Annotated in this window: 44 protein-coding genes, 1 tRNA gene and 2 pseudogenes; 15 read left to right on the top strand and 32 right to left on the bottom strand. The window is 60.2% G+C overall.

What is annotated here, in order from left to right:
- Positions 1-37: 37 nt before the first annotated feature.
- The 8 genes from M1B35_RS09510 to ppsA all read right to left on the bottom strand — a co-directional run bounded on the left by M1B35_RS09510 (position 38) and on the right by ppsA (position 8,098).
- Positions 38-1,018, bottom strand: coding sequence for an OmpA family protein (locus M1B35_RS09510; RefSeq protein WP_123330541.1), 981 nt, complete (start codon positions 1,016-1,018; stop codon positions 38-40).
- 107 nt (positions 1,019-1,125) lie between these two features.
- Positions 1,126-1,716 (bottom strand): RNA polymerase sigma factor SigX, encoded by a 591-nt coding sequence (gene sigX / locus M1B35_RS09505; RefSeq protein WP_123330539.1) that lies wholly within the window; start codon positions 1,714-1,716, stop codon positions 1,126-1,128.
- 89 nt (positions 1,717-1,805) lie between these two features.
- Positions 1,806-2,630: a mechanosensitive ion channel family protein gene (locus M1B35_RS09500; protein WP_123330537.1), complete on the bottom strand. Its 825-nt coding sequence runs from the start codon at positions 2,628-2,630 to the stop codon at positions 1,806-1,808.
- Between the two features lie 2 nt (positions 2,631-2,632).
- Complete coding sequence (locus tag M1B35_RS09495; protein WP_268261769.1) at positions 2,633-2,878, bottom strand: CrfX protein; 246 nt, start codon at positions 2,876-2,878, stop codon at positions 2,633-2,635.
- 64 nt (positions 2,879-2,942) lie between these two features.
- On the bottom strand, positions 2,943-3,938 hold the full coding sequence (locus tag M1B35_RS09490; RefSeq protein WP_123330533.1) for a zinc transporter ZntB: 996 nt from the start codon (positions 3,936-3,938) through the stop codon (positions 2,943-2,945).
- Positions 3,939-3,963: 25 nt separating this feature from the next.
- A complete protein-coding gene (gene rraA / locus M1B35_RS09485; protein WP_123330531.1) occupies positions 3,964-4,455 on the bottom strand; it encodes a ribonuclease E activity regulator RraA in 492 nt (163 codons plus the stop codon).
- Between the two features lie 175 nt (positions 4,456-4,630).
- Complete coding sequence (locus M1B35_RS09480; RefSeq protein WP_268261768.1) at positions 4,631-5,620, bottom strand: alpha/beta fold hydrolase; 990 nt, start codon at positions 5,618-5,620, stop codon at positions 4,631-4,633.
- 102 nt (positions 5,621-5,722) lie between these two features.
- Complete coding sequence (gene ppsA, locus M1B35_RS09475) at positions 5,723-8,098, bottom strand: phosphoenolpyruvate synthase (protein WP_268261767.1); 2,376 nt, start codon at positions 8,096-8,098, stop codon at positions 5,723-5,725.
- A 174-nt stretch (positions 8,099-8,272) separates the two neighbouring features.
- Here ppsA and ppsR point away from each other — a divergent pair, with 174 nt between their 5' ends.
- A complete protein-coding gene (gene ppsR / locus M1B35_RS09470; protein ID WP_123330525.1) occupies positions 8,273-9,091 on the top strand; it encodes a posphoenolpyruvate synthetase regulatory kinase/phosphorylase PpsR in 819 nt (272 codons plus the stop codon).
- 38 nt (positions 9,092-9,129) lie between these two features.
- On the opposite strand, the gene M1B35_RS09465 is transcribed toward ppsR, so the two are convergent.
- On the bottom strand, positions 9,130-10,536 hold the full coding sequence (locus tag M1B35_RS09465; protein WP_268261766.1) for an aminotransferase-like domain-containing protein: 1,407 nt from the start codon (positions 10,534-10,536) through the stop codon (positions 9,130-9,132).
- A 144-nt stretch (positions 10,537-10,680) separates the two neighbouring features.
- Between M1B35_RS09465 and M1B35_RS09460 the strand changes: the two genes are divergently transcribed.
- Positions 10,681-11,580 carry a DMT family transporter gene (locus M1B35_RS09460; protein ID WP_268261773.1) on the top strand — a complete coding sequence of 300 codons (900 nt, stop codon included), beginning with the start codon at positions 10,681-10,683 and terminating at the stop codon, positions 11,578-11,580.
- A 54-nt stretch (positions 11,581-11,634) separates the two neighbouring features.
- On the opposite strand, the gene prpD is transcribed toward M1B35_RS09460, so the two are convergent.
- The 6 genes and pseudogenes from prpD to M1B35_RS09430 form a co-directional block, all read right to left on the bottom strand.
- Positions 11,635-13,119, bottom strand: a complete 1,485-nt coding sequence (gene prpD / locus M1B35_RS09455; protein ID WP_268261765.1) for a 2-methylcitrate dehydratase — start codon at positions 13,117-13,119, stop codon at positions 11,635-11,637.
- Positions 13,120-13,242: 123 nt separating this feature from the next.
- Complete coding sequence (gene prpF, locus M1B35_RS09450; RefSeq protein ID WP_268261764.1) at positions 13,243-14,433, bottom strand: 2-methylaconitate cis-trans isomerase PrpF; 1,191 nt, start codon at positions 14,431-14,433, stop codon at positions 13,243-13,245.
- Between the two features lie 61 nt (positions 14,434-14,494).
- Positions 14,495-17,088, bottom strand: a pseudogene (acnD, locus tag M1B35_RS09445) (Fe/S-dependent 2-methylisocitrate dehydratase AcnD).
- 142 nt (positions 17,089-17,230) lie between these two features.
- A complete protein-coding gene (prpC, locus tag M1B35_RS09440) occupies positions 17,231-18,358 on the bottom strand; it encodes a bifunctional 2-methylcitrate synthase/citrate synthase (RefSeq protein ID WP_268261763.1) in 1,128 nt (375 codons plus the stop codon).
- A gap of 69 nt (positions 18,359-18,427) precedes the next feature.
- Entirely contained in the window at positions 18,428-19,324 is an 897-nt protein-coding gene (gene prpB / locus M1B35_RS09435; protein WP_123330513.1) for a methylisocitrate lyase, read from the bottom strand.
- 11 nt (positions 19,325-19,335) lie between these two features.
- Positions 19,336-20,031: a GntR family transcriptional regulator gene (locus tag M1B35_RS09430; protein WP_123330511.1), complete on the bottom strand. Its 696-nt coding sequence runs from the start codon at positions 20,029-20,031 to the stop codon at positions 19,336-19,338.
- 271 nt (positions 20,032-20,302) lie between these two features.
- Between M1B35_RS09430 and rloA the strand changes: the two genes are divergently transcribed.
- The 4 genes from rloA to pabB all read left to right on the top strand — a co-directional run bounded on the left by rloA (position 20,303) and on the right by pabB (position 24,851).
- A complete protein-coding gene (rloA, locus tag M1B35_RS09425; protein WP_123330509.1) occupies positions 20,303-20,839 on the top strand; it encodes a retropepsin-like aspartic peptidase RloA in 537 nt (178 codons plus the stop codon).
- 5 nt (positions 20,840-20,844) lie between these two features.
- Complete coding sequence (rloB, locus tag M1B35_RS09420) at positions 20,845-22,377, top strand: osmotic stress tolerance membrane protein RloB (RefSeq protein ID WP_123330507.1); 1,533 nt, start codon at positions 20,845-20,847, stop codon at positions 22,375-22,377.
- The gene (locus M1B35_RS09415) at positions 22,377-23,363 is read left to right on the top strand and encodes an alpha-L-glutamate ligase-like protein (RefSeq protein ID WP_268261762.1); all 987 of its coding nucleotides are present in this window, start codon (positions 22,377-22,379) and stop codon (positions 23,361-23,363) included. Before rloB ends, M1B35_RS09415 begins: the two co-directional genes overlap by 1 nt.
- Positions 23,364-23,507: 144 nt before the next feature.
- On the top strand, positions 23,508-24,851 hold the full coding sequence (gene pabB / locus M1B35_RS09410; RefSeq protein ID WP_268261772.1) for an aminodeoxychorismate synthase component I: 1,344 nt from the start codon (positions 23,508-23,510) through the stop codon (positions 24,849-24,851).
- Between the two features lie 63 nt (positions 24,852-24,914).
- On the opposite strand, the gene thrH is transcribed toward pabB, so the two are convergent.
- Positions 24,915-25,532: a bifunctional phosphoserine phosphatase/homoserine phosphotransferase ThrH gene (gene thrH / locus M1B35_RS09405; RefSeq protein ID WP_268261761.1), complete on the bottom strand. Its 618-nt coding sequence runs from the start codon at positions 25,530-25,532 to the stop codon at positions 24,915-24,917.
- A gap of 173 nt (positions 25,533-25,705) precedes the next feature.
- Here thrH and M1B35_RS09400 point away from each other — a divergent pair, with 173 nt between their 5' ends.
- The 3 genes from M1B35_RS09400 to M1B35_RS09390 all read left to right on the top strand — a co-directional run bounded on the left by M1B35_RS09400 (position 25,706) and on the right by M1B35_RS09390 (position 29,277).
- A complete protein-coding gene (locus M1B35_RS09400) occupies positions 25,706-26,440 on the top strand; it encodes a phosphoadenylyl-sulfate reductase (RefSeq protein WP_123330499.1) in 735 nt (244 codons plus the stop codon).
- 504 nt (positions 26,441-26,944) lie between these two features.
- Positions 26,945-28,492, top strand: a complete 1,548-nt coding sequence (locus tag M1B35_RS09395; protein ID WP_123330497.1) for an NCS1 family nucleobase:cation symporter-1 — start codon at positions 26,945-26,947, stop codon at positions 28,490-28,492.
- A gap of 56 nt (positions 28,493-28,548) precedes the next feature.
- Positions 28,549-29,277, top strand: coding sequence for an aspartate/glutamate racemase family protein (locus M1B35_RS09390; RefSeq protein WP_268261760.1), 729 nt, complete (start codon positions 28,549-28,551; stop codon positions 29,275-29,277).
- A gap of 30 nt (positions 29,278-29,307) precedes the next feature.
- Here M1B35_RS09390 and M1B35_RS09385 read toward each other — a convergent pair whose 3' ends face one another.
- Positions 29,308-30,231, bottom strand: coding sequence for a LysR family transcriptional regulator (locus tag M1B35_RS09385; RefSeq protein ID WP_268261759.1), 924 nt, complete (start codon positions 30,229-30,231; stop codon positions 29,308-29,310).
- 126 nt (positions 30,232-30,357) lie between these two features.
- On the opposite strand from M1B35_RS09385, the gene M1B35_RS09380 reads away from it, so the two are divergent.
- A complete protein-coding gene (locus M1B35_RS09380) occupies positions 30,358-31,104 on the top strand; it encodes a 3-oxoacyl-ACP reductase family protein (protein WP_268261758.1) in 747 nt (248 codons plus the stop codon).
- 86 nt (positions 31,105-31,190) lie between these two features.
- On the opposite strand, the gene M1B35_RS09375 is transcribed toward M1B35_RS09380, so the two are convergent.
- The 4 genes from M1B35_RS09375 to M1B35_RS09360 all read right to left on the bottom strand — a co-directional run bounded on the left by M1B35_RS09375 (position 31,191) and on the right by M1B35_RS09360 (position 33,628).
- Entirely contained in the window at positions 31,191-31,886 is a 696-nt protein-coding gene (locus M1B35_RS09375; protein WP_268261757.1) for an HAD-IA family hydrolase, read from the bottom strand.
- A gap of 114 nt (positions 31,887-32,000) precedes the next feature.
- Positions 32,001-32,162, bottom strand: a complete 162-nt coding sequence (locus tag M1B35_RS09370) for a hypothetical protein (protein WP_185039167.1) — start codon at positions 32,160-32,162, stop codon at positions 32,001-32,003.
- 113 nt (positions 32,163-32,275) lie between these two features.
- Positions 32,276-32,683 carry a glycine zipper domain-containing protein gene (locus M1B35_RS09365; protein ID WP_268261756.1) on the bottom strand — a complete coding sequence of 136 codons (408 nt, stop codon included), beginning with the start codon at positions 32,681-32,683 and terminating at the stop codon, positions 32,276-32,278.
- A gap of 255 nt (positions 32,684-32,938) precedes the next feature.
- A complete protein-coding gene (locus M1B35_RS09360; protein ID WP_123330486.1) occupies positions 32,939-33,628 on the bottom strand; it encodes a crotonase/enoyl-CoA hydratase family protein in 690 nt (229 codons plus the stop codon).
- Between the two features lie 319 nt (positions 33,629-33,947).
- On the opposite strand from M1B35_RS09360, the gene M1B35_RS09355 reads away from it, so the two are divergent.
- From M1B35_RS09355 to M1B35_RS09345, 3 genes are all read left to right on the top strand, one after another.
- Positions 33,948-34,037: transfer RNA gene (locus M1B35_RS09355), tRNA-Ser, on the top strand.
- 653 nt (positions 34,038-34,690) lie between these two features.
- On the top strand, positions 34,691-34,981 hold the full coding sequence (locus M1B35_RS09350; RefSeq protein ID WP_268261755.1) for an AbrB/MazE/SpoVT family DNA-binding domain-containing protein: 291 nt from the start codon (positions 34,691-34,693) through the stop codon (positions 34,979-34,981).
- The gene (locus M1B35_RS09345) at positions 34,944-35,348 is read left to right on the top strand and encodes a type II toxin-antitoxin system PemK/MazF family toxin (RefSeq protein WP_268261754.1); all 405 of its coding nucleotides are present in this window, start codon (positions 34,944-34,946) and stop codon (positions 35,346-35,348) included. The genes M1B35_RS09350 and M1B35_RS09345 overlap by 38 nt, the downstream gene beginning before the upstream one ends.
- 440 nt (positions 35,349-35,788) lie before the next feature.
- On the opposite strand, the gene M1B35_RS09340 is transcribed toward M1B35_RS09345, so the two are convergent.
- The 8 genes and pseudogenes from M1B35_RS09340 to M1B35_RS09305 all read right to left on the bottom strand — a co-directional run bounded on the left by M1B35_RS09340 (position 35,789) and on the right by M1B35_RS09305 (position 42,043).
- Positions 35,789-36,952, bottom strand: coding sequence for an Arm DNA-binding domain-containing protein (locus tag M1B35_RS09340; RefSeq protein ID WP_268261753.1), 1,164 nt, complete (start codon positions 36,950-36,952; stop codon positions 35,789-35,791).
- A gap of 269 nt (positions 36,953-37,221) precedes the next feature.
- The gene (locus M1B35_RS09335) at positions 37,222-37,470 is read right to left on the bottom strand and encodes a hypothetical protein (protein WP_268261752.1); all 249 of its coding nucleotides are present in this window, start codon (positions 37,468-37,470) and stop codon (positions 37,222-37,224) included.
- A 66-nt stretch (positions 37,471-37,536) separates the two neighbouring features.
- Positions 37,537-37,830 (bottom strand): hypothetical protein, encoded by a 294-nt coding sequence (locus M1B35_RS09330; RefSeq protein ID WP_268261751.1) that lies wholly within the window; start codon positions 37,828-37,830, stop codon positions 37,537-37,539.
- A gap of 15 nt (positions 37,831-37,845) precedes the next feature.
- A pseudogene (locus M1B35_RS09325) lies at positions 37,846-40,643 on the bottom strand (toprim domain-containing protein).
- A gap of 3 nt (positions 40,644-40,646) precedes the next feature.
- A complete protein-coding gene (locus tag M1B35_RS09320; RefSeq protein ID WP_268261750.1) occupies positions 40,647-40,880 on the bottom strand; it encodes a hypothetical protein in 234 nt (77 codons plus the stop codon).
- A 79-nt stretch (positions 40,881-40,959) separates the two neighbouring features.
- On the bottom strand, positions 40,960-41,325 hold the full coding sequence (locus M1B35_RS09315) for a hypothetical protein (RefSeq protein ID WP_425273401.1): 366 nt from the start codon (positions 41,323-41,325) through the stop codon (positions 40,960-40,962).
- A complete protein-coding gene (locus tag M1B35_RS09310; RefSeq protein WP_279653747.1) occupies positions 41,322-41,801 on the bottom strand; it encodes a YmfL family putative regulatory protein in 480 nt (159 codons plus the stop codon). Before M1B35_RS09310 ends, M1B35_RS09315 begins: the two co-directional genes overlap by 4 nt.
- Positions 41,802-41,830: 29 nt before the next feature.
- The gene (locus tag M1B35_RS09305) at positions 41,831-42,043 is read right to left on the bottom strand and encodes a helix-turn-helix domain-containing protein (RefSeq protein ID WP_268261748.1); all 213 of its coding nucleotides are present in this window, start codon (positions 42,041-42,043) and stop codon (positions 41,831-41,833) included.
- Between the two features lie 84 nt (positions 42,044-42,127).
- Between M1B35_RS09305 and M1B35_RS09300 the strand changes: the two genes are divergently transcribed.
- A complete protein-coding gene (locus tag M1B35_RS09300) occupies positions 42,128-42,484 on the top strand; it encodes a helix-turn-helix domain-containing protein (RefSeq protein WP_268261747.1) in 357 nt (118 codons plus the stop codon).
- A gap of 78 nt (positions 42,485-42,562) precedes the next feature.
- Positions 42,563-42,748 carry a hypothetical protein gene (locus M1B35_RS09295; RefSeq protein ID WP_268261746.1) on the top strand — a complete coding sequence of 62 codons (186 nt, stop codon included), beginning with the start codon at positions 42,563-42,565 and terminating at the stop codon, positions 42,746-42,748.
- A 38-nt stretch (positions 42,749-42,786) separates the two neighbouring features.
- On the opposite strand, the gene M1B35_RS09290 is transcribed toward M1B35_RS09295, so the two are convergent.
- The 3 genes from M1B35_RS09290 to M1B35_RS09280 all read right to left on the bottom strand — a co-directional run.
- A complete protein-coding gene (locus tag M1B35_RS09290) occupies positions 42,787-43,044 on the bottom strand; it encodes an Ogr/Delta-like zinc finger protein (protein WP_268261745.1) in 258 nt (85 codons plus the stop codon).
- Between the two features lie 74 nt (positions 43,045-43,118).
- Positions 43,119-43,961 (bottom strand): phage portal protein, encoded by an 843-nt coding sequence (locus M1B35_RS09285; protein WP_268261770.1) that lies wholly within the window; start codon positions 43,959-43,961, stop codon positions 43,119-43,121.
- On the bottom strand, positions 43,900-44,412 hold a 513-nt coding region (locus M1B35_RS09280; protein WP_482827996.1), incomplete at its 5' end, for a phage terminase large subunit family protein. The genes M1B35_RS09285 and M1B35_RS09280, both read right to left, overlap by 62 nt.

The following is a 44,412-nucleotide window of genomic DNA, read 5'->3' as shown; positions in this document are numbered from 1 at the left end:
CCCGGCCTAGGCCGGGTTTTTCAGAGCTGCAGGCTAATTACTTAGCTTGAGCTTCTACCGACGCTTCTACGCGACGGTTAACAGCGCGGCCAGCTTCAGTTGCGTTGTCGGCAACTGGGCGGGACTCACCGTAACCAACGGATTGAACGCGGTTAGCGCCAACACCGTATTGGTTGACCAGAACTTGTTTAACGGCGCTAGCGCGACGCTCAGACAGCTTCTGGTTGTAAGCGTCAGGACCGACGGAGTCAGTGTGACCTTCAACAACGGTGGTGGTTTGTGGGTACTGATTCATGAAATCAGCCAGGTTCTTGATGTCAGCGTAGCTGTTAGGCTTAACGACGGACTTGTCGAAGTCGAACTTAACGTCCAGCTCAACGCGAACCACTTCAGCTACTGGAGCTTCTGGAGCTGGCTCAGCTACTGGAGCTGGTGCTGGGGCAGGTGCTGGAGCAACTTTGCCACCGCTGCCGCCGAAGTTCACACCCAGACCAACGGTAGGAGCGTAGTCCCACTTGCCGTTGTCCAGTTTGTAGTCAGCTTCAACACCGGCACGGGCGAACAGGTTGTCGGTGAAGTAGTACTTAACACCGGCGCCTGCAGTCAGGAAAGTCGACTGGTCGCGGCCGCTGTGACCGTCAGCGATCACGTTGGTCATGCTCTTGTGAGCAACACCGCCGGAAACGTATGGACGCAGAGCGTCACCCACGGTACCAAAGTGGTACTGAGCGTTCAGGCCGAAGTTGTCGCCCTTGATTTTCTGGTTACCAGTACCGTCGTTCGAACGGGTGTGGTTGGTCTTGTCGTAGGTAGCATTCAACGACAGGTCGTCGGTCAGGAAGTAACCGATCGATGCGCCTGGGTTGAAGCCGTCTTCAACGTGATTAACGCTGTCGTTGTACTGTTTTTTGTAAAACAGTTCACCCTCGACCGCGCCTTGGCCTTGCGCCAGAACGCCGAACGAAGTCACGGCAACAATAGAACCAATGGCAATGCCCAAGGTGTTTTTCAGTTTCATCCGTTAAATCCCCATCTGGTGATTGTAAAGCAGTCCCACATACCGGGGGACAACTCGGCGGCAAGTCTATCAGAACTCACCTAGACGTAAGAGATATTTGCGCCGAACTAAGTTTCAGCAATGCCTGCAAATTTCTCACGCAATTTATCTAGAGCACGTTTGTAACGCATTTTTGTAGCACTCAAACCCATGTGCATGATGTCCGCGATCTCTTGGAACTCCAGCTCTGCGACAAAACGTAGCACCAGAATCTCCCGATCAATCGGGTTGACATGCACCAACCAGCGATCAAGTCCGCCCTTTTCCTCAGGTTTCGGCGCCTTTTCTTCAGAGGCCTCCTCGAGGGGGTCAAGACTTAAAGCGTCCATCAAGCGACGCTTGCGCCGTTCCTTTCGATACTGCGTGATGCATTCGTTGTAGGTGATGCTATATAGCCATGTCTTGAACTTCGATTTACCCTCAAAGTTCTTAAGGCCATACAGCACCTTCAGCATCACTTCCTGACAGACATCGTCCGCATCGCGATCGTTCCCTAAATAACGCGCACAAACATTAAACAGGGTTCTCTGATAGCGCCGCATCAACTCTTCATAGGCGCGGGTGACGTGAAACAGCTCGGAATGCGAGCGCGCAACCAACTCCTCATCAGAGAGCTCGCGGGGGTCGTAGCGCGTGGATAGCGATTGAGCTTTATTCAAAACGAGTCGTGCCGACAGTCAGGTCAATGTCCGCCGCAGCCCGGTGGGGGGCATTTTTGCGGCGGCATACATTAGCAGGGTTTGCCGGGTTAGCGGCTACTTACATGCTGTTCCAGCAGGATCCGATTGGAGAGAGAGACTAGCTCACCCTCGTCGGTCAGCAATGTAGTTTTAACCGTGCCGATCTCTTCGATCTGGCCTTCGACCTCGCCAACTCGCACTTGTTGCCCAACCTGGTACAACTCACGCACATAGATCCCGGCAAGAATCTGCCCGGCAATTTCCCGACTTCCCAAGCCCATCGCCAGCGCAACCGCCAGACCAACGGTAATCAACACAATCACGATCACGTGGTTGAGCAGGTCGGTTTTGACCTCCAACTGACTGATCGCTACAGAAATACTGATGATGATCACCAGCCCCTGGGCAATTCGCCCCAGGCCGCTGGCGTAGTCCAGCCCTACCCCTTCAGCCGCGCCGCGCACCAGGCCATTGGCCAATTGCGCCAGCAAAACCCCCACCAGCAGCACCAGCGCAGCGCCGAAAACCTTCGGCAAATACAGCGCGAGCATATCGAGCGTAGCCGAAACGCGCTCAAGACCAAGGGATTCGGCAGCGGAAACCAGGAAAATCAGCAACACGAACCAATACACGATCTTGCCGATCAACGTGGAAATCGGCACCTTGAGGCCGGCGCGCGACAGCAGCTTGGTCAAGCCGGTGCCGCCCATCAGGCGATCCAGGCCCAGCTTGGCCAGCAGCTTGGACAGCAAGGTGTCGAGCAGCTTGGCCACGACAAAACCCAGCAGCAGCACTACCAGGGCGCCAAACAGGTTGGGAATGAAGTTCGCCACCTTGGTCCACAAGGCAGTCATCGCAGTGACCAGGCTCTGAGTCCAGAGATCAAGTTCCATATTCAATCAGCCTTATCAGCAATGCGAGCAGTAGGTTTACGACGGGACACCGGCGCGATATGGGCCGAGCCGTTATTGAGGGCGATCATCAGCGCCGGCAGCCAGCGGCCCAGCAAGCTGAACAGGTCGCCTGCACCCACCTGGCGGTTGGCGGTTTTCAGTACGCGGCCAAGGCAAGCATCGTCGTCTCGGCTGGACGGCGTGGCCTTGAGCATGTCACGCAAAGACTGTTCAAACGGATCGTGCATACGCACCTCTCGTGATGTCTGTGAAAGACGCGATCAAATTTATTCGGGTCACATGGCTCATGTGTCAGACCCAGCGCAAACGACGGAATAACCACCACTGCCCCAGCGCCACCGAAACCATCATCAGGCAGGCAATGGCAAAACCGTAGGGGCTCGAAGAGAACGGAATACCGCCCACGTTGATCCCCAACAAACCGGTGAGAAAACTCATCGGCAGAAAGATCCCGGTGATCACCCCAAAGCGGTACATGGTGCGATTCATGCGCACGCTCAAACGCCGGTCTTCGGCCTCCAGCGCAAGCCCCACGCGCTCTCGGGTCAGTTCCAGCTCTTCCAGGTAACGGGTCAGGCTGTTGTTCAATTCGTTCCAGTAGTCGCCATCGTCATCGGCGAACCAGGGCAATTTGCTGCGGCTCAACTGGCCAAAAATATCCCGCTGCGGGGCCAGGAAGCGCTTGAGTCCGGCAGCCCGACGACGGATCTGCAAAATGCTCCCGTGCTCGGGGGTATACCGTTCGTCGGCGTCCAGCTTTTCTTCTTCTTCATCGACCACTTCAGACAGGTCGCTGACCAGATCCTGCACTTTGTGGGTCAGGTATTCAGCCATATAAAGGATGAGTTCAGAGGCGTTTTTCGGCCCCTTGCCTTCGGCCAGTTGCACCAGCAATTCGTCCGTGGCGCGCAAGGGACGCAAACGCAGGGAGATCACCCGTTGGGCGGAGGCGAAGATACGCACCGACACCATGTCTTCCGGCTCGGCCCCCGGGTTGAGGTTGATCCCGCGCAAGAACAGCAAGAGTTCGGAGTCCGGCAACGCCAACAGGCGCGGCCGGGTGTTTTCCTCAAGCAGCAAGTCACAGCTGAAGGCACTCAGGCCACTGGAGCGGCGCAGCCAGGTCTGGGTTTGCGGATGACTGCGATCCCAATGCAACCAGAGGCTTTCATGGGCTTGCAGTTGCAGATCGTCGAGCTCAGTCCGGGCAATCGAACGCGCACCGCCTTTACCATCCAGCACCAGGGCATGCACCAGCCCCCACTGCGCGTTTTCTTCCTCGAACATCCTCATCCCTTGCTAGGTCGACTGTTTATTCAGGCATTTTCAGGGGGCTGGGCGACACGATCACCCCGTTGTTGTCGGCGTAGACATACTCGCCCGGACGGAAGGTCACACCAGCAAAGGTCACCGCCACGTTCAGATCACCAATGCCGCGCTTGTCGGTCTTCATCGGGTGACTGGCCAGGGCCTGGACCCCCAGGTCGGTTTGAGCGATCACGTCCACGTCGCGAATGCAGCCATAGACCACCAGCCCCTCCCAACCGTTCTTCGCCGCTTTCTCGGCCAGCATGTCGCCGAGCAAGGCCCGCCGCAGGGAGCCTCCGCCATCGACCACCAACACCTTGCCATTGCCCTTGAGCTCGACCTGCTCCTTGACCAGGGAGTTGTCCTCGAAGCACTTGATGGTGACGATTTCGCCACCAAAGGAATCGCGGCCACCAAAGTTGCTGAACATGGGCTCAACCACTTGCACCAGGTCCGGGTAGGCGTCGCACAGGTCAGGTGTCAGGTAATGGTTCATCGAGAAACTCCTGTAGCAGAAAGAACACGATAGAAAGTGAGGTAGATCTCCGGCGTCACCCTTTAAGAACGAACAGAATGTTGCCAAAACAACTGAATATGACCAGAAAAGCGTAACGCGTCATATCTTAGCCGCAAGCCGAACAGAGCGAAATGCCCTTGTCAGAGCCTTCGCCTCAAACCGTTACCGTCTGCTCCACGGCTGTCGCCAACAGCGGCGCCTGTGGGTCCTGCAGCCAGCGTGCGACCAGCGGCCACACTTCAGTCTGCGCCTCTTTGCTCACCAACATCTCCACATGACCGAAATTACCGCTGAAACCCTGGTCACGCCCCAGGCAGATGAACTGCTTGTGCTCGGCCCCCATCTGCTCGAAGAGCTTGCGGCAGGCCCAGGTCGGGTCTTGGTGATCGCCGGCTGCACTGACTGCCAGGACCGGAACCGTCACCTCGGCCAGGCCCGCCCACCAATCCTTCTGCGCGTCGCCGAAGCGACCAAACAAGCCGTGCCAGCGCATGCTTTCCAGGGCCAGGCCAATGGGCTCGTCCTCCGGGCCGCGCTTGAGCCGTGACCCCGACAGTTGGGCAAACCGCTTGAGGATCAAGCGCCCGCCCCATTCCACCGGCGGAATCTTCAACGGCCAGTAAGTACGGCTGATCTGGCTGCCGAAAAACGCCGCTGACGCCACAGCCGGCTCACCCAAGTAATGCCCGCCCAGGGCCGCGGCCAAGGTGGTGCCGCCCAGGGAATGGCCGATCCAGTGGGGAACCTGCCCGCTTTGCTCGCGCACAAAGGCGCCGATGGCCGGCAAATCGTAACGGGCGTAGTCGGCCACGCGATTCTTGCGGTAATCGGCGTTGCGCCGGGACAGGCCATGACCGCGCATCTCTGGAATCCACACGTCGAAACCGGCGCGCGTCAGGTAAGCCCCCAGCCCCAGCCCTTTAGGCGAATACCAGAAGCGCCGGTTGGAAAAACTGCCGTGAAGCAAAATCACCGGAATCCCGCGGGCTTCGGGCTCATCGGCCAGGCCCAGACGGGTAACGGCCAGCTCCACAGAAGGGTCCGGGCTGTTGCCGGGTTTCAGGCGGTAGACGTCTTCACTCAGGTCGCCTCGACGTTCTGCACTGATCAAGGCGACGGGAAACAAATCACTGCTGCTTTGCATAATCTTCTTGCACAAAAAAGGGCGGCACCCGGAAGGAGCTCGCCCTGCTTGAATCGTAAAGTGCCGGTCAGCGCTCAGACCGACCGGCACTTGCTCCACGGATCAGCCTGCGGCTTGACCTTCAGCCAGGAAGAACCAGGTTTCCAACACGGAGTCCGGGTTCAACGAAACGCTTTCGATGCCCTGCTCCATCAGCCACTTGGCCAGGTCCGGGTGGTCCGAAGGGCCCTGGCCGCAAATGCCGATGTACTTGCCGGCCTTGTTGCAGGCAGCAATGGCGTTGGCCAGCAGCTTCTTCACCGCCGGGTTCCGCTCATCGAACAGGTGGGCAATGATCCCGGAGTCACGGTCCAGGCCCAGGGTCAGCTGGGTCAGGTCGTTGGAACCGATGGAGAACCCGTCGAAGTACTCGAGGAACTCTTCGGCGAGGATCGCGTTGGACGGCAGCTCGCACATCATGATCACGCGCAGGCCGTTTTCGCCGCGCTTGAGGCCGTTCTCGGCCAACAGATCCACCACTTGGCTGGCTTCGCCCAGGGTACGAACGAACGGCACCATGATTTCGACGTTGGTCAGGCCCATCTCGTTGCGCACGCGCTTGAGGGCGCGGCACTCGAGTTCGAAGCAGTCACGGAAGGACTCGCTGATGTAACGCGACGCACCACGGAAGCCCAGCATCGGGTTTTCTTCTTCCGGCTCGTAGAGCTTGCCGCCGATCAGGTTGGCGTATTCGTTGGACTTGAAGTCCGACAGGCGCACGATGACTTTCTTCGGCGTGAATGCCGCAGCCAGGGTGCTGATGCCTTCCACCAGCTTGTCGACGTAGAAGTCCACCGGGTCGTTGTAGCCGGCAATGCGCTTGTCGACGCTTTCCTTGATGTCCAGCGGCAGCCCGGCGTAGTTCAGCAAGGCCTTGGGGTGCACACCGATCATGCGGTTGATGATGAACTCCAGACGGGCCAGGCCCACCCCGGCGTTCGGCAACTGGGCGAAGTCGAAGGCACGATCAGGGTTGCCGACGTTCATCATGATCTTGAACGGCAGGTCCGGCATGGCATCCACCGAGTTCTGCTTGATGTCGAAGCCCAGCTCGCCTTCGAAGATGAAACCGGTGTCGCCTTCAGCGCAGGACACAGTCACGCCCTGGCCATCCTTCAGCAGTTGGGTGGCGTTGCCGCAACCTACAACAGCCGGGATCCCCAACTCGCGAGCGATGATCGCTGCGTGGCAGGTACGACCGCCACGGTTGGTCACGATGGCGCTGGCGCGCTTCATCACCGGTTCCCAGTCCGGGTCGGTCATGTCGGAAACCAGTACGTCGCCGGGCTGGACTTTGTCCATTTCCGACACGTCCCTGATGATCCGCACCTTGCCCGCGCCGATGCGCTGGCCGATGGCACGGCCTTCCACCAGCACCGTGCCGGTTTCCTTGAGCAGGTAGCGCTCCATAACGTTGGCCGAAGTACGGCTCTTCACGGTTTCAGGACGGGCCTGGACGATGTACAGCTTGCCGTCATCGCCGTCTTTGGCCCATTCGATGTCCATTGGGCACTTGTAGTGCTTCTCGATGATCATCGCCTGCTTGGCCAGCTCGCTGACTTCAGCGTCAGTCAGGCAGAAACGGGCGCGATCAGCCTTGTCGACGTCGACGGTTTTCACCGAACGGCCGGCCTTGGCTTCGTCGCCGTAGATCATCTTGATGGCTTTGCTGCCCAGGTTGCGGCGCAGGATCGCAGGGCGACCGGCTTCCAGGGTGTTTTTGTGAACGTAGAATTCGTCCGGGTTGACCGCGCCTTGTACGACGGTTTCGCCCAGGCCGTAGGCGCCGGTGATAAACACCACGTCACGGAAGCCCGACTCGGTGTCGAGGGTGAACATCACGCCGGCTGTGCCGGTTTCCGAACGCACCATGCGCTGCACGCCGGCAGACAGGGCGACCAGTTTGTGGTCGAAGCCCTGGTGCACGCGGTAGGAAATGGCCCGATCGTTGAACAGGGAAGCGAACACTTCCTTGGCCGCGCGGATGACGTTCTCGACGCCACGGATGTTCAGGAAGGTTTCCTGCTGGCCCGCGAAGGAAGCGTCTGGCAGGTCTTCGGCGGTGGCCGAGGAGCGCACGGCCACCGCCATGTCTGGGTTGCCGGCCGACAGTGCGGCGAAGGCGGTACGAATTTCGGCGTTCAGTTGTTCGGGGAATTCGGCTTCCATGATCCACTGGCGGATCTGGGCGCCGGTCTTGGCGAGGGCGTTGACGTCGTCGACGTCCAGCGCATCGAGCGCGGCGTGGATCTGGTCGTTGAGGCCGCTCAGCTCGAGGAAATCACGATAAGCCTGAGCCGTCGTGGCAAAGCCACCAGGGACCGATACGCCCGCACCCGCGAGGTTGCTGATCATCTCGCCGAGGGATGCGTTCTTGCCCCCCACATGCTCTACATCATGGACGCCGAGCTTATCGAGGGAAACTACGTACTCTACCAAGGTGATCTCTCCACTAACTGTGTTGGAAAAGCTCAGAAGCGGGCTGCTCGTTGGAGCGTTCGCCCGCTGTATGGCCTGGACCTGGAAAATAAGTGAGAATGCGGGCCATTCCCGGCCGACAAATCGCGCCTATCATATCCAAGAATCGTCACCAGCTTAAGGCCCAAGCCGCAAATGAAACGATCTGCTTTCTTTATTTCCGACGGCACCGGCATCACAGCCGAAACCCTGGGCCAAAGCCTGTTGGCGCAGTTCGAAAACATTACCTTCAACAAATTCACGCGGCCCTACATCGACAGCGTGGAAAAAGCGCGGGCCATGGTACAACAAATCAATATCGCCGCCGAAAAAGACGGATTTCGGCCGATTATCTTCGACACCATCGTCAACCAAGACATCCGTGAGATCCTCGCGACCTCCAATGGTTTCATGATCGACATCTTCTCCACCTTCCTCGCGCCCCTGGAGCAGGAACTGACCGAGCACTCGTCGTACTCGGTGGGCAAGTCCCATTCCATCGGCCACAACTCCAACTACATGGAGCGCATCGAGGCGGTGAACTTCGCCCTGGACAACGACGACGGTGCCCGCACCCACTATTACGACAAGGCCGACCTGATCCTGGTGGGCGTATCGCGCTGCGGCAAGACCCCGACCTGCCTGTACATGGCCATGCAATTCGGCATCCGCGCGGCCAACTACCCGCTGACCGAAGACGACATGGAGCGCCTGCAACTGCCCGCAGCCCTGCGCGCCCACCAGCACAAACTGTTCGGCCTGACCATCGACCCGGACCGCCTCACCGCCATCCGCAACGAGCGCAAGCCCAACAGCCGCTACTCCAGCTACGCCCAGTGCGAATTCGAAGTGCGGGAAGTGGAGAATCTGTTCCGCCGCGAGAACATTCCCCACATCAACTCCACGCATTTTTCCGTGGAAGAGATTTCGGCGAAGATCCTCGTGGAAAAAGGCGTGGAACGGCGCTTCAAATAACCGCCCCGCCCTAATCCCCTCGCCAGCAAAACCGGCGCCTACAAAGGCGCCAACGCCCGCCCCAGGGCCGCAAATCCTTCCTGTAGCCGAGCATCGTCCGCCTGGGTGTTGCAGACACTGGCGCGAAGGTATTGCGCCACAGCGGCCTGGCCCACGGCAAAGGCCTCAGCCGTGGCCACCAGGTAGTGATTGCGCTTCAATTCGGCCTCGATTTCCGAGGCCCGCCACGGCTCGGGCACCCTGATCCAGAAATGCGGACTGCCCGGCGGGCTACGCCACTCGAAGCCCGCCAACAGGTCACTGACCAGCGCCTTGCGCCGGCCGATCTCGCTGATTTGCGCCTGCCGCAACTGCTCGGCCACGCCACTGTCGATCCAGTTCGTGGCCAGCTCCAGGCTCAGGGGCGTGGCCATCCAGCAGGTGGCGCGCAACGCCGCCGCCAGCCGCCCGACCAGGGGCAGCGGGCCATGCACAAAACCCACTCGCAACCCCGCCGACACCGCTTTGCTCAAGCTGCTGATGAGCACCGTGCGCTCGGGGGCGAAATGACTCAGGGGCGCCGGGCGCCGATCCACCAGCAGCGCATGGGTTTCATCTTCCAGAATCAGCAGGTTGTGCTGGCGGCACAGCTCGGCAATGGCCTGACGCCGGGCCGGCGACTGCACCGCGGCCGTGGGGTTCTGGATGGTCGGGGTGCAATACAAGGCCGCCACCCGATGCTGGCGACACACCTCGTCCAGCGCCGCCGGCAACAAGCCCTCCTCGTCCATCGCCAGGCCGATCAGCTTGATGCCGAGCATCCTTGCAGTGCTGATCAACCCGGGGTAGGTCAATTGCTCGGTGACCAAGGTGTCCCCCGCCTTGAGCAGCGCCAGCAAGGCAATGTGCAGCCCGTGCTGGGCGCCGTTGACGCAAATGACCTGCTCGGGTTGCGCGACAAAATCCTCCTGCGACAGCCAGCATGCACCGGCTGCCCGGTGATGGGCCAGGCCGGCCTCGTCGCTGTAGCGGCTGATCTCTTGCAGCCGCTGCGGCTGCTCCGCCAGGGCGTGCAGGCTCTGCGCCATGAAGCGAGTTTCCGGTCCCGGGATATGGGTGTTGCGGCTCATGTCGAAGTACGGCTGCGGCTCATCGCTGACATTGCGAAAGCCACTGTCACGCGGGCGCTGCAGGCCCGAGTGCCGTACATAAGTGCCGTCGCCGACCCGCGCCACCACCAAACCCAAACGTTCCAGCTCGGCGTAGGCGCGACTGATGGTGCCGATGGTCACGCCCAGCTTGTCCGCCAGCCAGCGATGGGGCGGCAGCTTGGCCGCGGGCTCGAAGGTGCCCTCGGCGATGGCCCTTTCGATCGCCTGCGCCAGGCGTTTGTACTTGGCGCCCACGCCTTGAAGCAGCTCGGCGCGCATCATTGACACCGTGTCAATACTTACTTTGACAGCCATCATTTTCCCCAATAGCGTGGGATTCAGGTTCAATTTCCGGAACAGACCCGCTCAATATAGAGGTCAATTCCGCCCCACGAAAGGAATGTCAGGATGACCGCCTCAACCGCCCAACCCAGCACCCTCCGTCGCTCCAGGCCGGCGCTGGCCGGGCTGGTGACCAGCCTGCTGTTCCTGGTGGTGTGCCTGAGTTGGGGCACCACTTGGCTGGGGATCAAGATCGCCGTGGAAAGCGTGCCGCCGCTGACGGCTGCCGGCCTGCGCTTCCTGATTGCCTTTCCGCTGTTCCTCGGCTTTGCCCTGCTGCGCCGCGAACCACTGATGTTTCCTCGGCCACAGCGCGGGTTCCTGGTGTTCGTCACCCTGTGCTACTTCGGCGTGCCTTACTACCTGCTGAACTACGGGGAAATGCATGTTTCTTCCGGCCTCACCGCCTTGCTGTTCAGTTGCATGCCGGTGTTTATCCTGATGTTCTCGGCGATCTTTCTGCGGGAAAAAATCCACGCCTCGCAAGTGCTCGGCATCGCCATCGGCTTTACCAGCCTCTACCTGATTTTGCGCAGCCAGGGCCTGCGCCTGGATCACGCGGAGTTCTTCGGCGTGCTGGCGATCCTCGCCGCCGCGGTGCTGCATGCCCTGTGCTACGTGATGACCAAAAAACAGGGCAGCGCCATCAGCGTCATCACCTACAACACCCTGCCCATCGGCATCGCCGGGTTGATGCTGTTTGTCGCCGGCTGGGTCCTGGAAACACCCGACTTCCACGCCATCACCCAGCGCTCGTGGGGCGCCCTGCTGTACCTGGGGCTGGTGGCGTCGGTGGGCGGTTTTATCGTGTACTTCATGCTGCTCAAGCGCTTGAGCGCAATCATCTTGTCCTTCGTGTTCATCATCTTCCCGGTGTTCGCTGTGATCATCGGCGCCTGGTACGAAGGCCAGGCCCTGTCCCGGGAATTGCTGATCTACTCCAGCCTGCTGCTGGCAGGGTTCGCCATCACCAAGCTGCCGGCAGAGACCTGGCGCCTCAAGCGTCGCGAACGCTGACCGCCAGACGAAAAAAGCCCGCTGATGCGGGCTTTTTGGTTGCAGGCGCGGCCGTCAAATCACCAGCAGGTCGACAAAGCGCTGCACCGGCGTGGCCTCTAGTTGTTCCGGGTCTTTGCACAGGGCAAAAATCTGCGCCGAACGCTGGGCGGTAAACCGCGTCGCCAAGTTGGCTTTGAACTTGTCCTCCAGCAACGGGATGCCTTCGGCCCGGCGCCGGCGATGGCCAATGGGGTACTCGACCACCACCTGCTCGGTGCTGGAACCGTCCTTGAAAAACACCTGCACCGCGTTGGCGATGGAGCGCTTGTCGGCTTCCAGGTATTCCCGGGTGAAACGCGGGTCCTCGACAATCACCATCTTCTCGCGCAACTGGTCGATGATCGGGTGCGCCCTGTGGAAGCTGTCTTCGTAGTGCTCGGCCACCAGGTTGCCAAAGGCCAGGGGCACGGCGGTCATGTACTGCAGGCAATGATCACGGTCAGCCGCATTGGCCAGGGACCCGACCTTGGAAATGATGCGGATCGCCGATTCGTGGGTGGTGATAACAATCCGCTCGATCTCCGACAGGCGATTGCGCACCAGCGGGTGCAGGGCCACCGCCGCCTCGCAGGCGGTTTGCGCATGGAACTCGGCCGGAAAGCTGATCTTGAACAGCACGTTTTCCATCACGTAGCTGGCGTACGTCTGCGACAGGCTGAACCGGCGCTGCTCTTCAGGCTTGAGCGCCAGGTCCTTGTTGGTGTGACTGAACAGCACGTCATAGAAGCCCCATTGCGGCGCACTCAACACGCCGGGAATGCCCATTTCGCCGCGCATGGCGATGTCCGCCAGGCGCACACCGCGGCTGGATGCATCCCCCGCCGCCCAGGACTTGCGCGACCCAGCGTTGGGCGCATGCCGATACGTGCGCAGTGCCTGGCCATCGACAAAGGCATGGGACAAAGCCGCCAACAGTTGCTCACGGTTGGCCCCCATCAACTTGGCCGTGACCGCGGTGGAGGCGACTTTCACCAGCAGCACATGGTCGAGCCCGACACGGTTGAAGGCGTTTTCCAGGGCCATCACACCCTGGATCTCGTGGGCCATTATCATGGCGTCCAGCACCGCGCGCACGGTCAACGGTGCTTCGCCATTGGCCACGCGTTTTTGTGACAGGTGATCGGCCACTGCGAGAATGCCGCCAAGGTTGTCCGAAGGGTGGCCCCACTCTGCCGCCAGCCAGGTGTCGTTGTAGTCCAGCCAACGCACGATGCAGCCGATGTCCCAGGCCGCCTTGACCGGGTCCAGGCGGTAGCTGGTGCCGGGCACCCGGGCGCCGAACGGCACCACGGTGCCCTCCACCAGCGGTCCCAAATGCTTGGTGCACTCGGGAAAGCGCAAGGCCAGCAGGCCGCAGCCCAGGGTGTCCATCAAGCAGTTGCGGGCGGTGTCCAGGGCCTCCCGGGAGTCGATGCGGTAATTGAGGACGTAGTCGGCAATGTCCTGCAGCACCGAGTCGTAGTCGGGGCGGTTGTTCAGGTCAACGTTGGCGCTCATGTTCGGTTCACTCCAGCAAGGGTTTGGGTGTGGGTGAAATCCTCGGGGTCAGGCTGATCAGATTATCGTTATGTGCGCCAGGGCCGGCGTGCCGGTCCTGGTCAGGGTGCTCGCGTTAGAACCTTAGAAACTGTCGCCGGGCACTCGCACCCAGCCTTCCATCAACACCCGGGCGCTGCGGCTCATGATGGCTTTGCGCACGCTCCACTCGCCATTGGCCTGGCTGGCTTCGGCGCCGACGCGCAAGGTGCCCGATGGATGGCCGAAGCGCACCGCGCTGCGCTCACCGCCGCCGGCGGCCAGGTTAACCAGGGTTCCGGGAATCGCCGCCGCCGTACCAATGGCCACGGCGGCCGTGCCCATCATCGCGTGGTGCAGCTTGCCCATGGACAGGGCCCGCACCAGCAAGTCCACCTCCGCCGCCTTCACCGCCTTGCCGCTGGACGCCTGGTAATCGGCGGGGGCCGCGACGAAGGCCACTTTCGGCGTGTGCTGACGCTGGGCCGCCTGTTCCAGATTCTGGATCAAGCCCATGCGCAAGGCACCGTGGGCACGAATGGTCTCGAACATTGCCAAGGCCTTGGGGTCACCGTTGATGGCGCCCTGCAATTCAGTGCCCTGGTAACCGACATCGCCGGCGTTGATAAAAATCGTCGGGATCCCGGCATTGATCAGGGTCGCCTTGAAGGTGCCGACACCCGGCACTTCCAGGTCGTCCACCAGGTTGCCGGTGGGGAACATCGAACCGCCGGCGCCCTCCTCTTCGGCGGCCGGGTCCATGAACTCCAGCTGCACTTCGGCGGCCGCAAAGGTCACGCCGTCCAGCTCGAAGTCACCGGTTTCCTGAACCTCGCCCTGGGTGATCGGCACATGGGCAATGATGGTCTTGCCGATGTTGGCCTGCCAGATGCGCACCACGGCCACGCCGTCCTGGGGAATCCGGCTGGGGTCCACCAGGCCGCTGCTGATGGCGAAGGAACCGACCGCCGCCGACAGGTTGCCGCAATTGCCGCTCCAGTCGACGAAGGCCTTGTCGATGGCGACCTGGCCGAACAGGTAGTCCACATCGTGATCGGCCTTGATACTTTTCGACAGGATCACCGTCTTGCTGGTACTGGACGTGGCGCCGCCCATGCCGTCGATCTGCTTGTCATAAGGGTCGGGGCTGCCGATCACCCGCAATAGCAGGGCATCCCGGGCCGCGCCGGGCAGTTGGGCCGCCTCGGGCAAATCCTGCAGGCGGAAGAACACGCCCTTGCTGGTGCCACCACGCATGTAAGTGGCGGGAATCTTGATCTGCGCTACAAAAGCCATGGATGTCTGGTCCTGATAAAGACCGGGAGCGGCACCTGGCGGCCCGCTCGCGGTACGTCACTTAACTGGCAACAGCCGATTCGAGGAAGTCCTGGGCGAAACGTTGCAACACCCCACCGGCTTCATAGATCGACACCTCTTCCGCGGTATCCAGGCGGCAGGTCACGGGCACTTCCAGGCGTTCACCGTTGTGACGGTTGATCACCAGGGTCAGCGTCGCCCGCGGCGTGCGCTCACCGAGCACATCGAACGTCTCGGTGCCATCGATGCCCAGGGTCTTGCGATCGGTGCCCGGCAGGAACTCCAGGGGCAGCACGCCCATGCCCACCAGGTTGGTCCGGTGGATGCGCTCGAACCCTTCAGCGGCAATCGCCTCCACCCCCGCCAGCCGCACGCCCTTGGCCGCCCAGTCGCGGGACGAGCCCTGGCCGTAGTCGGCGCCGGCGATGATGATCAACGGCTGCTTGCGTTCCATGTAGGTTTCGATGGCTTCCCACATCCGCGTGACCTGGCCTTCCGGCTCGATCCGTGCCAGGGAACCCTGCTTGACCTGGCCGTTTTCCCGGACCATTTCGTTGAACAGTTTCGGGTTGGCAAAGGTCGCCCGTTGCGCCGTCAGGTGGTCGCCACGGTGGGTGGCGTAGGAGTTGAAGTCCTCCTCAGGCAGGCCCATTTTCGCCAGGTACTCGCCCGCCGCGCTGTCCAGCATGATGGCGTTGGACGGCGACAGGTGGTCGGTGGTGATGTTGTCCGGCAGCACCGCCAGCGGGCGCATGCCCTTGAGCGGCCGAGCCCCGGCCAGGGCGCCTTCCCAATACGGCGGACGGCGGATGTAGGTGCTCATCTCGCGCCAGTCGTAGAGTGGCGCGACCTTCGGCCCGGTGTCTTCGTGGATCGCGAACATCGGGATGTAGACCTGGCGGAACTGCTCCGGCTTGACCGAAGACTTGACCACTGCGTCGATCTCTTCGTCGCTGGGCCAGATGTCTTTCAGGCGGATTTCAGCGCCGGAGGCGTCCACGCCCAACACGTCTTTTTCGATGTCGAAACGGATGGTCCCGGCAATCGCATAAGCCACCACCAATGGCGGCGAGGCGAGGAATGCCTGTTTGGCGTAGGGGTGAATCCGCCCGTCGAAGTTGCGGTTGCCCGACAACACCGCCGTGGCGTACAGGTCGCGGTCGATGATCTCTTGCTGGATCACCGGGTCCAGGGCGCCGGACATGCCGTTGCACGTGGTGCAGGCAAAGGCCACCACGCCAAAACCCAACTGCTCCAGCTCAGAAGTCAGGCCGGCTTCGTCCAGGTACAGCGCCACGGTCTTGGAGCCCGGCGCCAGGGACGACTTGACCCAGGGTTTGCGGGTCAGGCCAAGACGGTTGGCGTTGCGCGCCAGCAGGCCGGCGGCAATCACGTTGCGCGGGTTGCTGGTGTTGGTGCAACTGGTGATGGCGGCGATGATCACCGCGCCGTCGGGCATCTGCCCCGGCACTTCGTCCCAGTGGCCGGAAATGCCCTGGGCAGCGAGGTCCGCCGTGGCGACCCGGGCGTGCGGGTTGCTCGGCCCGGCCATGTTGCGCACCACCGAGGACAGGTCGAAGCTCAAGCCGCGCTCGTATTGCGCGCCCTTCAGGCTGTCGGCCCAGAGCCCGGTCTGCTTGGCGTATTGCTCCACCAGGCGCACCTGCTGGTCTTCACGGCCGGTGAGCTTGAGGTAGTCGATGGTTTGCTGGTCGATGTAGAACATCGCCGCCGTGGCGCCGTATTCCGGGGCCATGTTGGAGATGGTCGCGCGGTCGCCCAGGGTCAGGGCCGCAGCACCTTCACCGAAGAACTCCAGCCAGGCGCCGACGACTTTTTGCTTGCGCAGGTATTCGGTCAGGGCCAGCACCATGTCGGTGGCGGTAATGCCCGGCTGCAGCTTGCCCGTCAGCTCGACGCCGACGCTTTCCGGCAGGCGCATCCACGAGGCGCGGCCGAGCATCACGCTCTCCGCTTCCAGGCCGCCCACGCCAATGGCGATCACCCCCAACGCATCGACGTGGGGTGTGTGGCTGTCAGTGCCGACGCAGGTATCCGGGAAGGCCACGCCGTCGCGCACCTGAATCACCGGGGACATTTTCTCCAGGTTGATCTGGTGCATGATGCCGTTGCCCGGCGGGATCACATCGACGTTCTTGAAGGCCTTCTTGGTCCAGTTGATGAAATGGAAACGGTCTTCATTGCGCCGGTCTTCGATGGCGCGGTTTTTCTCGAACGCTTGAGGATCGAAACCGCCGGACTCGACCGCCAGGGAGTGGTCGACGATCAACTGGGTCGGCACCACCGGGTTCACCTGCGCCGGATCACCGCCTTGCAGGGCGATGGCATCGCGCAGGCCGCCAGGTCCACCAGGGCGGTCTGGCCGAGGATGTCATGGCAGACGACGCGCGCCGGGAACCACGGAAAATCGAGGTCGCGCTTGCGTTCGATAAACTGCTTCAGGGAATCCTTCAGAGTCGCCGGGTCGCAGCGACGCACCAGGTTCTCCGCCAGGACCCGCGAGGTGTAGGGCAAGGTGTCGTAGGCGCCGGGCTGGATGCTGTCGACCGCCGCGCGGGCATCGAAATAATCCAGCGCGCTGCCGGGCAGCGTTTTGCGAAATTCAGTGTTCATGGTCAAGGCTCGGTCACGGTAGGTTTCAGGTACGACCCATGGGCGTTGCAGGAGCTGGCTGGCGATGACGTCTCAGGACTTGACGCAATCGCTTGGGCCTATCGCTGGCGAGCCAGCTCCTGCAAGGGGCGAGTCATACCGCTCAGCGACGCTCGATTGGCACGAACTTGCGCTGTTCAACGCCGGTGTACTCGGCGCTAGGACGGATGATGCGGTTGTTGGCCCGCTGCTCGAACACGTGAGCGGCCCAGCCGGTCAGGCGCGAGCAGACGAAAATCGGCGTGAACAGCTTGGTCGGGATGCCCATGAAGTGGTACGCCGAGGCATGGTAGAAGTCGGCGTTGGGGAACAGCTTCTTCTGCTCCCACATGGTCTGGTCGATGGCTTCGGACACCGGGAACAGCACGGTGTCGCCCACTTCGTCGGCGAGCTTTTTCGACCAGCCCTTGATCACCTCGTTGCGCGGGTCGTTGTCCTTATAGATCGCGTGACCGAAGCCCATGATCTTGTCCTTGCGCGCCAGCATGCCGAGGGTGCCCTCGACGGCTTCTTGCGGCGAGGCAAAGCGCTCGATCATTTCCATGGCCGCTTCGTTGGCGCCGCCGTGCAACGGGCCGCGCAACGAGCCGATGGCCGCAGTGACGCAGGAGTACAAGTCAGACAGGGTCGAAGCGCACACCCGGGCGGTAAAGGTCGAGGCGTTGAACTCGTGCTCCGCATAGAGGATCAGCGACACGTTCATCACCTTCACATGCAAGTCGCTGGGCTTCTTGCCATGCAGCAGGTGCAGGAAGTGACCACCGATGGACGGCTCGTCGCTGGTGCAGTTGATGCGCACACCGTCGTGACTGAAGCGGTACCAGTAGCACATGATTGCCGGAAATGCGGCCAACAGGCGGTCGGTGGCGTCGTGTTGCTCGGAGAAGTCCTTCTCCGGTTCGAGGTTGCCCAGGAACGAGCAACCGGTGCGCATCACGTCCATCGGGTGCGCCTGGGCAGGAATGCGCTCCAACACTTCTTTCAATGCCTGGGGCAGGTCGCGCAGGGTGCTGAGTTTGTCCTGGTAGGCGCTCAGTTGCGCCTGGCTCGGCAGGTCGCCGTACAGCAGCAGGTAAGCGATTTCTTCGAACTGCGCGTCGGCAGCCAGTTCACGCACGTCATAGCCGCGGTAGGTCAACCCGGCACCGGCCTGGCCCACGGTGGACAATGCGGTTTGTCCGGCCACCTGGCCACGCAGGCCAGCGCCACTCAATACTTTTGCTTCGGCCATTGCTCTCTCCAATCTTGAATTTATTAGGGACTTGGCAACTTCATCAACGGTCAGGTCGTGGTTCGCGGATCAGCCTTTCTTCTGCGCAAACAGCGCATCGAGCTTCTGCTCGAAGACGTGGTAGTCGATGCGGTCGTACAGCTCCATGCGAGTTTGCATGGTGTCGATGACGTTTTGCTGGGTGCCGTCGCGGCGGATCGCGGTGAACACATTTTCCGCCGCCTTGTTCATGGCGCGGAACGCCGACAGCGGGTACAGCACCAGGGACACGCCCACGGAGCCGAGCTGCTCGGTGGTGTACAGCGGGGTGGCGCCAAATTCGGTGATGTTGGCCAGGATCGGGGCTTTCACCCGGTCAGCGAAAATCTTGTACATCTCAAGTTCAGTGATGGCTTCCGGGAACACCATGTCGGCACCGGCCTCGATGCACGCGGCAGCGCGATCCAGGGCCGATTCCAACCCCTCCACTGCCAGGGCGTCGGTCCGCGCCATGATCACGAAGCTGTCATCAGTGCGCGCATCGACCGCGGCCTTGATGCGGTCGACCATTTCCTGCTGGGACACGATCTCTTTATTCGGACGATGACCACAGCGCTTGGCGCCGACCTGGTCCTCGATGTGGATCGCCGCAGCGCCGAACTTGATCATCGACTTCACGGTGCGCGCCACGTTGAACGCCGACGAGCCGAAGCCAGTGTCCACGTCCACCAGCAGCGGCAAATCGCAGACATCGGTGATGCGGCGGACGTCGGTCAGCACATCATCCAGCCCGGTGATGCCCAGGTCCGGCACGCCCAGTGAGCCGGCCGCCACTCCGCCACCCGACAGGTAAATCGCCTTGAACCCGGCGCGCTGTGCCAGCAACGCGTGGTTGGCGTTGATGGTACCGACCACCTGCAGTGGATGTTCATTGGCGACCGCATCGCGGAAACGCTGGCCTGGAGTGCTTTTGTTATTGGAACTCATGACTCACCTCTCTAGGGCGCGCACTCTGGAAAGTGACGCGCAATGTTGCGTTTCGACGCGCCGATGTGGCGGCGCATCAGTAGCTCGGCCAGTTCGCCGTCACGATCGGCAATGGCATCGAGAATCCGGTGGTGTTCGGCAAAGGCCTGGCGTGGACGGTTGGGCGTGGCAGAAAACTGGATGCGGTACATGCGCACCAGTTGATACAGCTCGCCGCAGAGCATCTGGGTCAGGGTGCGGTTGCCGCTGCCCTGGATGATCCGGTAGTGAAAGTCGAAATCGCCTTCTTGCTGGTAGTAACCGACCCCGGCCTGGAACGCGGCATCGCGTTCATGGGTATCGAGCACCCGGCGCAGCTCGTCGATGTCTTCCGTGGTCATGCGCTCCGCCGCCAGGCGACAGGCCATGCCTTCCAGGGATTCGCGGATTTCGTAGAGCTCGATCAGCTCGGCATGGCTCAGCGACACCACCCGGGCGCCCACATGAGGCACCCGCACCAGCAGGCGCTGGCCTTCCAGGCGGTGGATGGCCTCACGCAGCGGCCCGCGGCTGATGCCGTAGGTGCGCGCCAGTTCCGGCTCGGAGATCTTGCTGCCCGGGGCGATCTCGCCCTTGACGATGGCCGCCTGGATACGACGGAAGACATTCTCGGATAAGGTCTCGGAATCGTCTTGCGCCACCGCTGGGGGATCGAGTTGATCCAGCATATTGTCGACACCTTTAAAATCAATGTGACAAAAACTAGCCAAATCAGCTCTAGCAGTCAAAGGAAAAATAGATATTGTCGACAATCGTCTAATAACCCCAGGTTAGGTCACCACCCAAAAGCCCAAACCCCCAACGCTGGCGCCATAAAACCAGCATGCTAGAATGCCGCCCGCATTTGCCTGTCATCTTTATATGGCAGGCATACGAGGGAGCTTGCGCAGCAATGCCAGTCGCCTTGAACTGAAGAACCCATGCAACGCACCAGGATCTATGAGACTCAAGGCCTTTCCCCCATTACTCTGCCTCCTTTGCCTGCCCGGCATGAGCGCTGCCGCCGACAAGACCGTGTACGGCCTCAATGAGTACGCGAGGCTGGCGGGCATCGACCTGGAAGTCGCGGCCAAGCTCGACACCGGGGCCAAGACCGCCTCCCTCAGCGCCCGCGACATCAAGCGCTTCAAGCGCAATGGCGAATCCTGGGTACGTTTCTACCTGGCCATCGACGCCGCGCACTCCCACCCGATCGAACGGCCGCTGGCCCGGGTCAGCAAGATCAAGCGCCGTGCCGGCGACATCGATGCCGAAGACGACAAGAAGTACACCGCCCGTCCGGTCATCACCCTCGATGTGTGCATGGGCACCGCGTTGCGCAGCATCGAAGTGAACTTGACCGACCGCAGTGCCTTCCAATACCCGCTGCTGATCGGCTCCGAAGCACTGAAACGCTTCGATGCGCTGGTCGACCCCAGTCTTAAATACGCTGCTGGCAAACCCGCCTGCGCCATCAACGTTCAAACCGCAGAGTAATTCCAATGCGCTCTCTTACCCTTCATCTGAAAATCCTGATCGCCGTCCTGGTGGTGTTGGGCATCTCGATCACGGCCTATCAGATTTTCGTGCTCGGCATTCCCGTGACCGAAGACGCCACCGACGACCTGTGGAACATCGACGCCAAGGTCGAGTTCGTCGCCAACGGCAAGGACCCGATCAAGATCCAGATGTTCGTGCCGCCGCTGAGCCGCGACTACGTGAGCCTGAACGAGAGTTTCATCTCCAATAACTACGGGGTCGCGGTGAACCGCGTCGACGGCAACCGCAAGGTCACCTGGTCGGCACGCCGGGCCAAGGGCAACCAGACCCTGTACTACCGCCTGGTGCTGACCAAGCGCTACAGCGCCGAGAAAACCAAGGTCAAGGGGCCGACCTTCCGCGACAGCATCGCCGTCGAAGGCCCGGAAAAAATCGCCGCCGAAGCCCTGCTGGCGCCGATCCGCCAGCACTCGGCCGACGTCGAGACCTTCATCGGCGAAGCCATCAAGCGGGTCAACAACCTCAATGACGACAATGTGAAGCTGTTGCTCGCCGGCGACCCGTCCACCGCCCACAAGGCGCGGATCGTCGAGCTGCTGCTGTCCATCGCCCACGTGCCGGTGGAAAAGGTCCACACCATTCGCCTGGTGGCCGACCAGCCGCAAACCCCGGAACTCTGGCTGCGCAGCTTCAACGGCAATGACTGGCTGTACTTCAACCCGGAAACCGGCGAGCAGGGCATGCCCAGCGACCGCCTGCTGTGGTGGACCGGTGACGACAACCTGATCACCGTCGATGGCGGCAAGAAAGCCAACGTCACCTTCAGCCTCAACAACAGCGAAATGAACGCCATTCGCCTGGCCAAGCTGACCGACGAGAACACCGACGCCAACTTCCTCGAATACTCGCTGTACGGCCTGCCACTGCAGACCCAGCAGACCTTCATGATCATGGTGATGATCCCGATTGGCGTGCTGGTGATCCTGATCCTGCGCAACCTGATCGGCCTGCAGACCCTGGGCACCTTCACCCCGGTGCTGATCGCCCTGGCCTTCCGCGAAACCCAACTGGGCTTCGGCATCATCCTGTTCACGGTGATTACCGCCCTGGGCCTGTCGCTGCGTTCCTACCTGGAACACCTGAAGCTGCAGATGCTGCCGCGACTGTCGGTGGTGCTGACCTTCGTCGTGGTGCTGATCGCCGCCATCAGCCTGTTCAGCCACAAGCTGGGCCTGGAACGCGGGCTGTCAGTGGCGCTGTTCCCGATGGTGATCCTGACCATGACCATCGAACGCCTGTCCATCACCTGGGAAGAGCGTGGCGGCGGCCATGCGATGAAAGTCGCCATTGGCACGCTGTTCGCCGCGTCCCTCGCGCACCTGATCATGAGCGTGCCGGAGCTGGTGTACTTCGTCTTCACCTTCCCGGCGATGCTGCTGATCCTGGTGGGCTTCATGCTGGCGATGGGTCGCTACCGCGGCTACCGCCTGACGGAGCTGGTGCGCTTCAAAGCCTTCGTCAAGGCTGACTCCTGATGTTCGGCCTGTGGAAAACCTGGAAAGCCCTGGAAGCCCGGGGGATCATGGGCATCAACCGGCGTAATGCCGACTACGTGCTCAAGTACAACAAGCGCAGCCTGTACCCGATCGTGGATGACAAGATCATCACCAAGGAACGGGCGATCAAGGCCGGCATCCATGTGCCGGAGCTGTACGGGGTGATCTCCACCGAGAAGGAAATCGACAAGCTCGACGAAATCATCGGCGGGCGCAGCGACTTCGTGATCAAGCCGGCCCAGGGCGCCGGCGGTGACGGCATCATTGTGATTGCCGACCGCTTCGAGGGCCGCTATCGCACGGTGTCGGGCAAGATCATCAGTCACGAAGAGATCGAGCACCATATCTCCAGCATCCTCACCGGCCTGTACTCCCTGGGCGGCCACCGCGACCGGGCGCTGATCGAGTACCGGGTGACCCCGGACCAGATCTTCAAGAGCATCAGCTACGAAGGCGTGCCGGACATCCGCATCATCGTACTGATGGGCTACCCGGTGATGGCCATGCTGCGCCTGCCGACCCGCCAGTCCGGCGGCAAGGCCAACCTGCACCAGGGCGCCATTGGCGTTGGCGTCGACCTGGCCACCGGCCTGACCCTGCGCGGCACCTGGCTGAACAACATCATCACCAAGCACCCCGACACCACCAACGCCGTGGACGGCGTACAACTGCCCTACTGGGACGGCTTCATGAAGCTCGCGGCAGGCTGCTACGAGCTGTGCGGCCTGGGTTACATCGGTGTAGACATGGTCCTGGACCAGGAAAAGGGCCCATTGATCCTTGAGCTCAATGCCCGCCCCGGCCTGAACATCCAGATTGCCAACGACTGCGGCCTGACCCTGCGCACCCACGCCGTCGAAGCCCATCTGGAAGCACTGAAAGCCAAGGGCATCAGCGAATCCGTCGAGGACCGGGTGAAATTCGCCCAGGAGCTGTTCGGCCACATCCCTCCGGTAGAGGGCTGACCGCGCCAGGTGGCGAAGGCCCTCACGGCCTCGCCACCGACCCCGCCCTTGCCTCTGCCCGACATCCCGCAAGATCCCCCTAGGAGCGCCCCTTGCAGAGGACTACAATCGCCAGCCGCGCTCCCCATGGCTGATCCGCCCCGCATGTTGACCTGCTCCCTGCACCCGTTGCCCTATCGCCCCGACCCCGCCGACTATTTTGCGGCGCTTCGCCATGCCCCCAGCGCCGTGCTGCTGGACAGCGGCCGCCCCAGTGCCGAGCGCGGCCGCTTCGACCTGCTCAGCGCCTGGCCCCTGGCCCAACTGACGGCCCAGGCCGACGAAAGCGGCGCCCAGTTCCTGCAACGCCTGCGCGACAGCCTCAAGCAACTGGGCCCGGCCGCCCTGCCCGCGGATTGTCCGCTGCCTTTTGCCGGCGGCCTGATCGGCTACCTGAGCTACGACTTCGGCCGGCACCTGGAGCGCCTGCCCAGCCGCGCCCTGGATGACCTGCAACTGCCGGACGCCCAACTGGGCTTGTACGCCTGGGCCTTGATCAGCGATCACCAGGAACGCACCAGCCAACTGGTGTTCCATCCGCAGGTGGCGGCTGACGAACGCCAGCGCCTGCTGAACCTGTTCAGCCAGACACCCCCCGTGCACGCGAGCGACTTCAAGCTCAATGGCGCCATGCAGCCGGACCTCAGCCCAGAGGACTACCACCGGGCCCACGAGCAGATCCAGCGCTACATCCAGGCCGGCGACTGCTATCAGGTCAACCTGACCCAGCGCTTTCGCGCCCGTTGCCAGGGCGACCCCTGGGCGGCCTACGGCGCACTGCGCCAGGCCTGCCCGACACCTTTCTCGGGCTTCCAGAGCCTGCCCGACGGCAGCGCGATCCTCAGCCTGTCGCCGGAGCGTTTTGTCAAAGTCAGCCAGGGCCAGGTGGAAACCCGCCCGATCAAAGGCACCCGCCCCCGGGGCCGGGACGCCGAAGAAGATCAGGCCAACGCCGCCGAGCTGCTGGCCAGCCCCAAAGACCGCGCGGAAAACCTGATGATCGTCGACCTGCTGCGCAATGACCTGGGCCGCACCTGCCGCATCGGCTCGGTGCGGGTGCCGGAGTTGTTCAGCCTGGAGAGCTACCCCAACGTGCATCACCTGGTGAGCAGCGTGACCGGCGAACTGGCGCAGGACAAAGATGCCCTGGACCTGATTGCCGGCAGCTTCCCCGGCGGCTCCATCACCGGCGCACCGAAAATTCGCGCGATGCAGATCATCGACGAACTGGAGCCCACGCGCCGGGGCCTGTATTGCGGTTCATTGCTGTACCTGGACGTACGCGGAGAGATGGACAGCTCGATTGCCATCCGCAGCCTGCTGGTCAAGGACGGGCAAGTCTGCTGCTGGGGCGGGGGCGGGATCGTCGCGGATTCGGACTGGCAGGCGGAGTATCAGGAGTCCATCACCAAGGTGCGGGTGTTGCTGGAGACGTTGCAGGGGCTTTAGGGCGTCTTCGCCGGCAAGCCGGCTCCTACCGGGATTGTAGGAGCGGCTTGCCGGCGAACCGGTTTACAGGCTCAGGGGGCGATTGGAAGCCTTGATGAACTCTTGCTTGAGTTCAGCAAAGGTGTGCACCGCCGGGAACTGCGGGAACTCGCGAATCACGTTGTCCGGCGCATGGAACAGAATGCCCGCATCGGCTTCACCGAGCATGGTGGTGTCGTTGTAGGAGTCCCCCGCAGCGATCACTCGGTAGTACAGGCTCTTGAAGGCCAGCACCGATTGGCGCTTGGGGTCTTTCTGGCGCAATTGATAGCCGGTCACCCGACCGCTGTCATCGGTGATCAAGCGATGGCAGAGCAAGGTCGGGAAACCCAGCTGACGCATCAGCGGCTGGGAGAATTCATAGAAGGTGTCGGAGAGAATCACCACCTGGAAGCGCTCGCGCAGCCAATCGACGAACTCGATGGCGCCGTCCAGGGGCTTGAGGGTGGCGATCACTTCCTGAATGTCCGAGAGCTTCAGGCCGTGCTCGTCGAGAATCCGCAGGCGCTGCTGCATCAACACGTCGTAATCGGGAATATCCCGGGTGGTTGCCTTGAGGGATTCAATCCCGGTTTTTTCGGCAAAGGCGATCCAGATTTCCGGGACCAGCACACCTTCCAGATCGAGACAGGCAATTTCCACAAGACACTCCCATTGCTTTGATTATTGAGTTGAGCGAGTAAAAAGACTGCCGAACTCTAGCGACTCGCCACCCCTCACGCAACGCAGAGGAGTGCGCCAGGGGGCGACAGATTTTGTTACCATCGCCGCCATATAGAGCGCCCAGCGCCATAGACCTGTAGGAAACCGCCCTGATGAACCCATCGTTCGACGTCGCTGAGCTCGCCGCGACCTATGCCAATAAATCTGCCCAGGACATCCTCAAACTGGCCTTCGCCCAGTTCGGCGACGACCTGTGGATCTCCTTCAGCGGTGCCGAAGACGTGGTGCTGGTGGACATGGCCTGGAAGCTCAACAAGCAGGTCAAAGTCTTCAGCCTCGACACCGGCCGCCTGCACCCGGAAACCTACCGGTTCATCGACCAGGTGCGCGAGCACTACAAGATCGACATCGAATTGATCTCGCCGGACCACAGCAAGCTCGAACCCTTCGTCAAGCAAAAGGGCCTGTTCAGCTTCTACAAGGACGGCCACGGCGAGTGCTGCGGCATCCGCAAGATCGAGCCCCTGCGGCGCAAGCTGTCCACCGTCAGCGCCTGGGCCACCGGCCAGCGCCGTGACCAGAGCCCAGGCACCCGCAGCCAGGTGGCGGCACTGGAAATCGACAGCGCCTTCTCCACCCCGGAGCGCACGCTGTACAAGTTCAACCCCCTGGCACAGATGAGCAGCGAAGAGATCTGGGGCTACATCCGCATGCTTGAACTGCCGTACAACAGCCTGCACGAGCGCGGGTTTATCAGCATCGGCTGCGAGCCTTGCACTCGCCCGGTGCTGCCGAACCAGCACGAACGCGAAGGCCGTTGGTGGTGGGAAGAAGCCACCCAGAAAGAATGCGGCCTGCACGCCGGCAACATCATCAGCAAAGCCTGACCCGCCTGTGGGAGCCGGCTTGCCGGCGAACGCCCCTCAACACCGCTGGCGCCCAAGCTGACGCCAGCGCCCTCCCCTCGAAAAAATCCTGTACACATAAATGTCACCATCGGTGCCATTTTTGTGTGCACTTGACGCCTGTTACGCCCCAAAAGGTTACAGCCGCTCGCCCGCTCCGCTCCTCACCTTTCTCAATGAAAAATAAATACCTGTTCGAATGGTCAATTTTTAATAGCGCCAATTCAAACAGTTACGCCAAACCAATAACAAAACGAAATCAGCGGCCCGATTAATAGCTGCAAAACTGGCATAGAAGTGGCTTGAGTGAACTCGTGTTTTGTATACAAAAACATCGACAACATACATACACTTAATATCCGCACGCCAAGTCCTGCGACTCAGGCTGCAGATGCCCCGAACCCAGTGATTCCCACCTGCGACGAAGATTGTCGAGCCGCACGCTCAAGCACAGTCATCCAGGGCCGGAATCAGGAGCATGCCGGAATGCACACCCGCCCTTCTAATGACATCCCACTGGATCTGCCCACTGCGCTGCATTCACACAACGTTCAACAACCCGTGGCCGATACCCACCCGGGCAGCGTCGCCCTCAGCCCGCGCCTGCACAACCGAGACCTGGCCCCGACAAAGGTCGAGGGGCGGCGCTGGGGCGGCTACAGCATCTTTGCCCTGTGGACCAACGACGTGCACAACATCGCCAACTACTCCTTTGCCATCGGCTTGTACGCCCTTGGCCTGGGCGGCTGGCAGATTCTCCTGTCCCTGGGCATAGGCGCGGCCCTGGTGTACTTCCTCATGAACCTCTCCGGCTTTATGGGTCAGAAAACCGGCGTGCCCTTCCCGGTCATCAGCCGCATCAGCTTCGGCATCCACGGCGCACAGATTCCGGCGCTGATTCGCGCGGTGATCGCCATCGCCTGGTTCGGCATCCAGACCTACCTGGCCTCGGTGGTGTTTCGCGTGCTGCTCACGGCAATCCACCCCGGCTTCGCCGACTATGACCAGAACGCCATCCTCGGCCTGTCGAGCCTGGGCTGGGCCTGCTTCGTGACCATCTGGCTGGTGCAGTTGGTGATCCTCGCCTACGGCATGGAAATGATCCGCCGCTACGAAGCCTTTGCCGGCCCGGTGATCCTGGTCACGGTGGCCGCCCTCGCCGCCTGGATGTACGTCCAAGCCGACGCGACCATTGCCTGGTCGATTCGCGAGCCCCTGAGCGGCGGTGAAATGTGGCGGCAGATCTTCGCCGGCGGTGCGCTGTGGCTGGCAATCTACGGCACCCTGATCCTCAACTTCTGCGATTTCGCCCGCTCCTCGCCGTGCAGCAAAACCATCAAGGTCGGCAACTTCTGGGGCCTGCCGGTGAACATCCTGGTGTTCGCCACCATCACCGTGCTGCTGTGCGGCGCGCAGTTCCAGATCAATGGCCGGATCATCGAGAGCCCCACGGAAATCATCGCGTCGATCCCCAACACCTTCTTCCTGGTGCTGGGCTGCCTGGCCTTCCTGATCGTCACCGTTGCGGTGAACATCATGGCCAACTTCGTCGCCCCGGCGTTTGTTCTCAGCAACCTGGCGCCCAAGTACCTGACCTTCCGCCGGGCGGGGCTGATCAGCGCGGCGATCGCAGTACTGATCCTGCCGTGGAACCTCTACAACAGCCCGCTGGTGATCGTGTATTTTCTGTCCGGGCTCGGCGCCCTGCTGGGGCCGCTGTACGGGGTGATCATGGTGGACTACTGGATCATCCGCAAAGGCCGGGTCAATGTGCCCGAGCTGTACAGCGAAGACCCCAAGGGCGCCTACTTCTACAGCCGCGGCGTCAACCTGCGGGCCGTGGCCGCCTTTGTGCCCTCGGCGCTGATCGCCATCGTGCTGGCCCTGGTGCCGGGCTTTGCCAGCGTGTCGCCCTTCTCCTGGCTGATTGGCGCCGGTATTGCAGGCTTGCTGTACCTGATCATCGCCCAGCGCCAACCCCATTACGCAGAGGTCAGCGGCGAGTCCATCGCCGTGGACAACGTCAGCCACTGATTGTGAACGGCCCGGTCCGCCGGGCCTTTGTATTGCCAAACCTGTAAGGAACACCCATGCGAATTCTCGTGGTCAACGTCAACACCACCGACTCCATCACCCAGGCCATTGCCCGCCAGGCACAAAGCGTGGCCGCACCGGGCACCGAAATCGTCGGGCTCACCCCGTACTTCGGTGCCGAGTCCGTGGAAGGCAATTTCGAGAGCTACCTGGCCGCCATCGCCGTGATGGACCGGGTGCTGGCCTACGACCAGCCCTACGACGCGGTGATTCAGGCCGGCTACGGCGAACATGGCCGCGAAGGCCTGCAGGAGTTGCTCAACGTGCCGGTGGTGGACATCACCGACGCGGCCGCCAGCACCGCGATGTTCCTCGGCCACGCCTACTCGGTGGTGACCACCCTGGACCGCACCGTGCCACTGATCGAAGACCGGCTGAAACTTTCCGGCCTCTACGATCGTTGCGCCTCGGTCCGGGCCAGTGGCCTGGCGGTACTGGAGCTGGAGGAAGACCCGCAGCGCGCGGTGGAATCCATCGTGCGCCAGGCCGAACTGGCGGTCAGCCAGGACAAGGCCGAAGTGATCTGCCTGGGCTGCGGCGGCATGGCCGGGCTCGACGAGCAGATCCGCCAGCGCACCGGGGTGCCGGTGGTGGATGGGGTGACGGCTGCCGTGACCATTGCCGAATCCCTGGTACGCCTGGGGCTGTCCACCTCCAAGGTGCGCACCTACGCGACGCCACGGCCGAAGACCATTGTCGGCTGGCCGGGGCGCTTTGGCCGCTAGCCCACGGCGCGCTCGATCGCCCGGATCACCTTATAAGGCGCTGAAGGCCCGGGCCCATCCTTGTTCGGCAAACTGCTCGATCACGAACTCGACAAAGGCTCGAGTCTTGCCCGGCAACAACTTGTGCTCCCCGTAGTAGATCGAAATGTGGCCGTCATCCACGTACCAGTCGGGCAATACCCGCTGCAGGGTGCCGGCCCGCAGGTAAGCCAGTGCAAACGGCAGGCTGACCAGGGCCACTCCCAGGCCTTGGACGGCGCTGGCACAGGCGGCATCCGAGTCGCTCATGGTCATCCGTGCCTTGAGTTCAAGGGGGCTTTGTTGCTGGGTCCGGCTGGTCAATTGCCAGGAACGTACCCGCCCGGTCTGCGGCGAACGAATCAAGATGCCGTCGTGATTGCGCAAGTCCTCGGGCCCGGCAATCACCGCGCCCTGCGCCAGGTACGCCGGGGACGCGACCAACACCCGATGGGCCGGGGTCAACTTGCGAGCAACCACGCCCTGGGGCAATTCAAAACCACCGCCAATGGCCGCATCGAAGCCCTGGCCGATCAGGTCCACTTGGCGGTTATCGAAATGCCAATCCGGGCTGATGGCCGGGTAACGGCGAAGAAAGTCGGCCAACAACGGCACCACGAACAGGCGCCCGAATACCGTCCCCATGCTGACCTTCAAGGTGCCCGCCGGCAGCCCCTGGGCACTGGCCAGGTTGGCCACGGCATTCTGGATGGTGTGCAGACTGTCACTGACCTCATCCAGGAACAGCTGGCCCGCTTCGGTCAACGTCAGGCGCCGGGTGCTGCGCTGAAACAAGCGAACGCCCAGGCGCGCCTCCAGCTTGGCCACGCTTTTGCCGACGGCGGCCGGGGTCAGGCTCAGGCGTCGCGCCGCCTCGGCAAAGCTGCCGACTTCGGCGCTGCGTACAAAACAATCGATGTTGCTGAAAGCGTCCATGACACCCAACTCTAAACTTTTGGTTTACACAGACTATCTCGATTACCCACTAATCACCGGGTAATTAACGGTCGATACTCTCCTCCAACCACAAGGCACTCTCGCCTTGGACACTTGGAGATCACCATGACCACTCAACACCTCAACGGCAAAGTCGCTCTGATTCAAGGTGGTTCCCGCGGCATCGGCGCCGCCATCGTGCAACGCCTGGCCGCCGAGGGCGCCCGCGTCGCCTTCACCTACGTCAGCTCTGCCGCCAAGGCCGAAGCCCTGCAGAACAGCATCATTGCCAACGGCGGCCAGGCCCTGGCGATCAAGGCCGACAGCGCCGATGCCGAGGCCATCCGCAACGCCGTCCAGGCCACCGTGGACGCCTTCGGTGGCCTGGACATCCTGGTGAACAACGCCGGCGTGCTAGCGGTGGCGCCACTGGAAGACTTCAAACTGGAAGACTTCGATCAGACCCTGGCCATCAACGTGCGCAGCGTGTTTATCGCCACCCAGGAAGCCGCCAAGCACATGGGCAACGGCGGGCGCATCATCAACATCGGCAGCACCAATGCCGACCGCATGCCCTTTGCCGGTGGTGGGCCCTATGCGATGAGCAAGGCCGCCCTGGTGGGCCTGACCAAAGGCCTGGCCCGCGACCTCGGCCCACGGGGCATCACCATCAACAACGTGCAGCCCGGCCCGGTGGACACCGACATGAACCCCGCCGACAGCGAATTCGCGGAAAGCCTGATGGGGCTCATGGCGGTGGGTCGCTATGGCAAGGTCGAAGAAATCGCCGGGTTTGTCGCCTATCTGGCGGGGCCGGAGGCGGCGTACATCACCGGTGCCAGCCTGACCATCGACGGTGGTTTCGGCGCCTGAACCGCAGCCAAAAAAACGCCGAGCCCCTGTCAAAGGACGCTCGGCGTTGTTGTATCCGCCAGACGCGGGGCAATCATCGCCGCCGTTCAGGACCACTCAAGCTGCGGCAAACCGCAGGCCGCCGGGTGGAACCCTTTCAGCGACCGCAGAATCCCGTCGGCATGGGAAAACTTGCTGTCGGCCATGGCCGGGTCCGGAATGGCAATCGCGGTCATCCCCGCCGCCTTGGCCGCGGTCACGCCGAAGGGCGAATCCTCGAACACCAGGCAATGCTCAGGGGCCACGCCCAGGCGCCGCGCCGCGGTGAGGAAGATATCCGGCGCCGGCTTGGCCGCCCCCACCTCCGGGTCATCCGCGGTGACGATGGTGTCGAACAGGGCAAACCAGTCCCCGTGCTGAGTGATTTTCTGACCAAAGGACAGTCGCGATGAACTGGTGCCTACGGCAATCGGCACCTGATGGGCCTTGAGGTGCCGCACCAACTCCTGCGCCCCCGGCATGGCCTGGGCCCGGGGAAAGCGTTCACGCATCAACGGCTCGCGAATCACCAGGAACTCTTCCGGGCTGATCGGCAGGTCCAGGGCCTCGACCACATAACGCGCCAAGTCCGCGGCGCCACGACCGATGATGTGCTGCTTGATGCTCCAATCGTAGGTTCGGCCATAACGCTCTGCGATCAACCGAGTGACTTCGGTATAAATGCCCTCGGTGTCTAGGAGCAAGCCGTCCATATCGAAAATCACCGCCTTGATCGGGGGTAAATCCTTCAACTGTGCATTCATGGCATCTGATCCGTTAACAAGAAAACGTCCGGGAGCGGCGCAGCCACCGCCCTCGCCTGATCGTTCAATCAAGGGGCTGGGCAGCATAACGGCGCATACGGATCAGCGGCAATCTCAGTGGCCAGGCTTCACACTCTCGGGGGTGTCCTCCTCGGGCTCCCTGAGGGGCACTTGCGCATCGTCCATGAGCGAGCCGGGGTCTTCATTGCCCGGGTCGTTGATCACCAGCGGCTCAGTCGGGGCGGGTTCTTTCTTATCGGGGGGCTCAGGTTTCATCACGGCCTCATCCATCGCGAAGGGCTACACAAGGTTCGAGAGGGCAAATACATAAAACGTTCACCCACAAAAAACCCGGCGATCAGCCGGGCTTGTTGGTCGAGCATGCAGTCTCAACGATGTTTGTGTTTACGCTTGTGGCCCTTGCCGGAATGCTTGTTGCTGTCGTTGCCCATGTTGCTGCCCAAGGCACCGCCGGCAGCGCCACCCAAGCCGGCACCAATGGTCGATCCGGTGCTGCCGCCCAGCTTGTTGCCAATCACCGAACCACCGGCCGACCCCAAGCCACCGCCGATGGCCGCCTGAGTCCGGCTGCCCTTGCGCGCACCCACCGCACTGCCCGCTGCACCGCCCACGCCGGCACCAATCGCCGCGCCAGTGCTGCCGCCGATCTGTTGACCGACCACATTGCCCAGGGCGCCACCCAAGCCGCCACCGATAGCCGCCGTACCGTCACCAGCAGCCATCGCACCTTGAGCGACCAAAAGCCCAACAATCAGGGCAGGCAGGGTTAAACGCATGAGATGAACCTCAAAAAAGAAAACCAGACAGCGCCAACAGCGACGTCACAAAAAGGGAATGAAGCGAGTCTCGGGCACAACCGGCCCCAGCCACTTCGGGAGAATTGGACCACAAATTGCGCAAGAGTTTTAACCCAGGCAAAAAAAAGCCCGCTGGGGAACGGGCAGGGAGTTTTGCTTTAACGGATGCCTTCACACTACTCAATCAAATGTGAAGGTTTCGTGAAGAGCCCGGGCAAGTGCAAACGCCAAGGCTCACCCCAGATATTCCTGGTCCTGGATGATCGCGTTGTCCAGGGCTTCCAGCAGCGCCTTGCGAACCTTCAGCTTGGTGTTCTTGTGGGCGGTCATGTTGATTTTCTTCAACTGTCGCGCGGCAGCCAGGGCGGTGTCCTGCAATTGTTCGGCGCTGACCACCTTGTCGAGGAAGCCCGCGTCTACGGCACTCACCGGGTCGAACATCTCGGCATTGATCACCGAACGATGGAAGGCCGAGCGACGCAGGCGATCACGGGCCAGCTCGATGCCGGCGTGATGCATGGTCATGCCGATCTGCACTTCGTTCAGGCCGATGCTGAACGGGCCCTCGACGCCAATCCGATAGTCGGCGGACAACAGCAGGAACGCCCCCTTGGCCACGGCGTGACCGGGGCAGGCAACGATCACCGGGAACGGGTGGGACAACAGGCGGCGGGCCAGGGTCGAACCCGACGTTACCAGGCTCACGGCCTCTTTCGGCCCGGCGGTCATCACCTTCAAGTCATAACCCCCCGACAGAATGCCCGGCTGGCCGGTGATGATCACCACCGCACGATCGGCCGTGGCCTGATCCAGCGCGGCATTGAAAGCGGCAATCACGTCGGGGGAAATGGCATTGACCTTGCCATTGCTCAAGGTCAGGGTCGCGATACCGTCTTCGAGGCGGTAGGAAATCAACTCACTCATGACGCAATTCCTTGTATTGAAGTGGAGCAGACGTTACCCAGCGCCGTAGATCAGGTAAAGCGCGGTGACTGACTGGTGAGTCAGGCTTTTACCGCCCGACCCGCACGCCCAGCCACGGCGCACCGTGATTGCCTTCTCTATATAGACGGTTTCAAGGCCGAAGATTGGCGGGTTTGCCCTGCCCCGCCCCCTCACCTGCCGGGCGCCAAATCAATAAATCCCTTAAGCGCATGAAAATTCTGAAAAAAACCTTTGCCATCAAAAGGAACTTCGACTACATTAGCGCGCCTCGACAGACTGAATAGGTTTGACGAGATACGGTGAGGTGTCCGAGAGGCTTAAGGAGCACGCCTGGAAAGTGTGTATACAGGAAACTGTATCGAGGGTTCGAATCCCTCCTTCACCGCCATATTTGAAAAACGCAAACCCCTGATTTTCCTAGAGAAAGTCGGGGGTTTGTGGTTTCTGGCGTCTGAAAAAAGACGATATGGGACAGATCTGGGACTAAACGGGGTGCTCCACGTTTCCGGATCAGCTCTGTGTGCGCCCCGTGATGGAGGGAGTAGTGGATCCGTGTATTACGTTGTGGCCACGAAATGTTTTACATTGTGACAACGAAGTGATACAGTGTTACCACGTTCAAGGAAAGCATGTCAGGCCGATTGCTTGAAGGTCAGGATGACTGGAGCGAGTTTGTAGATTTTTATAAATGGTAAAACTAGGAGCGCAGTACGTGCCAGGACGGTGCGACAGGTGAATGCCTGAAGGGCTTGGATGAGCCCTGAATGTTAGTGGTTGGTCATGCAGCACACCTTATTTACAGGAAGTTGACCATAGTAAGCACAGGAAGTGCACCAATGAGCTTTGCTCGAAGGTGGGAGTAAGTGTCGTAGCTCTGGGGAGTTTGTGGCTAACGATATTCCTGTTTTGCAGGCTGACCCCAATCCACACGTGTGTATTTACCGTGTGTTATCGCGTAAGTCATACGCGAATCGCTGAGCGAAAATGTTCTCGCGGGAACATTTGTCAGCCCAGCTTAAATTTTTAGAGAGGCTTATTAAAATGATCACAACGATCAGGCGAGTAGGAAACAGCGCAGGCGTTGTTATTCCCTCAATTATCCTTAAGGAGGTGCAACTCAATGTAGGGACTGAAATAGAAATGACTGCCGATAACGGCATTTTAACAATAAAACCTTTAAAACCTCGACGTACGGGAAGGCGCGAATTTGACCTTGCCTGGTTGTTAGAGGATTTCGAGGACATTTTCGAAGATCAATTGCCTGGCCCAAGAGTAGGCGCGGAGATTATAAAAGATGAGTACGACACAAAAAATTACACACGCAGTACGTGAGCAACTGGAACCTGGTGATTTGGTGAAGGTTAACCTCAACCCGGTAATGGGCTCAGAAACGGCAAATTATCGTCCGTGGATGGTGATTTCAGCCCAAGCTGTAAATGCTGTTAGTCGCACAGTGATGATCATGCCTATTACGCATGGCTCTGGAAAAATTATGCGACTGTTCCCTGTGCTCGATATCGCGCAAAACGATGCTGGCATTGATGGAACGATTGTATTGACACAGACTAACTCGGTGGATCTCGTGGAGCGGGGTGCAACGCTTGTCGGTAAGATCACCGACCCGGCGATTCTTTCTGATGTTCGTCTTCGCTTGGCCGCTTACTTGGGGATTACGGCCTCCCTTCTTGACGATGAGTAAGGCGACATAACGCGGCAGACTTTTTTATAGGTTAGTCGGCTAGCGTTACCAAACGTGCTCCTGCTGCATTTTGTTCATGACTTGCAGCGGGGCTAGTTAGATGCGCTAAAGAATTTGAACATGCTCGCTTTTAGGTTTTTTTAGCGGTCATGTCATAAAATTTATTAATTCGGCTTTTTAGTTAAATTTAAATGCCAGGTTAAAATCGTAACCTGAGGGCTAAAAAGCTGCAGCTATAGTCTAATTTTGAATGATCGAAGAAGGCTTAGCTTTCCAAAAGTTATTCAATAGATGCCATATAGCATATCCGTAATACGATTGTTGCTTTCAGTGACAAAAGGCTCCCGCATGCTGCGGGGGCCTTTTTTACGCCCTGAAATAGTGCTCTGTGGGGTGCTACGGCCAACACCTCGCGAGTTGTTTCTTCGCTGATTAACTTTTTATAACTTTAACGCCAATTTCAGCATCCCCACCACGTCCGGCCCATCTTCATTGATCCAAGTCCCGTAGTGCTGGCGGATCATGTTGCCATTGGTATGCCCCATCTGCTCGGCTATCCAGTCGATCGACGCTACACCGGTGGTCAGCAACTGGCTAGCGTAAGTGTGCCGGCATTGGCCAGGCCCGCGATAGCGAACACCGGCCGCGAGCAGGTGAGCCTTGAAGAACCTGTCACGCACCACAAAGTCGTTGACGTGAGGCTGGCCGTTTTTGGTGTTCAAGAAGACAAAGTGCAGTTTGTGTTGCCGCACCGTCTTGTTGTCCCGTTCCACGATGTCGACCGTTTCAGCCTTCCTTTTCCGATTCAGTGCATCGATCTTCTGCAGTGCATTCCAGGCGGGTGCAAGTAGGCGAACCTTGCGTGTTGATCGACGGGTCTTCGTCACCCGGTATGCACCGCGCACCTTGGACCTACGGAAGGTCACAGTGCCCTGCTCCAGGTCGACATCCTCCCAAGCCAGGGCGATGGTCTCGGATACCCGGGGCCCGGCCCACATCATGAACTGAACCATCAGCAGCTCTTGCGTGCGGCTGGTCGGTGTTTCGAGGATCTGTTTGATCTCCGCCCTGGTGAATGGATCGGGTGCCTCGGGATCAGGCAGACGGACCATTAGGCCCTCGGTAGGGTCGTGCGCGACTTTCATCCTAGTGCGGTACAACCTGAACACCTGCCGCACATTGCTGATGATGTCGCGGATGGTCTTGTTTTTGAGAGTCTTAGACAGAGGCCCCTGGATCCACTCCTGCAGATCCAAGTGATCAATCTTGTTGATCTGCGCCCTCCCCCAGCGCGGTCTCACATGCACCTCCGCCTTATTTGCGTAACCCCGATAGGTCGATGCAGCCACGCTGTTGGCTTTGATCTTTAACCAAAGGTCCAGGTAATGGCCAAAGGTGTTTTCGACCAGCTTGGCCGAGTTGGGGAAGTGTCGTGCGTAATCAAACGTGCCGGTCTGGATCTCGTAATCAATGATGTCGACCAAGCGCCTTGCCTGGGCAACGATTGCCGGTGTGTTGCCTCCTGGGATTGATTCCCGGCACTTTTCTCCGTTGTACTGAAAATAGATTCTCACGGAATTGCCGCGAGCTTCGACCCCACTCATGTAAACCCCTAACGCTGTGCACTTGTATCGACAGTCTGACGATCGGAAACAAAAAGGCCCGTTTCCGGGCCAAGTATCTAGATGCGCATCTTCTGGTGGACGCGGCTTATGGCGTGGGCTTCTTGTTGCGTAGATGGGCATTCAGCAGTTGGCGCCGCTGGCTGCATTTCAGATGGTTGCCCTGGGCTCGCCACTTGCCGCATTGGTCACACAAACTGGTGTGGTCAATGTTCCATGGAAAGCGCCGTACAGGCCTTGCTGCAGGACTGTTAGACATTGCGCGGCCCACCCCGTGTTGCGGGGGTAGCGAGCAACTGGGCGATTACTTCGGCGTCTGTTTCGCTCAGCTCGCCCAGGGTGCTGGCCATCTGGCTGAGGCTTTCAAGACGCGTTCGTGATTCAGGGGTTTTATGCACCAGGTAACCAATGACGGCCGCGCCAATGATCGCGGTGGCCACTAGGTGCCGTGCCGGTGTGGTAGCCTTCGCTCCGCTGCTGCTTAGGTTCTGTGCTTGCATGGTATTGCCCTCAGTAGTGGTTAGGTGTCGAGGAGCTGCAACTCCTCGGCACTGCTTCTTACAAGGTCAGTCCTTACGGGCCAGGTGGATCACCAGGCCGTCATAAGTGGGTTCATGTTCGACACATGATTGCCACTCCAACACCTTCAAAATTTGCTTCCTGCTGCAGTCGTCCACCAGGATCTCGCGCTGGCCACCTGCTGCCCGAACTTCCAAAATCTCTAGCAGCCCCTCCTCCCCATAAGCGCCGGCCTGAATAATTGGTGCACTTTCACCCGCGAAGTCCAAACGGTCCTGAACGGACTGCAGCTTGCTTGTTTTGCCGTCGCCGGCATTGCCCATAAACACCTGGATCTGCATCGGTCTTGCTCTCCTTTACGCCTTGAATACCCAGCACTTCACTGTCGTTGGCCGGGGTTGTGAACAGGGATTCCGGTTGTTGAACGCAACGCGGACGGCGCTATGCACGGCCTTGTTGCTATCGAGGAATTTGTGGGAACGCGACTCTTTGAGCAGATCACGCAACATGGCCACGTCGGCCAACTTCTGTTTGTGTTCGGCGGCGCGCTCACAGAACTCATTGAGATTGATAGCGATCATGGTGGGATCGCTGCTGTGGTCCACCACCGGGTCTTCGCTCAGGGATTCGAGGTAGTCGTAAACCTCCCAAAACTCGGCTACGGCCGCATGGTCAGAGCTGATCGAAGCCTGTCGCTCGATGGCCATCCGCACGATCTGTCGCTGAGTGGCGGCGACCTGGGGATCACTTAATTTCAGGACCAAGCGCAGCGCATCCAACAGTGAGAGCAATTGCGCGTGGTTCTTGCTGATCCGCTCGACACGGATGTACCCGCGCAAGTCATAGCCGCAACTGCTGCAGTTACCATGCTCGCTGATATAGGCGGTGCTGCAGGCGAAGCAATGGGAATGCAGACGACGAAGCTTTGCTTCATGTTCGGGCATGCGCTGGGCGAACAACTCAAGCACCGCGGACTCTTTGCCCACCGCCCGCAACAGGAAGTGGCTCAAGGTGCCACCGTCCAGTGCGTTGAGCTGATCTGCGGCTGCACGACTTTCCGGTGTGACGGTCGGGCGTACAAAGTGCAGCTTTACGATGCGCGTCATGATCGCTTCATGCGCGACCACAGCCGCGTTTTGGCTGATAGCGATCGTTCCCCTGAATGGAGGCTCGTAAGTCTCGTTACCGGCCGTCTTGACGCCTTTCGTGGCCAAGGTGCCGCCGCCGTAGAAGTCTTTCAGCTCGTCCCATTCGAAGGTTCTAGCGTGCGCCCGGTCATCGCTATGGCGATCGGCTTCCAGGAACACAACAGGCATGCCGGATACCTGGCCCATCAGGCGAGAACGCCCGGCCTTAGTAGATTTCATAGGGTCGAACCCTTCATAACCTTCTCGCCGAGTAGTTTCCATAGGAGGTTAAGCAGGGTCGTTTTGCCGGCGCCGGCTTCTCCGGTGGCCTCCAGGAAAGGGAAAGACTGATAGCGGGCGCGGATCTGTTCGCAGAACAGCGAGCCGAAGAAGAACACCAGCGCGACGAAGCCCTGGGCGCCAAAGCAGGTCCACAGCAACTGCACCCACTTCTCGTCAAAGCCCTTGGCTTCGCGCTGCAGTTTGATGGGGACGCCCTTCTGCAGTGTTTTCAGACGCAGCTTGCCAAACTCGAAATAGTCTTCGCTGTTGACCTTGTAAGTGGTGCCGTCTTTGATCGCGATATCGCCGTAGACATAGCAAGCGTATTCCTTGCTGTAACCCACATAGTCGATCGTCGATACGGTTTTGATGCCGAATAGCTGATCCTTCATCAGCTTGTCGAGCTGCTGGCCACTGCCGGTAAACATTGCGCCTGCCGCCATTCCAAGCAGCCGTTTTTTGAATTCACTAGCGGCCGACAACTGGCCGCTGGTGAAGGTGTTTTTCACGCTTTCGGAGTCGTGGGGGAAGTCAACGCGCAGGTAGTACCAGGACTCATCCGTCACCTCGTTGCGCTGGAAATACAAGGCCTGCGGGTAGCAGTTGGCAATCTCTACGACACTGCCGGACTGCTGTAGCGCCTTTTCACGCTGCTGCGCCTGGTTCAGTAACTGATCGTCGTGATTCTCGCTGTCCTCGATGTCGGACATGGCCCGGTTGAATTTCTCCATATCCAACTTGAACCAGTACAAGCGGCTCCCAAAGCCCAGGTGAAACTCACCACGCTTGTTCCAGTCGTACATGAGCAATGCCTTTTCCGCCGCGCTCTCTGCCAGCAGCAGAGCGCCCTGGTGGCGGGCTTGCTTGAGGTCGGTGGCGATCTGGTCGGCACGCTTGGTGTCGTCCTTGATAAAGCTCCAGCGTTGATGGAGATCGTTCCAGTCAGCCTTGCGGCCGTCGCGTTGCGGGATCTGTGCTGACTCGCAAACGAAGCCCAGGGCACGGGCCTCACGCACCCAGCGTCTGGTGTATGCGTTGGCGCTGGGTTCGTTATCAAGGGCCCAAACCAACTTGGGCAGCTTCCCTCCCTCACGGATCTGAACCAACGACTTGAGCGAATCACCAGGAAACGCGTTAGAAGACATTGCCGATACGGCCGCGATGTCGTTGTGCACCAGGGCGATGGCGTCGAAGATCCCTTCGACTATCCAGATCTCCTTGGCCTCAAGCAGATCGACGCATGGCGGGCACCACCAAACGCCGCGATAGCTGTCCTTGGATTTGAAGCGGGCCTTCATCTTGCCGAAACGGTGTGGCTGATCGATCAGCCGCTCCCACCACCCTCCTTTCTCCAAGGCAAAACGCACAGTGGCGCTGCCGGCGTTGTGTTCGGCTGAGTAGTAACTTTCCTGTGTGAACCAACCCTGGATCAGCTCAAACCGAAAACCCCGAGCGAACTCCAGGTAGGCACGCGCAGTAGCGTTTGGATGCTGGTCTGTCGCGGGTGCACGCTTGCTCCAGTCTTCGAACAGGTCGTCATACAGCTCTTTAACGTGCAGGGTGTGGCCGCACTTTTCAGGACGACCACAGATCACCATCCATGGCGTGTCAAACCTGGAATACAGCTCTTTCTTTTTACACTTGGGGCAGGTGCCGCCGCGCATGTAGTCGGTGCCCGTACGGTGCTTGAGCCCGAAGTCGGACTGCAGACGCTGCAGCACGTCGTGGCGGAGTTCTTCTTTCATGGGTTACTTCACTGCTTTGAGGCTGTGGGACAGAGCTGCCATAAGGCGTTTTTGCGCAGCCATTGCGGGGACATGAGCGAGAATCGCGCCGTGGCGCATACCGTCCGCAACACGGCGGAATTGGTCGGCGTACCAGTGTTCATTGAGGCTCAAGCGGTACTGTTCACGCATGGAAGCCAGTAGTGCTTCGGCTTCCGCAGGTGGCAGTTGGGCGGTCAGAATTACGGCGTTTCCCATCTTGAAACCTCAATTTCGGGCGCAGCTCACCCAAACCCACGGGGTATGGGGCAAGGGATAAGTGTGGGGTTTGGTGGTGTTACGAGTTGGCTAAGCGATAACGATCAACGTCTGGACCGTTGAGGATGCGTTCAACTATCAAGCTGACAGGAACGACCCATGCAGCACCGGTTAGCGGATCGACGATGACTGAGTATGTTGATGTGCTGGTAGCCACATCCAGGCGCTGCCGGTCGCGAACGGCGATCATTTCGCTGCCGGCCAGGTGAACAATGCGCTCGGCGTTTTGAAGCTGCACGTCGTAGGTCGCCACAAGGTGCTGCACTGTGCGACTGAACAACTGTTGATCATCGCCAAGGTGTTCGCACTGATGGCGCTCTAAGAACGACAAGGCGACAGTTTTCAACACTTCCTGGTACTCCTTCGCGTCGTTCATGCAGGTCATTGGGCTTTCTCCGACTTTGCGCGGTAAAGATCGATGGCCGCGTAGACTTCGGCGGTGCGTGCTGCCATGTGCAGGGTATGGGCGTTGAGGATCAGTTCCGACTCGTCTGCAGTGATCAAACCGTCTTCAAGCGCCTGGGCAATGATCTGGTCGACCGTGCCCTGCTTCGCCGAAGCCTGCATAGAGCGCGTATACATCTCGACGTTATCCAAATGATCCGGCTCTGCCACGGGGACAAACATGCCGCCGTACATCTTGGCCACGTAGTTGGCGAAGTGCTGGGTGCCTGTTTCAAGCTCCAGTTGGTGGATCTGTACGTCGGTCAGTGGCCGGCAGTTGTTGTTTTCATAGGCGTGGTTGTCGAACTTCTTCAACGGCAGGCCGATCCGTGCAGCTGCACATTCGCGACCACCTGGATAGCTGCAGATGATCGCGCTAACCACTTCGCGACGTGTTTTTAGAACTGGAATTTTCATCTTCTGCTGTTCCCTCAGTGAGCTGGCCATTACTGTGCGATCACGCCGTCTTTGATACCGAGCAACACGGCGGCGCGATGTGCCTCTCCGCGACGACACTGGCTTTGGCCACTCAGCACTGCATATACGGTGCTGGGGTTCAGTTGATGTTGAACAGCAAAATCCTTGGCTGACTGTCCTCGCTTTTCCAGCGCTTCACGCGCGTCCTGGCGAGCTTGCTCGGTGATGCTTGAGTTGGGCATAGTGCAGATCCGTGCAATTTCATGTGGTGTGAGATGCACAATGATGCACCTAGGTGCACTTGTAAATACTAAGGATGAAAAAAAGTGCATCTTTCTGAAGAAATAGGCTCTCGGCTGCAAGAGGAGCGAAAACGATGTGGACTGACGCAAATTCAGGTCGCTGAATCTCTCGGGATTGCCAAACGGACACAGGCGAACTGGGAGTCGGGAGCAAGTGACGCTACCGCGTCCTACCTGAGCAGATGCGCGGCCGAATTCGGTTTTGATGTTCCCTACATACTGACTGGGGTCCGAACTACGCTTGGCGCCGACTCGTTGAGCCAAGTTGAGGATGTAGTGATCAAGCAGTACAGAAGTCTTCCCGAGGAGGATCAGCGGGCTATTCGCCGCTACCTGAAAGCACTGTCTGATGCGGCAGCGGCTGAAGAGAGAGCGAAGTAGTTCAGCGTATCTATTCCCGGTTGGCACCCTCTGCCCCAATACAGTCGATTCAGCAATGCACTGTATGGAGTAGTAAGCATGTTGGATCGCATGAACGCCGATGTCGGTACCGTTGAAATATCTGCATCTGCGTGGGGTGAGCTGTCGCATCTCGAACGGCACCTGATTGAGTTTTATCGTCGGTTGAGCAAGCGGGACCAAGATCATCTGCGCAAGCTGACTGAAGCATTAGGGGCTCATCCGGAACAATTCGAGGACGACTGATTCGGATGCCGCCGGCTTAACCCAGTCGGCGGCTTGCATCATGCGACGGCCTGAGCCCCAAGCTTTTCGAACAGCTCTCGCTGTTGAGCTCTGGGCATGTCTCTCAGACGATCAAACAGCATCCTGTCGAAGGTCTGAGCCGACGGACTTAGCGTGTGTGAAAACGTTAGATTGGCAACCCAGGTGTGCCCGCACATGGCGTCGAGGCATTGGCAATAGAGCTTTGCGAAGTCTGTCGATAGCGCCTCACGGGACGCGATCCTGCCCTTATGACCACATTTACAAGTTACACGCATGTATCCCTCCCCAGGGCGCACCAAATTGCCATCATGCTATCCCATGATGCAGATATTTACTCTTTCGCGGATTTTCACCCACTGAGCGGCTCTGCCGCTGATATCTCTCTCCAGGCAATCCGGCGATCCTCTCTCAACGTGTCATTGACCTGGTTGAACAGCTGACAGATCGGCCTGATCTCGTTGCTGGTGTACACCCGATCGATCTTTTCGATATCGCCAAAGCCACCGCTGTTTTCCGGGATGATCCCGGCCAGTGCCGGGTTCATTCGCCACGCGGCAATCACGTCGTTGCGCGTGATGTTCTTGACCTTCTCCAGCTCGTCTTTCGCCTGGAAGTCCCCCACGGGGATGATCTGAATGGCGTTCTCCTTGCCATTGGGGATGTTGACGAACATCGACCGAAAGTTGCCTACACCCTTGCTGGAACTTATCTGCGCACGCAGGTTGTCCTCGTCCTCTTCGGTCAGGTCCGGGTCGTTGGTGTAGAAGATGTAACCGGCGTGGGCGCCGTTGCTGTAGTAGCGCCGGCGGAACAGGGTCGCGGCTTCATTGAGTAGCAGTGCTTGCATGCCGCCCAGGTAGTCGGGCACGCCATAGATGTTCTGTTCCACGTCGTAGTCCAGGACGTGCTCGATCTCGTCCTGGTCAAAGTCCATGAATTTGTTTTCGGGCAACAGCATCCGGAAGCCGCCATCGACCTTTACTCGCATATTGATTGCCGCCAGGTGCTGCAGCTCCAGGACTTGGCCAAAGGCGTTGGTGTCGCGGTAGAAGAAGGCTTCGCCAAACACCATGTAGTCCAGGCCCGCGCAGCCCATCGTCTGCGCGCTGCAGCCGGCCGAAGGGATGAGTTCACGCAACAGCAAGTTGCGCTTGAACTTTGGAATGGCGCCGTGGTGCGCGTTGGCGCGCAGTAGCTTCGCCAGGCCCGCACGCGACACCGGCGGCTTGTAGATCTCGCCGTCGTCGCTGAGGAACACCCCCAGGTACTCGCCGATGTTGCCCGACAACACCTGCTCGGGCTCGCCGAACGTAAACGCCCGCATGGGCTGTTGCTGTCGCGCCTGCTGGACTACCGGGCGTTTTTTGTGTCGAGGCTTGGGCATTGTTTCCACTCGTGACGTAGCGGCTACGGCGCCGCTTGTTGGTGTTCAAAGGTTCGTTATGCAGTGCGTGCATGATTGCCCACGCGATATCGGCGTGGCCGGTGGCGTCGGTGCGCGAAGCGCTGTAGGTGACTTGGCCGCTGCCGGTGGTGCCGCGCTTGATCGTCAAGAAGGCCTGGGCAATGTCGGTCCAGCCGGCGTCCCACTCGATCCGGCTGCCCTGGATCGTGTCCTGGGCCTTGAGCACCAGAAGGTTTTT

It is taken from the genome of Pseudomonas morbosilactucae (assembly GCF_023241665.1).
Lineage (GTDB): Bacteria > Pseudomonadota > Gammaproteobacteria > Pseudomonadales > Pseudomonadaceae > Aquipseudomonas > Aquipseudomonas morbosilactucae.
This window is presented reverse-complemented; position numbering and strand designations above follow the sequence as displayed.

Coding starts and splice junctions, on each gene's coding strand:
- M1B35_RS09510 (WP_123330541.1), bottom strand. CDS start 1,018: ATGAAACTGAAAAACACCTTGGGCATTGCCATTGGTTCTATTGTTGCC.
- M1B35_RS09500 (WP_123330537.1), bottom strand. CDS start 2,630: ATGGAACTTGATCTCTGGACTCAGAGCCTGGTCACTGCGATGACTGCC.
- M1B35_RS09495 (WP_268261769.1), bottom strand. CDS start 2,878: ATGCACGATCCGTTTGAACAGTCTTTGCGTGACATGCTCAAGGCCACG.
- M1B35_RS09490 (WP_123330533.1), bottom strand. CDS start 3,938: ATGTTCGAGGAAGAAAACGCGCAGTGGGGGCTGGTGCATGCCCTGGTG.
- rraA (WP_123330531.1), bottom strand. CDS start 4,455: ATGAACCATTACCTGACACCTGACCTGTGCGACGCCTACCCGGACCTG.
- M1B35_RS09480 (WP_268261768.1), bottom strand. CDS start 5,620: ATGCAAAGCAGCAGTGATTTGTTTCCCGTCGCCTTGATCAGTGCAGAA.
- ppsR (WP_123330525.1), top strand. CDS start 8,273: ATGAAACGATCTGCTTTCTTTATTTCCGACGGCACCGGCATCACAGCC.
- M1B35_RS09465 (WP_268261766.1), bottom strand. CDS start 10,536: ATGGCTGTCAAAGTAAGTATTGACACGGTGTCAATGATGCGCGCCGAG.
- prpD (WP_268261765.1), bottom strand. CDS start 13,119: ATGAGCGCCAACGTTGACCTGAACAACCGCCCCGACTACGACTCGGTG.
- prpF (WP_268261764.1), bottom strand. CDS start 14,433: ATGGCTTTTGTAGCGCAGATCAAGATTCCCGCCACTTACATGCGTGGT.
- prpC (WP_268261763.1), bottom strand. CDS start 18,358: ATGGCCGAAGCAAAAGTATTGAGTGGCGCTGGCCTGCGTGGCCAGGTG.
- prpB (WP_123330513.1), bottom strand. CDS start 19,324: ATGAGTTCCAATAACAAAAGCACTCCAGGCCAGCGTTTCCGCGATGCG.
- M1B35_RS09430 (WP_123330511.1), bottom strand. CDS start 20,031: ATGCTGGATCAACTCGATCCCCCAGCGGTGGCGCAAGACGATTCCGAG.
- rloA (WP_123330509.1), top strand. CDS start 20,303: ATGAGACTCAAGGCCTTTCCCCCATTACTCTGCCTCCTTTGCCTGCCC.
- rloB (WP_123330507.1), top strand. CDS start 20,845: ATGCGCTCTCTTACCCTTCATCTGAAAATCCTGATCGCCGTCCTGGTG.
- M1B35_RS09415 (WP_268261762.1), top strand. CDS start 22,377: ATGTTCGGCCTGTGGAAAACCTGGAAAGCCCTGGAAGCCCGGGGGATC.
- pabB (WP_268261772.1), top strand. CDS start 23,508: ATGTTGACCTGCTCCCTGCACCCGTTGCCCTATCGCCCCGACCCCGCC.
- M1B35_RS09400 (WP_123330499.1), top strand. CDS start 25,706: ATGAACCCATCGTTCGACGTCGCTGAGCTCGCCGCGACCTATGCCAAT.
- M1B35_RS09395 (WP_123330497.1), top strand. CDS start 26,945: ATGCACACCCGCCCTTCTAATGACATCCCACTGGATCTGCCCACTGCG.
- M1B35_RS09390 (WP_268261760.1), top strand. CDS start 28,549: ATGCGAATTCTCGTGGTCAACGTCAACACCACCGACTCCATCACCCAG.
- M1B35_RS09385 (WP_268261759.1), bottom strand. CDS start 30,231: ATGGACGCTTTCAGCAACATCGATTGTTTTGTACGCAGCGCCGAAGTC.
- M1B35_RS09380 (WP_268261758.1), top strand. CDS start 30,358: ATGACCACTCAACACCTCAACGGCAAAGTCGCTCTGATTCAAGGTGGT.
- M1B35_RS09375 (WP_268261757.1), bottom strand. CDS start 31,886: ATGAATGCACAGTTGAAGGATTTACCCCCGATCAAGGCGGTGATTTTC.
- M1B35_RS09370 (WP_185039167.1), bottom strand. CDS start 32,162: ATGAAACCTGAGCCCCCCGATAAGAAAGAACCCGCCCCGACTGAGCCG.
- M1B35_RS09365 (WP_268261756.1), bottom strand. CDS start 32,683: ATGCGTTTAACCCTGCCTGCCCTGATTGTTGGGCTTTTGGTCGCTCAA.
- M1B35_RS09360 (WP_123330486.1), bottom strand. CDS start 33,628: ATGAGTGAGTTGATTTCCTACCGCCTCGAAGACGGTATCGCGACCCTG.
- M1B35_RS09350 (WP_268261755.1), top strand. CDS start 34,691: ATGATCACAACGATCAGGCGAGTAGGAAACAGCGCAGGCGTTGTTATT.
- M1B35_RS09345 (WP_268261754.1), top strand. CDS start 34,944: ATGAGTACGACACAAAAAATTACACACGCAGTACGTGAGCAACTGGAA.
- M1B35_RS09340 (WP_268261753.1), bottom strand. CDS start 36,952: ATGAGTGGGGTCGAAGCTCGCGGCAATTCCGTGAGAATCTATTTTCAG.
- M1B35_RS09335 (WP_268261752.1), bottom strand. CDS start 37,470: ATGCAAGCACAGAACCTAAGCAGCAGCGGAGCGAAGGCTACCACACCG.
- M1B35_RS09330 (WP_268261751.1), bottom strand. CDS start 37,830: ATGCAGATCCAGGTGTTTATGGGCAATGCCGGCGACGGCAAAACAAGC.
- M1B35_RS09320 (WP_268261750.1), bottom strand. CDS start 40,880: ATGGGAAACGCCGTAATTCTGACCGCCCAACTGCCACCTGCGGAAGCC.
- M1B35_RS09315 (WP_425273401.1), bottom strand. CDS start 41,325: ATGACCTGCATGAACGACGCGAAGGAGTACCAGGAAGTGTTGAAAACT.
- M1B35_RS09310 (WP_279653747.1), bottom strand. CDS start 41,801: ATGAAAATTCCAGTTCTAAAAACACGTCGCGAAGTGGTTAGCGCGATC.
- M1B35_RS09305 (WP_268261748.1), bottom strand. CDS start 42,043: ATGCCCAACTCAAGCATCACCGAGCAAGCTCGCCAGGACGCGCGTGAA.
- M1B35_RS09295 (WP_268261746.1), top strand. CDS start 42,563: ATGTTGGATCGCATGAACGCCGATGTCGGTACCGTTGAAATATCTGCA.
- M1B35_RS09290 (WP_268261745.1), bottom strand. CDS start 43,044: ATGCGTGTAACTTGTAAATGTGGTCATAAGGGCAGGATCGCGTCCCGT.